This window comes from Pedobacter frigoris (assembly GCF_032678645.1).
GTDB lineage: Bacteria > Bacteroidota > Bacteroidia > Sphingobacteriales > Sphingobacteriaceae > Pedobacter > Pedobacter frigoris_A.
The window spans coordinates 1-57671 of the sequence record NZ_JAVTSP010000007.1; the positions used below are offsets into that span (position 1 = coordinate 1).

Consider the following 57671-nt stretch of genomic DNA (forward strand, 5'->3'; position numbering starts at 1 on the left):
CCGATATTTGATTGGGGTCTTAATAAATGAACATTTATCTTCGGGCGAAACAAAAGCGTATGGAGAACTTAACTAAATTTTGCGTTGGAATCATACTTTTCATTATGTCCTATGTGTTCTATAAAGAGGTTAGAGGTAAAAAGCCATTAAGACCGGGTGATAACCGATTCTTTATTGAAGATCCAAATAGAATATCATCCTCTGATTATTATAGATCCTGGCGCCTAGCAATTATCTGCTTTATGGGAGGAATAGCATTTATAGTTTATTCAATTGAATCTTAGTGTCAATATAGTCAACAATAAGTTAATCTTTAGATGGAAGATAGGCCTGCTTTTTATATTTAACCACGAATGTCTTAGCATCCTCCATTGTAGTTGGATATCGAACATAACTACCGTTACAATTGACATGATCGAAGTAAAACCCGTGATCAACCAGAAACTTAGCAAGATCCCACTGCTTTGTATCTTCTCGCTTTGGAGGTCTAAACTTATGATTCAATACTACAGCTTTACAGTCGCATTCAGGACAGCTATGTTCAATCTCAGAAAACATCAATCCGTTGATGCTATAAGCTTTCCTGCATTCAAAGCAAACTTTCTTATGTCCCATACTTGCAATTTAAGTAAAAAGTACCTCTTTGGGGCGAGAACTAATTTAATTCATGCTCTTTGAGCATACCGCGATCAGCAGGAAGCGAAATGCCCACTCAAGGGCTTGATTTCACTGTTAAACTATCATTTGTAAAGTTAGCCTGGATATAATTATTCTGTTTTAGAAACGTTGAATTTTCTGACAGAGATGCCATAAACAACACCCATTCCTTAAATTTTGGGAAAAACTCTTTTAAAAGTGTATCAATCTTATCTTTCTGGGTAAAGGTAACAGTGCCGACATTAATGTAAAGTCTTTCATAAGGGACGTTTTTGTTGGGAAGCCAGTACAAACATTCGAAAACTCTAATTCCCTGTGCGCCCTCTTTTGAAAAATAGTACTTAACCGAAATATCTATGGTTACCCCTAACTCCTCAAAGATCTCTTCGAGCTGAGAGGACTTAATTACGTAGCATAACCCCTTAGGTACTTTCGGCTTTTCTATTTTCATTGCAACTAATCTAATATAAAATCTTCTGACACCAATAAAAGATTAAATGTTTCAAGATAGTCTTTAAATGGGGGGTAGATCAAAAAGAAACGTTTAAAACCGAACTTATAAGTGGCGTTTCAACACGAACTAGATTAGAATACTGACCTTAATCCAATTAAAAGGCTTATTTCGAAGGGGTGGCTTAACAAAAAGGTTATGGAATGGTAGTTACTGATTTGTAAAGTTGAAATGTTAGTACTAGTTTAGAGATACTTAACAGCTCGACATTCTTATATGACTTGCTGAATTATTTATTAATTATAGATAGACAGTAAAATAATATGTTAACATTTAAGGAGCATATAGAATTAAGGGAAAAGTTGGTTAAGGGTGAGATTACAATAGATATCGCAAAAGAATTATATTGGAAGGACTTTGAGGAAGGGAAAAAATCATGGCATACAAAAGATTGGAGGGAAAGGAGAGCCGCATTTATTAAAGATAAATGTGAAATATGTGAGAGTAAAGAAACATTAACCTTACAACATCGTTCTCACCCTAGAAAATTTCCTGAATATAAATTAGAAGTAACCAGAGCTTATGCTAGAGAAAATATAGACACAAATTCCAACATTAATAGGAGTGATTTTATTAAGTATATAAACGAAAATTACGATTACCTCCCTGTTCCACTTTGCCCAAAATGTAAGTTTAGTAATCCCAATAAAAGAGTCACAAAACGTCCTCAATACCTTTGTACTGTATGTAAACACGAATTTGATGAAGCAGTTTACAAATCAGTTGAAGAGCTTGTTTCTATTTTTTATGGGAATGAACATGCAATTGAAGTTCGAGATAAGTGTTTCATGTCAAGAAAGTGGAGAAATAGTCACAACTTATCAAGTGTAAGATATTGGTTGCAAAGAGAAGGTGTAAAAAGTAATAATGCCGAAGCAATCGAGAAAGAAGCATTTTTGCTCTATTTAAACGATAACATCAAATATCTCTCTTTTGAAGATACAATAACAGCCTGCAAGAAATGTGCGTTTAGCTACGATATAAATAATATGGAATTATGCCCCAAATGTAAAAAGCATTATAAAGGTATTCAATACCCAACTTGCATTCCATGTCTGCCAGAAGATAAAAGAAAAGCTGCATTAGAAATGATTGAGTTTGGAAAAGAGTGGCATCAGATGCATAGGGACTTAGGAATCGACTAATAGAATTGCAAAACCTATGGTGTTTCGGTTCCTTAGCCAGTTTTGAATAATGTAATCTGATTGGGCCTTTCTTGCTGATGAGTGATTCGGTGTCTTTAGGTTTACAATCCAGATGAACAGAATAATCCCTGGATTGAACTATAATACTTTCAATAAAAGATTCAATCTCATAAGGTAGCCTTTGAATGGGGGTAGATCAAATAGGAATTTCAAATCTTCATGTAGACACCAGTAGACAGAGTTAGTTGTAGCTGTGAATTTTTAGAAAAGGGTGAAGCTAATTAATATTAAACGTCAAAGAATTAATCCTTGGATAAATATCGCAATTGTTCTTAAATATTTCTTTCTGCATATTTACACATGGCAAAAAATCTTTTAATCGATACCTGTGTCTGGCGTGAGCTTATCTCTCCCATCGAATATAATGATCACCTAAGGCAGCTGTCCAGCTGGATAGATCAAAGCGAAATCATTTTGTTCTGCCCGGAAGTCCTAAAAGACGAGTGGGCGAAACACCGATTGGAAAGTGAAAAAAGAATTGAAAAAGCGATGGGAAATCATGTCAAAGATTTGAAGAAGTCGCAGCTATTCGGAAAATTGCCTGACTTTGATGACTTCGAGATGGAAACAGCTGATCGACTTTTAAAATCGCAAATTGCGGAAGTTGATCGGTTACTTTCTCTATCGATTTTTGTGCAAGAAGGTGATGAAGAGGTATTACTTGCGAGGAAGCATAAAAGGGAAAAGAAGGCGCCTTTCCTAATTAAAGGTGACAGTCAAAATGATGCTGTATTGATCTTCTCCACTTTGTCTGAACTCATTCGCAGGCAAGAGAACGAACTCTATTTCTTTTCATCCAATCATAACGAATTTGGAGATCTAGACAATCCCAAGAGCATTCTTCATCCAGATATTTCTGGATGCTATCCTGGAATCAAAGTCCAGTACTTCGCCGACTTACATCAGGGAATAGATCATTTAAAAGGAATAGGACTTACTAAGAGTAAGGTACAAATCGCCACACAAAAGAGTATACCCGCAATTATTGCAATTAACAGAAAACTTTCCGCCGCTGACCAGCTCAAAGAATATTTGGATAAGCGTTTCGAGGACATTAGTTTCCTGCCTAAAAAAATGATCATAAACCATCATCCATTCTTGATTACTAATCATGAGTACATAACGCAACAACCCTTTACTGCTACCACAGACAATATTGAACTTTTGGAGTGGTTCAAACATTTAGCGACCAAGGATGGGGTCTATGCGGGAGATATCGAAGATGATACCAATAATATATTACGATGTTTAAGAGGAAATCTTATTGCATTCGTTGCGACCGAAAAGCAAAGATTTGAACCTGTACAGATCCCAATGCCTAAACAAACTGACTGTGATTGCTCACTTTGCATGTACAGGGCCTTTCGTTTTAAGGATTTGATGGATTTATTGTCCGCAAGAGACAATCAGCAGGAACCAGCTTTGAAGAAAGCCTACGTGCATTATAAAATGGGACAATACCGGGCGGCATTCGATGTGCTTGCTAAGTTTTCTGAGGAAGCAATTTCCAATAAACAATATGTCAGCCATTTTATTGCTCAATTTAATATCATACAGATAGGAAAGCTAATCAAATATGAACATGATGATACGCCGGAAGAACTATCATTGATCGAACAGTCAGAAAAGATCGACCTTGAAAAGCATTTTCTTTTATATGCAAATCGCGCCAACAATGACATCTTATTGTGGATAAAAGATCTCCAGTTTGTTAGAGACACCCGAAAAAAGATGCAGGAATTGATCATCAAGATCCGAGATCTCTTTTACTCACAGAGCAGTGGTTGGAATAACCTTACCAGGGAGCTCCTGAATATATTCCAAGAAACTCTTTGTTTTTTAGAATACAACCATCTGATCTTTGATCGGTTCTATGAAGTTCGAGATTTGACAAAGATATTTATCGAAGGTGTTTTTGCATCGTATGGATGCAAGAATACATTAGGTGGAAAATTAATACAGTTTAGCGATAGCTTGCTTGAAAAGATAATCCTGAACGCCAACACAAAGGATATAACTGAAATGTACCAGCGGTATAAGCTTGAACAACTCAATTATGGCGAGCCTGATAATGAAGAGACCATTGTTCAACGTTTCTCTGCTTTCTTGAAAGATTATGATGCAACAATTGAGACCTACAAAGATTTTGACAGCGAGGCTAGATCTGTGTTTTGGTCTGGCTACCGGCGGATTTTTTATAATTTCGTAACCTTCTTTGGCATCCTCGATATTGGCCAATCGGATTTTGATGTAGTTTTCGAAACGTTAATGTCGTTTTTAAAAACACAACAGCATCTCAATGAATCAGAATTGACCAGGACATTGAGATTTTTCATTAATCATAAAGCGGCAAAATTCCGTGATAATCAATTGGAAGACCTTTTGTATTTCGCACTATCTACAGATAGTATAGATACAGCTACAGTAGTTGATATTATTGGTCACATCATGGATGACCGCAACCAAAAAGTAATTTTTCCAACCTCAATCTGGAAGAAAATCCAAGACAAATACCTAACTAATGATTATTTGAAGGAGAATTACCGCTCAATAGATGTTATTTGTACTTTGTATTCGATTTCTAGTGCAAAATCAAAAAAGGCAGAGATTTCAAAATTCATAAAACATTTTTTACAGGCCGACTTCAATGATGAGGTATACTACACGACCGTCATGTATGATGTCATTGCTTTTAATAAAAAATGGCATGCCCAGTATATTTCCAGTATTGCAAAAAGGGTTGGGAAAGGAAAAGGAGTTACTGTTTTCAAAAGGAAAGAATATTACAACGATAGCAGGATCGACGCATTCATTAACTACATGATCAAGTTTGGTTTGCCTATTGATTCACAATGGATTTCGCATTTTAAGCAGTTGGATGCCTATTACTCGTGGTTATTGGACATGGAAAATTTCAATTATTCATTGTTTGATTCTGAATGGCTTTTTAACCATTTGACCATACACTACACTGATAAATTTCGTAAAAGTACTGCTTTAAAGAAATTCTTGAAAGAGTTTTGTAAACAATCTCAAGATATACATGTGTTACGCTTGTACATTGATTTATATGACTAGAGTTAAATGTTGGAATAACTTATAGATTCGTATTCTCACAAAGACTTTTGACATCGGTTAATCATCTGGGTATACTTCAAGTTTTGCACAAAGTAAAATCTGTGCCTTCAAAAACTTTATCTTAGCTAAAAATTAACGTTGAAATATAAATTCCATACTTTTCCGCTCCTGGGTGCACTTTTGCTAATTTTCGTGCTGTTGTTTTTCAGGATTCCTGTCAGCCGTCTGCTTGATGCGATATTGGTACGCCCGCTGTTTTCCTCATTTGAAGGTGGCGTATGGCAGGATTTGATTTTTGTTGTTCTAGTACTGGGTATTTTCACATGGATCGCAACTGAGCAGCGTCTGAAGGTTTTGTACAGGTCGGCCGCTTTTGGCTTGATCATTTACGGATTTCAACGGGCGAATGGATATTGGTCATTTACCAAAATGTCGTTACTGTCCAATGTTTATTATTGGGATATGGTACTATTTGCTAGCCTGTTGTCGTTGCTGCTTTGCTATTTATTGCAGTTTAAAAAGAAAAAGATTCCTGAGCGGTCAATTGATAAGGGCTTTTTTGAAGATAGTACAGTGACCAATTATGAGGGTGACCATTTCAAGCGTAAGATAGCCGCTACGGAGATCGCTGCTTTGATACAAGATACTGATAACTTAAAATCATTTGCAATCGGCATTTTGGGGCAATACGGAAGTGGTAAGACCTCATTTTTAAACCTAATAAACCTTGCACTGAAGAACACTGAAGTGTTGAAAATATCCTTTGACCCTTGGAGTGCTGCCAATCCTGAAATGATCCGTAGGGAATTTTTTGACCTGCTGGCGGATAAGGTGGCCGCAGTCGATCTTAAAACTTCCTCCCTAATTTACAGCTATGGCCGGAAGCTAGCTAGTTTCGATGAGAGGGCAGCGTCGGTGGTCAACTGGATCGGGTTTTTAAGGAGCCAGGGATCCGTGCAAAGTTCAGGAGAGTATGATCAGATCAATAAGATGCTTGGTGCTACCGGGCGGAAGGTTATTGTGACCATTGACGATCTTGACCGACTTTACCCTGCAGAGATCATTGAAGTGCTGAAGCTGATCCGCAATACCGCGAATTTTTCGAATGTCTTTTACCTGGTGGGGTATGATCGGGAATATGTGCAATCGGCAATCGGAACGCTGAACGGCTCGGCATCAGATTACCTGGATAAGATCTTTCAGCTGGAAATCCCACTACCCAAACGTGAGACAGATGATCTTTTGGTAACATTGCAAAATAGTTTGAAAGAAATGGTATCCGAGGTGCATTATGCTGTTTTTGAAAATCAGATGATACCGAACGGATTTCGCAATCGATATGAAAGGGCTTACAGCGGAATACTGCGGCAAGGACGCGATGTGGTTCGTTTTTTAAACACCTTCAAAATTGCATATAAACTGATTGGTGACGAAGTTGACTTTGAATGTCTACTATTGCTGGAGCTGATTAAGTTCCGCTTCCCAGCTATTTATGACGTGATTTATACGCAGCATGATACGTTTCTGTATGAAACTCCACTTCGTTCCACCCATGAACAATACTTTTCACCTCGGCTTGCGAAACAAAAGGATTTTAAAAATCATGTAGAAGAAGTATCAGTATTCAGGACACATCTTGAAAAACTCGGATTGCCTGATGAAGACGCTTCGCTTTTGGACGGGCTTTTTATGACCTTATTTAAGGGAAGTCAGTATAACAGCCCAGATTCGAAGAACTCGATTTCCTATCCGCTTTATTTTGAGATCTATTTCCGCTACCGACTATCCCGAACCGACCTTTCTGATAAGGACTTCCAGTCAGCAAAAGCTTCAGATCGGATGAGGGAATATATGGAGTACTGTGCCACTCAAGGGTTGCATAAGGAGTTGATGACAAGGCTGATGCAGGAAGATATTACAAAAGATAAGCGCCACTTTGAACAGGTGATACGCTGGATTTTTTCTTTCGGAAGGACAGTTATTGAAAAAGAAGGTATGTTTCACTTTGATTATGAGTCACTCGTCGATAAGATATACAACTATCAAAACCACATTACAGATGCACTTTACGGAAAGAATGTAGACGATTACAAAGACTTTATTAATCATCTTTTCAGTGTTTCGCTGGCGCCTTTTCTGTTTGAGAACGAGTTGATTTACCACCTCAAGAAGAAAGGAAACGATTTTGTCGTCCCACTGATCGAACTTACGGCACATCAGTGTTCTTATTTCACACAGATGGCTGCTAGTGGTCATGGACTGAGTGAAGATACACTTTGGCTTTTTTGGGGTGCGAGGGAACATTATCGAGTGCCGGCAGATGACAGCGGGGCCTATTATGAGCACTGGCGATTTGAACCAGATCTGGTCAAACGAATGAAGGTATATCTGGTCAATAAAGACTCTAAGGAGTTTCTTAAATTCAGTATCCAGCGAGACATGCGGGACCATTCACGGACATTTATTTACAAGCATGTAATGGATATGTTTGATGATTCGGCAGAATACCGAAAATTGGTGGCTGAAAATCCGGAAATAGATGAAGAGATCAGAGCCGAGTATTTGGAGCTTTTCGATAAACTGGCTGAGAAAAATTTTACTGAATATGTAGAAATGGAGTTCAAATCAGAGTTAAATAAGCCTTGATTCTAACTTTAAGTCTTCGTATGTATTTATGAATTTCTGTGTAGGTTCTTCAGTATAGAGGTAGATCCAATTATCAGAGCGTTTAAAAGCGGAAACATTCGGTAGAATTGTCTGAAAAGCTCTATTTTCCTTCTTGAATATTCCGCGTAATGTCAACATCTCAATTGAATGTTAAATAAAATTTCTGAATTTGGCTCTAAAAACAAAAGAGTTGGTATATATTGTTTTAATAATAAATATTTAAATGATGCTCAAAACAGATAGTATAGCCGTACTCAAAAAGCAGATTGATTCTCTTAACAAGGTTGTTTCAGATTACCACAGTAGCCAAAGTTGGTTTAAATTCAATGAAGCGCCTGTTCAAGCTGCGTCAATTGTTGCTTTAATTACTCTGGTTACTGTATTGCTTGGTTTTATATTTAAAGATTACTGGATTCCCCACTGGACTGAAAATCGCAATAAGAGAAAAGAAGGGGAGCGACTATTTGCACTTTATAAGACAAACTTATTTTGGGCGGCTTGCACGTTTAATTTCCGAATTAAGGAGATTTATAGTACCCGCTCGCATTACCTTTGGACGATTGGTAGCCCACATACTTTTTATGATTATAAATACAAAAGCTCGGTATTCAGATTGTGTGTTTTATTTGGCTGGATAAGAGCATTTAAGTTATTGCAATCAAAAATGAGCATAAACAAAGGAGATGAAATTGACGAATGTATTAAATCACTGGAGTCAGCGTTTGCAGACGGACAGCAGATTGAAATGTACATGGCAAAAACCATTCTTGATATAGCAAAGGTCGACACTAGTAAATTGAAGCCAGGGGTCATCGAGAAACTCTCTGTTGAAATAGATCACCTGATTTTCAAAGGCCTCGAGTCAAGTCAAAAGAAATATCTGGCAGAAGCCCCTACGGATATACAGGAAAAGTTTATAGACGATCTTACAGCTCAATTAAGGGAGTTAAAGATTCAATGCAGTGAATTATTTGCATTAAAATCGTCAATCATTGATGTGGTTTCCATTAAACTGGGGCTCATTTATAGGGATTGGCAACAGGCTATAGGTGATATGATGCTATTGAAAGAAGAAAGTAATTATACAACGATCAGCTTTAGAGCTTTTGAAGAATTTTGGGATTCGCCTGACTCACCTGAGAAAAAATGGTTAATAAGGGCTGAGGTAATGTTTGGAAATTTAAATATGACGTTAGATCAACAGCAAGACTCAAGAGTAAAACAATTGGAGGTTATATACGAAAGAGGATATCAATTGCTTAAAACCCTTTATAATAGTCAAACAGATACCAGGCCAATAAGTAAACCTGATTTTGATAAAATTACCTCTACTATAAAATAGCTTTTAAGAGGAGCCAAGTCTAATGCATGCGTTAAAAAACTGAAGTGGTTGAATCGATAAATATACTCCAGATAAAACGAACTCAAAAATGAACAGATTAATCATCATAGGCAACGGATTTGACCTAGCGCATGGCCTAAAGACTAGTTACTGTGATTTTATCACCGCCTACATAGTAGATGTACTCACTAAGGTTTATCATGAAAATAGCTACGAAGACCCGCTCATTAAGGTCATCCATAACGGAGCTAAATTTCTGCATCCCTTGAGCCCGGCATTTGACAGCACAAAAGTGTTTCAAGAACTGGAAGCGCTGTCAAAGAACCGCTCCTATGAGTTTGAGTTCAAGTCAGCCTTATTGGAAAACACAGTTTACGCAGCCAAGGACTTAAAGTGGGTAGATTTGGAAAACGACTATTTTGATGCACTTAAAGATTGCCGTTTTCCAGAATCCAGGGTTTTTGATTTAATTAAAGTACGAAAATTAAATCAGCAGTTTCAATTCCTGAAAAACAGGCTGGAAGGCTACTTGCAGTCGGCACAGTATCAGGAGGGCACATTCAGAAAAGATCCCGAAATTGAAAAGATATTCAAGTCAGAGATCCAGAAGGAAGATCTTTTACTGGACAAGACTGGTGGCGGCAGGCGACCACAATTCACAATGTTCCTGAATTTTAATTATACCAATACTGTTAGCAAGTATTTAGGCATGAGCCGTGTCATCTTACCTGCTACCCAAGATACCATCGAGCGAAAGGACGCTTTAAATTATATCCACGGACAATTAGGAGCAGATAAAAATCCCATCATTTTTGGTTTTGGGGATGAATATGACAGCACTTACCAAGAATTCGAACTTGCACGGAACAACGAGGTATTTCACCACATCAAATCTTTCGCCTACTTGAAAACCAGGAATTACCATGACTTGATCCGTTTTCTGATGCGCGATAAGTTCCAGGTTTTTATTGTAGGTCATTCCTGTGGCCTTTCTGACCGGACAATGTTCCGGGAAATTTTTGGCCATGAAAACTGCCGCTCGATTAAGATCTTCTATTACCAGCGGGCAGATGGAACGAATGATTTCACGGAAAAGACTTTCGATATCGCACGGCACTTTATCGAGAAGGGAGAAATGAGAAAGAAAATCGTACCGGAGCCCCTCTCTTCTCCATTGCCCCAATACAACACGAAGCACTTGGTTGTTAAGTGACAGCGAAACTATTGATATATCTTCTAATTTTGGATACCGCTGTTCGATCTAACTTTAGTTTTCTAGTCCTTGCCAAAAAAAGGTTTGTTTTAAATAACTGCCAGTACCCTTTCAAATTTGCGATTAAACGAATATCAGCTTCAATGGTTTCCAACGCGGATTCCCAGATGTAGGGCGTAATCCGCTTCCTGATCACAGCAAGCGCTCCGCTTAAATGATGCGTATTAGTATGATCCGTTTTTTCATTCTGTAGATGGGTTTCTACGAAATTGAAATAATCATCAATATAAGCAAGATAATCCAGTACTGTATCCTTGTCACTTACCTTATAAGTTGTATAGGGATCAATCCTAGACAAGTCATCTATCGCAGTAGTATAATCCCGGATTAGACGCTTGATGTTGTCTGAAAAACGTCTATTGAGTTCATCCTGTACAAAACGATTGAATATTTCAGAAAAAATACTCCGCTGTTCTTGCTGACTCTCCGCTGGTAGTTCACCCAACAGAATTTCTTCCACCTCTTTCTCTATAGATTGGATATTGGTTTTAAGGATTACTTCCCGAATAGAAAACTGGTAAAAGAGAATCCTGTTCAGCACCTGCTTACTTTCACGGCCTGATTTGAAATAGCCGCTTAGTTCATTTAGCGTCCAGCCTATTGCAAGGCCACCTGCTGTAGTTATAAATCCAAGGATTTGGTCGTTCATTGTCAATATGTAAACAGTGAATATAATTATCTTTCTGGTAAATAAAAATCAACTTCATAAATGGTATCTATTGTGGCAGGTATAAAAAGTTCCCGCCTAAGGCGACACTATTTATAGCAATATTTACCTTTTTGGTTATATCTGTTTCTACTATTAATGTTTATAAAAGGACCTAAAAATATAAAAATGGCAATATTATTCGAAAAACATCATTGCAAACTGGAGATACACTAATTGAATCTACCGCTAGTTACTATTTAATAGGATTGACAAATAAATGGGTATTCTTCTACAACAGCAAAAGCACCATACCAATATCCGAAAAAGTGTAACGTCCTCTTAATAATAGATTATTGATACATTTGTGGATATAGAAGTTATAAGTTTAAAACATGACTCCACGAAACTCCATCTACATTTTAGTTGTGATCGCTTTGGTAATAGCAAGCTGTAAGCCAGTGGCACCATTACCTATATTAGGGAATGAACCAGTAGCGAACTTTAACTTCATGAATCAAGATAGCTTAGCCATTACGAATAGGACGTTTGATAGTAAAATCTATGTGGCTAATTTCTTCTTTACCTCATGTACGACAATTTGCCCGCACATGCAAAGGGTAATGAAAGATATCTTTGAAGAGTACAAGTACAACCCCGATGTAATGTTCCTGTCTCATACAATTGATTATAAGTACGACACCCCCTCCAAGCTTAAACGCTATGCGCAGAAGCTTGATGTTGATGGCAAGAAGTGGCAATTTGCATACGGGAGTAAAGAAGATATTTACGGAATTGCCGAGCAAAGTTATATGTCTGCTGTGATTGAGGATGCAAAGGTAAAGGAGAACTTTATTCATCAAGGATATCTATTGTTAGTTGATAAAAATAGAAGGGTGAGAGGAGCCTATGATAGCGATAGCGAAGAACAAATAGCACAGTTGAAAAGTGATATTAATACACTGCTACAGGAACATTAACCATCACGCTTCAGCTAGGCTTAGTTAACCCACATGCAGTCTGTCATCATTTTAGGCTATCAGCGAGCGGCGCAGCTCATGAACCACTCTTTATATCTTTGATAGCAACTCACTAAAGTTTCGTCCCTAACAAATCTATTCGCGGTTCTCAGTGTGGCTCACCTGCGGGTCGTTCAGTCTGCGCAACTGTCAGACCATTTGATCATCCTGCTCACTATCCCTTGCTTTCAAATGCTTTGCCAGTTCCTTGTGTCGAGACATAGTCAACTGACGCGCTTTGCGCTCTTCCAGTTGACACCTTCACTCCATTCGCAGTTGCGGTGAGTAGAACGATTAGCTTCATAGGGTTGTATTTTATTACATGTCTTCTTATATTGCAGATAAATTAACGCAAACCGATGGATATAACTAGTTTCGACTTACAAGGCCTACAGCAATTGCACTCGGCTTTTCAAAATGTATTAGATAGCCATATCAAACAACTAGAACAATTGGATAAGAGTGAAGCTAACGCAAGTGCTATAGATCTTCTAGAAGGCAAAATACATAGCTTTTCAACCACTATAGAGGGGGTTGAGTTAAGAATAAATCAGTTAAATGATGAAAAGTTAAGATTCTCAGTCGAGTATATATTTTGGAACTTCGGGCTATTTAATAAGTCTTTTCAGGTCACATTTGTTACCACGTCGAAGGCTTATGGATTATATGGGAGCTATGTTACTGGCTCCGCCTTATATGAAGTGGCAGAGAAGAAGGAACTAGTAGAGCGATATAAGGCTGGCCAATGGAATGATGGATATATTAGATTTAATCCTTCCATTGGTGATTTAACAGATGACCATAAAGAAATACTAAAGAAAAAAGGGTTTCTCGCATCAGAAATTGATTCCATAAGTTTCATATAAGTTATAACAAAGTTTTTCTATTTGGGAGGGGCAGATACTCCTAGGGTTAGCTTTAGTATAGTGATGCCTAAGCGCCTCACCATCAAGTATAAAAGCTCCCAAAACTGCTGCTAACTTGGCTGAACTAACTACTGTGTTACGTACATGATAATTTTGCAAAACAAGTTGGGTCTCTTTATTATACGCTGCTCAACTGATAAATTGAAACTAGCAACTGTGGAGATAAAGCAAATTAACTAATATATCAATGGCCAAATATAAAGATACCAAGACCATATACCTGTCTTTAGCGAAGACGCTTATTACGGGCTTAGCACTCCTTATTATCGGGAGCTATTTTATATATACCTTACTTGGAAAAACTTTTTATGAATATGTGCTATTGAGGTTTGGAGAATCTACCAGTGGATACATAACAACCGTATATGAAGATGCGACGGATACTGATGCAGGCGGAGTTGCCTTTGACTTTTACTACGACTATGAATTCAAGCTTCCAAATGGGAAACTTATCAAAGGCCACGATAGCGAAGGTGGGCGTATTCCTGACTACCTAATGAATGTAGATGAAGAACCATACAAAATGGAAGTAGTTTATATGAAGAATGATCCCGAAATCAATAAACTTAAACGTGCATTAAGTCATAGCGCTTTTACACCCTTACGGAGAGTCATATTCTCCATACTTATCTCAATCTTTACGCTTTACCTTGTCTTTAGCGTTGTTAAACCTGGCATCAGACAATATAGGCAAGACCGAGAAGCATAGCGCCGTTTTATTTCATCGTAATAAACCATATTTCTTCACCAGCCTTGGGCACAAGATGATTTATTAGTACATTTTGATGGTTGGGGGACTTCTATGTGCCACAACAGGATTCACCGTACGCATACCTCACCAGCTTAACACCGTTATGTTTTTTGGAGGGCTGTTAATGTTGTTTATTGGAACCATCACTCTGGGCATCACAGTCTGGAGAGAGTATAGAAGAATGTAGTCATTCGATACAGAATCTGTATTTATTCTTTAGTAGACAGTTAGCTATATGGTTATGGTAAAGTTAAAGCAAACTATTATCTTTCGCTATGTTGGAAGACAATGATGAATATATTCAAAAGAAGATCGCCGCTATAGATGGATTAGACGGTATGACTGTCAACGAAAGACTTCACATCAGCGGTCTGATGAACGAATTTGATACTGCTTTGCTAAATGACAAAGCTAGGGCTCAACAAATCCTGACATTACTGAATGTTGATGAGTTATCCATTAATACAATCATTGGAGATACTGATGAAAACAGATAAAATAACTGAAATAGGCATCGACGGTGATGAGCGGCTCTATGTCGTTCCGGAGAAAGAACAATTCTCAATGATCTGGAGGAGTGCTAGTGAAGTACATTGGAACGCTGATCTAAAATGCCTTTATTCTCCGAAGCCGAGAGAGTGGAGTTATTATCAGTGGTACTACCACATTATCGATGTTGTCAGGGATGAGTACGGATGCAAGTTGTCATTGGATGGTGATACTAAATGGATTAATGTTCCGGATCAAGTCAGGAGTCAAATCTATAATGATCACTTGTAATGAGAACCTTAGTAGACATCCTAGAAAGGTACAACTGGCCAGTCCGAAGCGTAGAAGCAAGTACTCCTGCTAAGGATATTGAATTTCTGGTGGGTTTTAGAATGCCAGCTGATTATGCTTTCTTCTTGAATAACTATATCGGTGGCGAAAGTCACATTGGTGCAGAGTATGTCAAACTATGGGATATAGATGAACTCATTGAGTTGAATACAGCCTATGGTATTTACACCCTATCAAATACGCTAGGGATAGGTAGCAACGCCGGAGGCGAATTCCTAGCGATTGAGATGACCGGTTCGCAGGAACACCGGATTGTACTTTCTCCGTTTATAGATCTAGACAAATCTTATCATATTGAAGTTGGAACGTCCTTTACCGATTTCCTTGTTAGACTCGACAGCGGGAAGCAATTCTTTTCAGCACTATAAATTGATAATAACCTCGCTACCCGAACCCGGTTTTTTTTATGGCTTTCTTCAAGCCGTAAAAAAAATAGGGTAAAAATTAAAAACTCCTTTCTCCCCGCAAGGGGCATCTCTCCTCGGGGAGGAGAGAGAGCTGGGTACTTTAAGAAGGGAAGAGAGCTGGCTGAAATGGTAGGTGCGGGATCCTGAAATAAATTTACTTCGTAGCTTTCCGCTGCGCTACAGGTCAGGATGACGACCGCTTTAGGATGACGGCCGACCAGTGGCAATTGCGAGTTAATAGAAGAGTTCAAGAGATTTCTCTCTGCGTTCGAAATGACGGCAAGGTTGGATGGATGAGGGAAAGCCCTTCTAATCCCTTTTAGCAAAAAAAATAAATATTTATTTTTCGTTGTAGTTGGTTTATATGGAGGAACTTATATAATCTTGCCAAATAATAACTAACTTTAAAGTAACGGGGGTAATAACATTATGGCTGCTTATAGCGCATATACCGATCAGGAACTAACTGCTTTGCTAAGGCAGGGGGATAGTATGGCCTTTGATGCCCTGTACTGGAAGTACCACCAGGCTATCTATAAGAATATTTTTAAGCTGACTAAGGATAAGCTCTCTTCGCAGGATATTTTGCAAGATGTTTTTAGTGCATTGTGGAATAAGCGGGAAAGTCTTCATGCGGATCAATCGCCGGCCAACTGGTTATTTACGGTGAGTTTTAATTATGCGATTAATTTTACTAAGAAACGGTTGAAGGAAGCAATCGTGGTGGATAGAAGTGCAGACCTTGAAGATCTTGCTGAACTCTATGAAGTAGAAGAAGGTGATGAACAATACAAATTATTACAAATGGCTTTGCAAAAGCTGTCTCCACAAAAACGCAGGGTATTTGAATTGTGTAAACTGGAGGGAAAAACTTACGATCAGACGGCATTGGAAATGAACATATCTAAACATACTGTGAAAGAATACCTGTCCGGTGCGGTTGAAAGCATTAAAAAATTTATTAAAGACAATCCCGGGTATTCTGAAACCGCACTGTTTGTAGTCCTCACGGAGTACATTATAAAATAATTTTTCAGATACCCCCCCGATTTAGCCCTCTTATTGTATTTAGTAGAAAAGGGGATAACATTGGAAAATACAGAGCAATATTTAAGACATCTTTTACAATCGGCCGTATGGACGACTGAAGATAAGGATTGGCTGAAATCATATTTAGAAGGAGATATGGCCGAATTAAAGGCTATCGCTTTAAAAGAATATGAAGATGATCTGGAAAGCCTTACTGTTTTGTTAGATAGCCGTGTTTCTGAAATATTGCTGGAAAGCCTTCACGAAAGATTGCAAATTGGCAAAGCTCCTAAGCGAGTAAGGTTATGGCCTAGGATCGCTGCGGTAGCGGCAGCGGTTGCAATGGTTGTGTTTGGGGTTTGGTTTTTTAACTATAGAGGAGAGATCCTTCGGGATGCTCTGGATGACAAAAGCGTGGTGGTAAATGATATTGCGCCGGGTAAGAATGGTGCGACGCTAACACTTACCGATGGCAGGCAAATAAAATTAAATGATATAGTAAAAGGTGAGATCGCTGGGCAGGCAGGTGTAAGTATTGTTAAAACTGCGAACGGGCAGGTTATGTATCAGTTTCCAAAAGGCTATGAATGGAAAGATCAGTTACATGGTGTAAGTAATACCTTAAGCACTGGAAAAGGAGAAACCTATATAGTTATTCTTCCAGATGGTACGAAAGTCTGGCTTAATGCTGTAAGTTCCTTGGAATTCGACCCGCGACTGCATTCACACGGAAGAGTAGTCAAGTTGACTGGGGAGGCCTATTTTGAAGTGGCTAAGGATAAGAAACGACCATTTATTGTGATAAGCGAAGGCCAGGAAGTGAGGGTCCTCGGAACGCACTTCAATATCAGCGCTTATAGGGATGAAGGAAGTATTAAGACGACGTTGTTAGAGGGAAGTGTGAAGGTATCCGGACGAGATCCCTCGGAACTCGGGATGACAAGTGGGCGAGGTACGGCTTTGTCATCCAGCGCGAATGCGAAGGATCTTAATGCAGTTGTCCTAAAACCCAATCAGCAATCGGTCATAACCGGTTCTAACCGGATAGTTGTAAAAGAAGTAGATGTGAATGAAATCCTGGCCTGGAAAAATGGTGACTTTATATTCAGTAAGGAAAGCCTGACAAACATCATGAACAGCATCGCGCGCTGGTATGATGTGGAGGTAGCTTATGATCCTGGTGTAGATACAGACCAGACCTTTAGTGTATTGGTGTCGAGGAATAAGAACATTTCACAAATATTGCGAAGTCTTGAACAGACTGGTAAAGTAAAATTTAAAATAGAGGGAGGGAAAGTATATGTACAGAAGTAATTGGAAAGACCACCCCGGCGTTGCCACCCCTCCTTGCGAAGGAGGGGACTTTGGATCATTTAATCTCCTCCTTACGAAGGAGGAGTACCCGAAGGGGGAGGTAGTAGAGATGGAGGTGACAAAATAAAAACTAAATAATACCGCCAAAGGCAGCTTGAATACAAAAAGAAAATAAACACTAATTCAAAATCATCAATGATGGGAGTAACCGCCCCTGTAACTAACATATATCAACTAAACAAAGCCAAAAATGAAAAAACTCTACAGAAACGATCCCTAATGTAAAAAAGAAGAATGGTGAGTATAAAACAACCGGGAGTGATGGAACACCCCCGGATAAGTTAAGCTTATCCATTAACCGGTAAACCGGAATTGACTGAACAATTTATTAATGAACAATTGTGTATTGCAGTAACGTGAGGGTTAGGAGCAATACACACTAACAAGGTAAATTTATGAATTTTTACATTAAAAGCCTATACCGGTACCGACCGGGTATGCTGAAAATTTTGTTGGTGATGAGAATAATAGTCTTTCTATTAACAACCGCAATATTACAGGTGAGTGCCAGCACCTATGGGCAAAATGTGACCATCCGACAGAACAATGCAGATCTGGCAAAAGTAATCAGGGAATTGAGGAAGCAAACAGGCTTTGACTTTGTGTATAGCGATAAGATGATGGAGAGCGCAAAGCCAGTGAGTTTGAACTTAAACAATGTCCCATTTGAGCAGGCTTTGGAAATATGCTTTAAAAATCAACCGTTAACTTTTAGTATCGCGGATAAAATTGTAACTGTAAAAGAGAAAACGCCCAGTTTTCTGGATTTACCTAAGCCTGCTTTTGTGTTTATTGATATCCGCGGGAAGATTTTGGATGAGAATAGGAAGCCGCTTGAAGGAGCGACGATAACTGTATATAATTCTAAAGGATTTAATAAGAGTGTATTATCGAATGAAATAGGAGCATTTAGCATTCTTGGTGTTCCGGATGATGTAAAGCTTATTATTACTTATGTAGGTTACAAAACTATTGATTTAATAGCGAAGGATGCGGTGATGCCTTTAGAAATTAAACTGAATTCTCAAACAGGAGAATTAGAAGAAGTGAGTATTACGTACAGTACAGGGTATGAAAACATTCCGAAAGAGCGCGCTACAGGTTCTTTTGTTCAGATTGAAAATAAACTTTTACAAAGAACTGTATCAACTAATATTCTGGATCGAATAATGGAGGTAACAAGCGGTTTAAGAAACGAAAATGGCAATCGCGCAAGTATGACAAATATTTCTGTTCGGGGTTTTAGTACAATAAATTCAAATATGAAGCCACTAATTGTAATCGATGGTTTTCCTTATGAGGAACAAAATTCTAGTTCCGAATTTCTTACTGAAATTCTATTAAATAATCTTAATCCGAACGATGTTGAAAATGTAACTATCCTGCGGGATGCCGCTGCCGCAAGTATTTGGGGTACAAGATCGGGAAATGGAGTGATTGTAATCACTACAAAAAAAGGTAAATATAACCAGCAAGCAAATGTGAATTTTAACAGTAGCGTAAATATTGTAGAGAAACCCAGATTGGATAAAATGAAAGTTATTAATCCGATGGATGCAATCGAAATTGAAAAGAAACTTTTCGCTACAGGTAGATATAACTATTACGATGATTTGTATCCTAGTTTTGACTACTTCTCTGATCCTTTATCACCTGCGATTGAGCTAATGCTGGCAGCAAGAAAACAACACCTTGCCACACCGGATTATAATGCCCTAGATGATCCAGAAGTAATCGATAAGCTCTATACCATGGGAAGTTTTGATGTGAGAAAGGATATTAGTAAATACCTTTTGAGGGCAGGAGTTAATCAGCAGTATGCTTTTAATATCAGCGGCGGTACCGATAAGATGAAATATTATAGTTCGGTAGGTTACGACAATAATTTGCCCTTTGAAAAAGGAAATGAAGATAATCGATTAACTTTAAATTTTAATAGTACTTTCAGACCCATTAAAAACCTTGAGCTGAATGCATATTTGGTTTACACTAAAAATAAAAATGTAAAGAATGGTGTAGGGTATACTGATTATCTTCCTGGAAGAGGAAGTGTGGTAGCCCCCTATACCCGTCTAGCAGATAACAGTGGAAATTCTTTGCATGTCTCTAGAATAGGCCGTGGTTATAGAAAAGCGTATTTAGACACAGCAAACTATCCACGTTTATTGGACTGGTCTTATAGGCCATTGGATGAAATTGGGAATAACGATAACAATTCTAATTCTTATAGTACAAGATTTGGCGGTGGATTTAAATATCAACTGATTCATGAACTTAATATTGCTGTGAATTCACAATATGAAAAATCGCTGTCAAATGCCGATAATTATCAAAATTTAAAAAACTATGAAACCAGGAATAGTATAAATAAATTCATGCAAGTTGGCTCTGATGGGATACTAATTTATCCAGTTCCAATGGGCGGAATTTTAGATTATACCGATGGAGAGTTGACACGCTGGAATTTGAGGGGCCAACTTAATTTTAACAAAGTCTGGGGTAAGCATCAAATAACTGCTATTGCTGGCACTGAGATAGGTGAAACTATATACAATTATAATTTTGGACGCATATATGGTTACGATTTTAATTCTGCTACTATAGTTTCTAACTTAGATTATAATAGTACATTTCCTGTACGTGGCTCAGGTGGGGGATCGACCTCTTTACCTCAAAATGCTCAGTTAGGGGGGAATCTTAATCGCCTCCTTAGTTATTTTGCAAATGGAGCTTATACATTTAATAATAAGTATACGGTAACTGGAAGTGGAAGAGTGGATGCGGGTAACTTTTTAGGTGCAAAAGCCAATCAACATTTTACACCACTATGGTCTTCCGGTGTATCCTGGGATATTTCCCGCGAAGATTTTTATAGTTTAGAATTCCTCCCTTATTTAAAAATAAAAATGACTTATGGTTATAATGGTAATTTAAATAACAGGGCTACTGCTTTACCTACTGCACAATATAGATCTCCACAAGCGGGATTTTGGCACAACGAAATATCATTATTGCTCCTAACCCCGCCAAATCCAGGTTTTACTTGGGAGAGAGTAAGAACAGTTAATTTAGGGGTGGATTTTGGATCATTAAATAACCGCCTAACGGGCTCTTTAGAATATTACACAAAAAGATCAACTGATTTAATTGGTAGTAAAGTTGTGGAGGCAACTGCTGGCGTTTCCTCTTATATTGGTAATTATGCCAACATGATTTCAAAAGGCTTTGATTTGCGATTAAACTCCATAAATATTGATCGACAGTTAACATGGCAGACAAGTCTCAATTTTAGCTATAGTACAGATAAAATAACCAAATACGAACTTACTGCAAACGATGAAAACAGCGTTGAATCAAGATTAGATAACCAGATACCTATTCTCAATCTTCCATTATTTAAAGTGTATAGTTATCCGGATGCAGGTCTAGATCCGATTAACGGTAATCCCAGAGGGTATATAAATGGCGAAGTGAAAGATTTTAATGAGTTTTTGTTAAATGCTAAACCTAAAGATTTGCTCTACCATGGTTCAGCAGTACCTAAAATCTTTGGTAATATATTGAATAACTTTGATTATAAGCAATTCTCTTTGTCTTTTAACATCGGGTTTAGATTTAATTATTTTGTACGAAGAAAATCTATATTTTATTCCGAAGCTTATGGTAAATGGGGTAATGGTCATTCGGATTATAAATTGCGCTGGCAAAAACCTGGTGATGAAAAGATCACTAATGTGCCATCTTTACCTGATATATTGGATAACAGAGATAATTTTTATACTTATTCAAGCTCCTTAGTTGTAAAAGGAGATAATATTCGGTTAAATGATATACGTCTTTCCTATGCGATAAACAAAGCTAGATTTAAGAAGCTTCCTTTCGCAAATGCAACATTCTCCTTGTCAGCCACCAATTTAGGAATATTATGGCGCGCAAATAAGGTTGGCGTAGATCCTGACATGCCGGACAATTCACAACCGCCTATCTCACGTAATATTGCACTAAGTTTAAATCTAAATTTTTAAAAAGATGAGACTACAAACCGTTAAAAGCATAAAATGTTATCTTATTTATATATGTATCAGTTTAACTGGTATAGTTGGGTGTAAGAAGGACTGGCTAGAAGAAAAACCAAATAAATCATTAACTGTACCTTCCACCCTAAGTGACTTTCAGGCATTAATGGATGAATTCTATGGAATGAATGCTAACTACCCTATCCTAGCTGAAATGGGGGCTGACGGACACTATCTGGAAGATGTTGTATTTCAAAATGCATCTAATTCTTATTTTGTATATAAAGACGCTTATCTATGGTCTAAAACGGTTAAAAGTATTGAATTGCAAGATTGGAATTTATCTTACAAGAGGGTATTAATTGACAACATTGTGCTTGAAGGGCTAGAGAAAATAGTGCCAACGGATAATATTGAACGGCAACAATCGAATGATATTAAAGGACAGGCATTATTTAATCGCGCGAGAATATTTTTTGAACTGGCGCAGATGTTTGCTCCTGCATATGACAATAACAGCGCTGATCAGGATTTGGGCATAGTATTGAAGCTCTTGTCGGATGTCACTATTCCATCAAATAGAAGTACAGTTAAACAAACTTATGATCAAATCTTAAAGGATTTGAATGAGGCGAAAACCTTGCTTCCTGTCAGACCATTATATTTAACAAGAGCGTCTTCATCTGCGGTAAACGCATTGCTGGCAAGAGTCTATTTAAGCATGGGTAATTATGATAGTGCATTTACCGCTGCTGATAATTGCTTAAAACAATATTCGCAGCTACTAGATTACAATGACATACCATCTACGGCGATGTTTATGGGAAGATACAATAGGGAGGTTTTGTCGCATACGAATTATCTTCCGGGAATTGGTGGCGCAGCAAATAACTTAATTGACCATACGCTGTTTAATTTATACGCAAATAATGATTTGAGAAAAACGAGATTTTATCAAGAGAATGTTGATGGGTCGATCTCCTATAAGGGGATGTATGAAAATTTTCCATATTATTATTTTAATGGCTTAGCTACAGATGAAGTTTATTTAACCCGGGCAGAATGTAGTGCTCGTGCAGGTCGCACTAATGACGCACTAAAAGATTTAAATGATTTGATCGTAAAAAGATGGGATAAAAATGTCCCTTACCCCATTATTACTGCAAGTACCGCTGATGAGGCATTAAGCATTATACTTATGGAAAGGAGAAAGGAACTTGTGTTTAGGGGGACACGCTGGATGGATTTACGTCGTTTGAATAAAGATCCACGATATGCCGTAACATTAACAAGAACTGTAGCTGGTGTTGAATATACCTTGGAACCCAATAGCTATAAATATACCTTCCCAATACCGGATGATATTATTCAGCAAACGGGAATGAAGCAAAATCCTGGATGGCCGTGAGATAGAGTCCGAAAACCTTTGTCATCCAGAGCCAATGCGAAGAATCTAGATTTCTCGAAAGCCGGGATGACAAAGACTCTTTAATCATCTAAAAATGGTAGGTGTTAAGCGCTAGCCATGCCAAAAAATTTAAATCAACACATATTTAAAACAGATAAATATGAAAATAATAACACTGATTATAGCGATTGTCTTTTTCTCAATAATAAAGATGAACGGCCAGGCTTTGAATAAAATTGAGGCAGATGTGGCATGGAATACTTTATCAAAAGCATCGATTATTGATTACAACGAAACGAACAAGGTCAAGAAAGAAGTTGCAAGGGAAAATGCCGCACGTAAATATTTGGATTTAGGTTTAGGGTTTTTGCGTCAGTTCCCAAATGATGCAAGAAAGGTTGAATGGTTCCAAATTGCTAGTAGTTGGATTTCATCGCCAAATTTCTGGGACAATATCGACGAGGGAGCAAAAGCAGTGGCTGAGTCATCCTCAGGTTTTTATTCGGCAGCAATTAATTGGAATTTGTTTGAAAAATGGGAAGAAGAGCGGTTAAAAGTTAGAAAAATAATCATGGAAGATCGCACTATTTCTGAAGAAACTAAACAAAGGATCAGACAAAATGAATTGGAACTTGAGATGTTCAGAAATTCAAATGCCGGTTATAGAGGAGATAAAATTCGATTTCTTACCCGTGTGAAAAAAGTAATGGAAAATACTTATTCCGGATTTAAAACAGGCGATAATTACACCAACGTTTATCGGCAGGTTGAGCGTCTATTTTTTCAAAGAAATGAATATGGGTTAAATACCGGAGATTTAATAGCATTTACTAAGTATTTTAAGAATAGTAAGCATAGAGAAATTCAACAATGGGCGATGCAGAAATTGTCTGTTTTTGCTTTACAAGATGAGCCATTTGAGTTGAAACATTTTTCTACAGATGGCAGAGAAATAGATCTGGCAAAGCTTCGGGGGAAAGTAATTCTGGTAGATTTCTGGTCGAATACCTGTGCTGTTTGCATAGAACGAATGCCCGCTATAAAAGAGGTATACGACAAGTATAAAGCTCATGGTTTTGTTGTTATATCTGCCGCTAATAATCCAAATATGGATAAAGAAAAAATCATTGCTATACATGAGCGAATAGGGGCTGATTGGCCGGTAATGTTAATTGGCGGCGATAGTGATAAATCAGGTTATGTTGCACCAAATAGTATTGCCGATAAAATCTTCAAAAAATATGGATTTACGTTCGTTCCACAGCTTCTTCTGCTAGACAAAGAAGGTAAACTGGCGATGTATAATGGCGTGTTGATGAATGGTAATTTTGAACCCCTTGTGCAGGAACTTTTGGCAAAATAAACGATGCTAATTTTTACTTTATGAAGAACATAAAATTGATATTCTTGCTATTGTGTTTTGTATTGGCGTTACCATGTTATAGCCAGGAAGAAAAAGGTTACCAGATTTCCGCTGAAATCAGTGGTTTAAAAGATGGTACTCTCGTTTCGTTAAAATCACTGGAAGGAAAAGAAGGTACTGCAATTGCCAAATATGGAAAATTTATTTTTAAAGGTAAAGTAGAAGTAGCTGGAACACCCTATACTTTGGGCATAGCCGGAAAGGAGCAGCGGATAGAACTATTAATGGATAATAGCCTGAAACTGCAGCTTAGGGCTAGCTTTGAAAACTTGCCGGATTGCAATTTTGGAATTATAGAGAGTGGTAGTTATCTTGATTTCCTGCAGCGGGTACAGGCTCCATTTAGTGCAGCATATAGAAAATTTGAGGAGAATAAAAAAACTGATTCGATAAGCACAGCATTATCAAAACAAGATTATAATGTGGCTACTCAAACTTATATAAAAGAGGTATATCTATGGATAGGCATGAATCCAGGTTCTTACTACACCCCTTTTCTAATTAGTTTTTGGTGGCCTGAAATTGATAAAGCAAACGCATACAACCGACTTACAAAAAAAGCTAAAAATAGTTACTATGGCAGGCAGTTATTTGCTCAGGTAGAAGCTATAAAACAAGAAAATAAATAAAATAATAATATGAAAAGAATAAAGATCGTAATACTAGGATTAACTATGATTTTGCTGGCCAACTACGTGATAGCACAGGGAAAAATTAATTTGGAGGGATATACAATTGGTGCTCAAATTACTGATGTACCAGATGGCGCAATGTTCTATTTGATAAATACCAATCCAAAAACAGGGAGAGCGGATACTGTTCAAACCGTGGAAAGCAAAAATGGACAGTTTAAATTTAAGGGAGTTTTAACTTCTCAAGGAGAAATCCATTGGGTTTTGATTGATACCAACACTGTCAAGCTTGAAAAAGGGAAGAACTATTGGATCCTTCTGGTTTTAGATCATTCGGACATCAAACTAACCGGTTCATTAAAAAAATGGCCGAATGTTGAGATTTCTGGATCTTTGCCAACTACAGAGTATGAGCACTACATGACATCATCTGAAGAAGTAATAAAAAAAGCACGAGAACTGGAAAAGGCTGCAGGTGCAGACAGCTCGATGTTGGCACAAGCAGTTCAAGGCTATAAGGCCTTTACTTTAACTTATTATAATTCCGCTCTTGATGCATATACGACGCCGAAATTGATTAATAGCAATTCTTTTTTAGACAACGCAGAAAAGAGAGCACTTTACAATAAATTATCAGATCGGGTTAAGAATGGATATTATGGTAAAGCACTTCTGGATGAACTGGAAACACAGGAAAGAGTTAAACAAATAAATGCATTGGTGACCGATAAAAATATCATTCCTGATTTTAATTTTAGTACTGCTGAAGGCGAGAAGATCTCTATTCATAAAGTAGCCGAAAAATCAAAATATACCCTTATAGATTTTTGGGCAAGTTGGTGTAAGCCTTGTCGTGAAGCTATCCCGGAAATGAAACGGGTGTATGAAGCTTTTAGGGATAAGGGCTTTAACATTGTCGGCCTTTCTACAGACAATAATGAAACCGCATGGAAAAAAGCTTTGGAACAAGATGGCGCAAAATGGAACCATGGAATCGATAATATTGATAAGGCAGGGAAGAATGTTTTTCCGTTGGCTGCTATTCCAGCCTATATTCTGATTGATAAGGAAGGGAAAATTATTAAGACGGATTATTTTTTATCAGGAACTAACACGATGTCTGTAAAACCTGGAGAAAAGTCGCTAAGCAGCAATCTTTATGAAATTATTGAAGGGTTGTTGGGGGAAGGAAAGGGTAAGTAACCTATGAAAAATAAAGGGTTGGGGGAGTTATAATTTAAACTTAAAAGAGTGAGATTGTTGATCAAGGCTCTTCCAACACCTTTTTTAGATCCTTCGCGACGCTCTGGATGACAAAAATGTAGTGCTGAGCAGAACAGTGGCGTTTATGGTTTGTGATGCGCACCAATGTTTACCAGTGGAGGAAGTGGAGTTTAGTGTGGAACTGAAATAATCAACAATGAACACAATGACTATGACAAATGAAATGGCACTTGCAATTGATGCCCTGATTCGGATTAATGAGGATGGCGTTACTTCTGAGCAATTTATGAGGGTGCTTTCCATCGGCCGTGAGGAAGCGGAACAGCTGGAGTAATCTTTACCACCTCCCCCTACGGGTACTCCTCCTTCGTAAGGAGGGGATGGATGATCTAAAGTCCCCTACTTCGCAAGGAGGGGTGGCGAAGCCGGGGTGGTAGGAGAAGAATTGAAAATTAAAAGAGATAAAAATGAGTACTAAAACTAAAATAGATAAGCCACTCTTTGCCCGTGTTGCATTTTGCGATAAGCAAACTGTGCTTAATATTTATGGGCCAATGCCTGTAAAGAAGTTAAAAGCGATTGTGGAGGCTATTGATAGGATTGTGAAGCCCAAAGATGCGGAAGAAAGTAGACGTCTTAGTGATTTAATCATAACGAGCAAAAACCTATGAACAGGACAGTAAAGCCGGTTTTAACCGGATAAGATTGTTTACCTATGAAAAACACAAAGGTTTGGGGGAGTTATAATTTAAACTTAAAAGAGTGAGATTGTTGATCAAGGCTCTCCCAAAACCTTTGTTATTAATAAAGATAGCAAAAATGAGATCCTGATACCGGATCAAGTCCGGCATGATAAATTCAGGATGACGCTACGTATAAAGATGATGAATAGAACAATAAAATTGCCAAACAATGAATTATTCCGATCCGTCATTGGAGATCGGAAGCTGAAGGTATTCCAGTATCCTGTTGATGGCCGTTTAGGGATGCTTGGCCTGAGTAAGATCGTACACAGAGAAGCCGGGCATATGCCCAAATTGAATGAAGCTTATGTCTTTTTCGTGGCGAAGGGAAGTGTAGTAAAGGTATTGAGCGTTGATAAAATAGGTCAGAATATCCTGGAACTTCATGGTACCCAGGCTGAGCAAATGAGAGCGGAGTTGATGGGAATAACAACGGGACAACACAAACAGGTATGAAGTTAGCGGAAAATGCGAAACACTGTTTAAAGACTTTTGAGAATGCGTTGGTGTATGGAGGAAAAGAAAATTAAACATTATGAGACTTAGTTATAAGAAACTCTACGAATCGGTGATGATGGAGTTGGATTTTGTAAAGGGTGAAAGGGAGAAGTTGAAGCAAGAGAATGCGTTGCTGGAAAAGATCAGGATGATACAGACCGAGCATTTATTGAAGAGAGAAAAAATGATAAAGGATATGGGAGGGAAGGTATAAAAGCAGCGGGGGCGTTTTTGACATAATTTATTTTTTTTGCCCCTGCTCTTTTAAATATTATGGTTTTCGGTTGGTTCCCAGTTCGCTATGTCTTTGAGAGCAGCGTGACGGCTGGGGCAAACCAATCAACAATTTGAGAAAACCTTCAAGGAATTGAGATCCTTCGCGATGCTCTGGATGACAAAAGAGGAGGGGACTAAATGAAAAAACCGCATTGGACTGCGGTTTTTTTGGTCATAGGGAAGATTAAAGTTTTTTATATCGTAAGGGATACAATGCTAAAACGGCTAACTAAGCCGAAGCAGGAATAAAAATTTTAATATTTTCTAATTATTTATGACTAACAAAGCAAAATTTGAATTAACGCAGTTTGAAAGATTGTTAAAGAACGACCTTCATCCTAAAAACATTGAAACTACATTAAAAACAAGACCTATTGAAGCGCTAAAGCTCAGCATTGACATTGAAACCTCGAGGATCACTGACACCATTAAAAATGTGCTGTGTGATGAATATGATGATCCTCATCTGGAAAGATATATCCAATTGCATGTAAGTGGTGCTATCAGTATTCTGGATCTTATTTATGCGATCATCAGGCCTGAAGCTGCTGAAATTTTCAACGAAGTAAGGTTGTGTGAAGGGTGTATTGATGTTTATATGCACTTAAAAGCCGGAGTGAAAACCATTCTGAATTACATTGAAAAAGACCTGAGCAAGTATTTTGACCTGAGTCTGCCGGTGCCGGATAGTTTCAGGATTGGCTCTGCCAGGCAGCTGATGGAAGATCGGAATGTATTGCAGGCAAAGCTGCGCTCAAAAGAGATAGATCCTTTATTGCAGGAATTGATCCTGGATTATGTTTCTGGCCATTGTGTTTTGGAAACCTGTAGTTACTTAGAGCAGAAGTATACCAAATTGCTGATGGCACATTTGTTAAATGTACTAAGAAGCAATAAGATCAAAGACTGGAACAGGAAAATGGTGGTGGAACTCATTTACCTGAACTTTAATAAGAGCACATTCTTTACCTGGTGCAGGAAATTCATTGCTGCGGATGTAGACGGTCATCAAACAGTGAAAGAACAGGTGCTGCGGTTCAACTGGTATTTGAAAGAAATAAAACCCCTTGATGTAAAGCCCAATGTGTTTTATAAGCCAGGCAGACCTGGAATAAGGGAGTTGCTGGAACATTACATTTCAGGTGAGTTGGTTTATTTATCGGAACTTCCTGCCGAGCCGGTGCAGAACTTTAAAGAAAGGGCGGAGAAGTTTGATTTTAAATTGCCGCTTAGTTTGTCGGTAAGCCAACTGGCTTTATTCATAGAACTGTTCATCCGCACGGGCGTATTTCCTGTAGAGAAGGGCAAGATGAAAGCCACTATGGGATTCTTCGCGGCGAATGTGACCACAGTTGGTACTGAAGAGATTTCGTTGAAAAGTCTGGACAACAACAGAAGACCGAAGCCAAAGGTATGTGATGCTATTGAAGGGATACTGGAACGGATGCTGGATTTGCTGAGGAATGATTTTATGAAGTAAAGGGCGGAGAGGTTCGTCATCTCGACGACAGGAGAGATCTTTGTCGTTTGCATGGTACAAAGATCTCTCCTCGTGCCTCGTTCGAGATGACGTGATTAGGATGACGTGATTCAGAATATTGGAATTTCAGATGAAACTGTTTTTAACAAAAGTGAAAGTTGCTAAATATATCCTGCTTAATTTCCGAGGCTCACTTTGTCGCCTTTAATAGGTGAATATTCTGTTTCGGCAGTACCGTTTACTTTAAGCTTGTCAAAGTAACACTTTATACCCGTGGCCATGGTGAAATCTTCTTTGTCCTGAATGTGAAAATGCAAGTGTGCTTCAGATGAATTACCGGAGTTGCCACTTACACTCAACCTGTCATCTCCAACAAAAGCAATGTAGGCATGTATGGTCTGTTCTAAATGTTTCGGCTCCAAACGGAAATGCCCCGTTGTCTAATGTTCCCATAATAAATGATTTGGTGCAAACGTACAGGTTCAATAGAGATGCTGCGGGCTATTAATATCCCGGACAGCGGTTATTTATTTGTGTTTAAAAATATGCTGGTTTCGCATTGCGTTTGGTCTCCTTTCGGCCTGCGTTCGTGTAACGACACTCAAAATGAAATCACTATCCAATTCCTACATAGCTCTTTGAAAAGCCGTAGCCCTTCCAACCCTTGAGTAGCCCCTATGAAAGGGTTGTGAAGGGCTTTAGTAGATACGAAAGCATACCGAAGGCATGGCGAAAGGAGAAGGCATAGAGAAAAACAGAATTCTACATTACAATTCAGGATGTTGATAATAAATACAAAATATTTCGTATTGGTTAATTTGTGAAGTTTTTTTTATCTTTGCATTGATGAATAAGGAACGTTATGGCTATATCTCTGATGCATCCGGTATGGATTTTGAATTTTTTAGCGAAGGGCCAAAAGGAAAAATTAAGAAGGTTGTGGCTTTTACGCCACAGAATATTAAAATTGTGGGCAGGATTGTATATAATTTAGGTTTCGGCGATCTTAATCCTAATACGGGGGACATAGACGATCTCTCCGTATCTAATAACAATGACAGAGATAAAGTTTTGGCGACCGTAGCAGCTTTGACCTGGGAATTTACGTTTCATCATCCTTATGCTTTTGTGCATGCACGTGGAAGTACAATTTCAAGGACACGTTTGTATCAAATTGCAATAAGCGCAAATTTAAACGAATTAAAAAAAGTGTTCTATATATATGGTTTTAAAGATGATGAATGGTCTGAGTTTGAAAAAAATGTCAATTATGTAGCATTCATTGCTTTACGTCGATTATAATTATATTTGTATGTTAAAAAGAAGTAAGATGGATATTAAAAATAAATTCGGTACTAAAGTAGACCCTAATATGAGGGACTATAGTAAAGATCCCTATTTTGTGAAGAAAGCTGAAGAAGCAAAGGTTTTCCTGGAGAAGGCTGGCCTACCTGCTGATTTATTGAAAATCCAGGCCGAGCGTTTAAAAAAATAGCAAGCTCATTTAATTATGAAAATTAAACAGGGCACAATTGCCATTGATAACAATATGAAGGATCATAGTAATGATCCATTTGTTAAAAGAAAAATTGAAGATTCTAAAAAGGTAATTGGTAAAGCTGGTCTTCCACCGGAATATTTAAAGATTCTGTCCGAAAGGAAGGGAAAATGAATAGACATACCAGATAATGGTAATTGCAGATTGGGGTAGGTAAAGAAAAAGATCATAGCATTGCAACAAAATTTCTGGTGCGTAGTCTAACTGATCAAGAGTAGGGTACAATACTCGCAACCATTAAATCCAGATATTATGTTTCCTTTTTCAATTAGCCAGGCTTTGATTAGATTTTGTATTGGTTTTGCATTGGTGTTTTTTGGTGCGAGTGTCTATGCTCAGGTTTTGCAGGAACGTACTACGGGTTTGCAGGGAAGGATTGTCAATTATAATCCGGCTGCCGACAATAAGTCTTTTTTACTCCTGTTTCGGCCTTTAGAGGATCAGATGGCACGACAGGTAGTAAATATCAATACAGACGGGACTTTTAAATTTAAAACTGGCATAGCCTATGCCCAGGAGGTAACATTGCTGTATCGGAATTACAGATATCCACTGCTATTTAATCCAGGGGATAGTTTGAATTTAACTATTGACACTACCGTTGCCGCAGTCGGCAACCAAAAGTTGCTTGATGACCAGAAGCGCTACCAGTCGCTGATCGATGAAATGGAAGACCCACAGAAGCTGAAGATATATGATATGAATGACAGGTCGATAATTTCAGGGCGGCATTCGGACTTCGTATCTCAACTTTACCGTAAGGTAACCAGTGATTTCAGTCCTGATAGTGCTATACTTTTTAAAAAAGCGGCCGGTGACCGTGATATTATCAGCCTGGCGAAATTAATCATGTGGAACATACAGCATAAAACCACAGGGTTTACACGGGACGTGTTTTTTACGCGGTTATTTTTAGATGCGCTGAACGGATACCAGTTAAAGGAATTTGATGCATTGTGGGATGAAAAATTAATCGCTGAGCCCTGGTTTAAATCGAAGATCAGAATGAAACGCGAGGAAATAATGCGGTACCTGGCCAACCAGAAGACAGAAGCAACATTAATAACGGATACACAATTGACGGGATTCGAAAATGTAATTAAAAAATATGCCGGCAAAGTGATTTATGTAGATTTTTGGGCTCCATGGTGTTCTCCTTGTATGGCGGCTATGCCTGCTTCAAAGCTGGTTCAGGAACATTTTAAGGATGAAGATGTTGTGTTTCTTTTTCTGGCTAACCGTTGCTCTGAAGAATCGTGGAAAGCTACTATTGCAAACAAAGGCTTAGGCGGAATACATTTAAAACTGACAGATGATGAGTATAATGTTTTGGCCGAGCGGTTTAAAATAGTTGGGATACCGCATTATCTGATGATTGATAAACAAGGAAAGGTGGTTAGCCCGGATGCGCCGGGACCGGACTCTCCAAAAACTTTAATAGCTGATCTGGAAAAGTTAGTTGGAGTAAAGGTTAGGTAAGGTGGGAGTGAGTGATCCAACCTGGAAACCTGGTATTCATAATCCGGGTTTTGTTTGTGGCCGTTAGCTTATGCAAATAAACGTTATCTTTACAGATATGCCTGTTATGAATGCCCTTAAAAGAAATAATGTAGTAGTCACGGGAACGGGCGAAAGTGTGATGATGTTTGCCCATGGTTTCGGCTGTGATCAGAATATGTGGCGTTACGTTTGGCCTGCTTTTAAAGATGACTATAAGATCGTGCTTTTCGATCATGTAGGTGCCGGAAACTCTAGTCTTTCAGCTTATTCTTATAAGAAATACGATACGCTGGATGGCTACGCTCAGGATATCATAGAGATTTCGGAAGAACTGAACATCAGTGATATGATTTTCGTGGGGCATTCTGTTAGCGCTGTTATGGGGCTTATAGCCGCGGGAATTGCTCCCGGACTTTTCAAATCCATGGTGCTGGTAAGTCCTTCACCATCTTATATTAATCAGGATGGCTATGTCGGAGGCTTCAGCAGATCCGAAATTGATGAGTTGCTTGAAGCGATGAATAATAATCACCTTGGCTGGTCTACGACAATGGCTCCGGTCATTATGGGTAACCCTGAGAGGAAAGAACTCGGAACTGAGCTGGCAAACAGCTTTTGCAAAACAGATCCCGAGATCGCCAGACATTTTGCAAGTACCACCTTTCTGACCGATAAACGCCATATTTTGCCGGATACAAAGGTGCCAGCCCTAATACTGCAGTGCAGCAGCGATGTGATCGCACCGGTAGAGGTAGGTCATTATATGCATGAACACATGCCAAACAGTAAACTGGTGATCCTGGATGCTACAGGGCATTGCCCTAACCTGAGTGCTCCGGAAGAAACCGTGGCGGCCATCAAAGCATATTTACATGGCTGATCAGGCAAATCCACAATTGGCCTTACTTGCCCAGGACTTCGAAGATTTTTTTGAAACCTCACTATGCGGCTTTGTAATTACCGATGGAGAAGGGAGGATAACAAGAATAAACCAGCGTGCAGCAGAATGGCTGAACAGTTCGCCAGACGATTTTTCAGGCAAACGCTTCTCAGATCTTCTGGCAGTCGGCGGAAGGATATATTTTGAAACGCATCTTTGGCCATTGCTGCGTATGCAGGGATATTTTGATGAAGTAGCTGCTGAACTTGCTGATAGAGGTAATGGAAAAATGCCCATTTATCTCAACGGCTATGAAAGAAAGGCTGATAATGATCAGCCTGTTTTCATGCGTTTTACCTTATTCAGGGCTTCCGATAGAAGGCTTTATGAAGAGAACCTTCAAATGGCCAGACAACTTGCAGAGACGAGATTAGATGCTGAGCAACAAAATGCAATCATCAGGGAGCAGTTCATGGCAGTGTTGGGACATGACCTGCGCAACCCGCTTGGCGGTATTATGAGTGCTGCACAAATGCTGGCAAGGACCGAACTTGGCGCAAAAGAGGAGCGGCTGGTCAATATAGTGCAGTCTGGCTCTAAGCGGATGCATGAGATGATCAATAACATCATGGATTTGGCACGCGGGCGTTTAGGAGGAGGAATACCGATCAGTCCTGTGGTTGTGGATATGGAAAAACTGCTAAACCAGATCAGCGATGAACTGATCATCGTATACCCTGAAGTAAGGATCGAATCCGATTTCAACATCAGCCAGATGGTAGAATGTGACCCTGCACGCTTTTCTCAGCTGGTCTCAAATCTGCTTGCAAACGCAATTACCCATGGCTCATCCGATGCACCTGTGCTGCTGAAAGCTACCGTAAATAAAGATTTCTGGGAGATAGCCGTGTCCAATCAGGGTAAGCCTATTCCTAAAGAAGCAATGCCTTATCTTTTTCACCCTTTTCACAGAGAAGATTCCCAGGCCAGCCAAAACGGATTGGGACTTGGGTTGTATATAGCTTCAGAGATCGCCAAGGCTCATAATGGGACTTTGACAGTAAAATCTGATGCAACAGAGACTTGTTTTACTTTTACACGGTTTCTTTAACCAGCCAAGAGACAGCTGTTTACCTATTTTGATCATGTATTGACCGTGCTGACCTCTACATCTCCCGACTTGTCTGAAAAGGCCAAAGCATGTAAAGCTGATGACTATATTGAAAAAACATTTGATATCGACCACATGATAGAAGTGGTTAGAATTAAGCTGAGCTTTGAGAAATTACTTTTGTATTTCGATAACTGTTCCAGAATTTACAATCTCGAAAAGGCGGTCAATGTCATCGTTTTGCAGGGCGATGCAGCCAGCAGTCCAGTCTTTTGAGTTGACTCTCGCATTTGTGGTACCATGAATCAGAATGCTATAACCCGGTTTTAGTCCTTTCTTTTTCGCTATTGCTTTGTCTGTTTCATTAGGATATGAAATCCAGAAACTCTTGTGAAATTTATCTCTTCTAACGCGTTTTTCTTCAACGTCATAGATGCCTTCCGGGGTTCTTCCGTCTCCATCAGTTTCTTTATTGCCCACCGGATTAAAACCGAGATCAATGTCAAATGATACAACAGGCTGGTTTTTTCTGCTTATGATCATTTTACGCTTCGACTTAAGTACCAGGATATGATCTGCCATTGAAAGCGTGTGAGCGATGTTGTCCAGTTTGACTATCCATTCTTGTTCTGTGTCAGGAGTTCTGTATGCCGCGGCTCTGTCCCTTCTGGCAGCCACATCATCGTTGTTTGCCATAGAATCATTGGCTTCTTTGGTCAGCCGGTGTAATCGCCAGGTACCACGGTCCTGGAAAATCATTGCTTCATGATTAAAAACAGGAACGATGTATTGACGAAAGGTCAGGGGATTTCCTTTGCTGTCTTTTACGATAATACTGGTGTCCATTCCTTTGGGAAGATGCTTGAACAATGAATCATTCCATTGTATACCAACAATTTTTACTGGAGCTTTGTACCTGTTAAACTTTGGAGTCCATTGCCAGAAGCAAAAGCCGATTATTGACGACCATAACAATAATAGGCCGGAGGTTTTGAGTGAGATACGCATAACTGAAGATACAGTTATAAGTCAAAGATTCCAAATGCAGCGGGCTTATAATCGTTGTGTTTTATTATCTCTGCTTACCTGAAAAAAAACAGGTCATAAAGTTTTTGTAAGGAGATAACCGAAAGTATGTTCTAATCCCTTTTAGCAATAAAAACTAATATTTATTTTCGTTGTAGTTGGATTTTCTGGAATAACTTATATAATCTTGCTGAATATTTGTAACTTTAAGCTAAGGGGGAATAATGATAGTGTTCTTAAAGACAAGAAAAAAAACAGACACTACTGCAAAAATTAATCATGGTCGCTTACAGCGTATATTCTGAGCAGGAATTGATCTTTCTTCTTAAAAAGAAAGACGAACTGGCATTTACGGAAATTTACCGACGGTATTGGCACATGCTTTATCTCCATGCTTTTAAGATTCTTGCTGAGCAGGATGAGGCCAAAGATATGGTGCAGGACCTCTTTTTTGCCTTCTGGGAGAAATCAGCGGAACTGGATGTAAAGACCAATCTAAAGGGTTATTTATATCGGGGAATGAGAAACAGGGTGCTGAATGCTGTGCGCAGAAATAAGACCAATAGTAATTTCATGGACCTGATTGCTGCCGAAATGGATGAATTGGACAATAAAACCATTGAAACGATTGATGAGCGCCAGCTCATGGCATTGATTGATGCAGAAGTAGCGCAATTGTCTCCTAAATCCAGGGAAATTTTTGAAATGAGCCGTAAGGAGTTTCTGAACAATAAAGAAATTGCTGAAAGACTAGGTATGACAGAGGAAGCGGTAAAGAAACAAATCCAGCGCTCTGTAAAGCTGCTTAAACTTAAGCTCAGCGATTATGCGGGTCTTTCCGTATTGCTGATTTCGATACTGGAACAAAAAAAATAAAAAAAATCATTTCGTATGTCCCCTTGCTATACTGACAAGTGTCTTGTATTTAGAGGATAATTATGGAAAATTCTAAAACAAGGTCGGAACGTCTAGTAGATCGTTATTTATCAGGGGAAGCTACTCCTGAAGAAAGTAACGAAGTCGAGATGCTATATATAAAAGCGGTAGAAAAAAAAGAACAGCCTGTTTTTTCTGAGACTGATGGTGAAGAGATGAACCGAATTGGAAAAGAAAGCTGGTCACAGTTGATTTCCGGAATCAGAGAACATAAGGTTAAGCGCATTGTATTATGGCCACGCATAGCGGCTGCGGTTGCGGCAGCGGTGCTTGTGGTAACAGGTGTTTGGTTTTTTAATAGCGATAAGATCCTTCGCGATACTCTGGATGACAAAAGCATGGTGATGAATGATATTGCGCCAGGTAAGAACGGAGCGACGATCACATTGGCGAATGGTAAAGTAATTCAGTTGAGTGGTGCGAAGAGTGGGGTAGTGATAGGGCATGAGCAGCTTGCTTATAATGACGGAGAGATTCTTCGCTCTGCTCTGAATGACACAAAAGAAGATGACAAAGGAGAGGAGAGTGGAGTGGAGCTTACAGCAGAAACTACCAAAGGACAGACTTATATCTTCACTTTGCCAGATGGTACCAGGGTATGGCTAAACGCCGCCAGTAGACTGCAGATTTCCCCCAAATTTTCTGGATCGAACACCAGAACGGTTAAACTGAGCGGCGAAGCCTACTTTGAAGTAACGAAAGACAAAAAGCGACCATTTATCGTAGAAAGCAGGGGCCAGCAGGTAGAAGTATTGGGTACACATTTCAATATAAATGCTTATGCAGATGAAGCTGCGGTAAGAACAACCTTGCTGGAAGGAAGCGTTAAAGTGACGTCCGATTATGAAAAGAACGGAAAGAATGCAGAAGTGACGATCAGTCCGGGAGAGCAGGCCGTGCAGACAGAAAAAGGTATCGCTGTTGTTGAAAAAGACGTAGAACAGGTGATCGACTGGAAGAACGGTGACTTTATATTTCAACGGGAGAGCCTGAAGCAACTCATGAGCAGAATAGCCAGATGGTATGACGCCGAAGTAGTTTATGATCAGGGTGTAAATAAGACATTGACTTTTAGCGGTCAGATGTCGAGATCCAAAGATATCTCTGAAATTCTCAAAAGTTTAGCATCAACAGGAGATATCAAATTTGAAGTGAAGGGATCTAGAATAAGAGTAATGAATAAGGACTAAACCAAAATTAACCATAGAAACTAACCAAGAACCAACTAATGAGAGAAAGAACCTGAATTTTTTTGCGAGTATAGCTTAAAAAAAATAAGCCAGGAGTGGTGGAACACTCCCGGCCAATTATTAATTCAAATCACGGGAATGCCAAACTATCGACTAAAATACCTGGCAATCACGTCTTAAACTAAACCAAATGTATGAATTTTTACTTTAAAAGACTGTATAAGCTTCGGGCCTGTACAGCTAAAATTTTGCTGGTAATGAAGCTAATTATTGTGTTATTAACAGTTGCAGTTTTGCAGGTCAGTGCAACGACCTATGGACAGGTCGTGACGTTGAAGCAGAAGAATGCGAAATTGGCGAACATATTTAAAGAAATCCGTAAACAAACGGGTTATGACTTTATTTATCGCGACGTTATTTTGGAGGATGCCGGGCTGGTCAATCTAAATCTTGAAAATGTTTCTATAAAAGAGGCATTGAATAAAGCTTTTGAAAATCAGCCTTTTGTATACGAGATAGAAATGAAAACTATCGTTGTAAGGGCAAAACCTTTTGAGACCAATTACGCATCAGCAACCCAGCAACGTGTAGTTACCGGTATTGTAACTGATGAAAATGGCGAACCATTAATTGGTGTGGCGATCAGAAGCAAGAAACTAAATCTGGTAGTAAGAACGGATTTGAAGGGAAAGTATTCCATTATCCTGAATGACAATGCAGATGAGCTTATCTTTTCTTATATCGGATTTGAATCAAAAACATTGCCTGTTGGGGATAAAACTGTCTTAAATGTTGTACTTAAACCTGCTGTTAGTAAACTTGATGACGTGGTAATTACCGGTACAGGTATAAATCGGAGCAAAGAAAGTTTTACAGGGGCCACGGCTACTTTCTCAGGTGCCGAACTGAAACAGGTAGGTAACAATAACATTATCGCCAGCTTAAAATCATTAGATCCGGCGTTTTTAGTTCTCGATAATGAATTAAAAGGATCTAACCCCAATGTATTGCCTACACTGGAGCTTCGTGGTAAAACAACAACTTCTGAGCTTTCTTTAAAAGATCAATTTGGAACAGATCCTAACCAGCCTTTGTTTGTCTTAGATGGTTTTGAAACCAACTTGCAAACTATTATTGACCTGGATATGAACCGCGTCGCATCTGTAGTGATTCTTAAAGATGCGGCCTCAACAGCCCTATACGGATCAAAAGCGGCAAATGGTGTAATTGTTATAGAAACTGTTAAACCTATACCTGGAAAACTGCGTTTTACGTATAACAACGATATGAGGTTTGAAGGCCCGGATTTGTCTGTTTATAACATGATGAATGCTGCGGAAAAACTGGAGTTTGAAAGACTTTCAGGAAGATATACGGCATTGGATGCTGTAGGACAAATCCCCTTAGACTCTATATACAATGTGCATTTGATAGATGTAGCCCGCGGTGTAGATACCTATTGGTTGTCAGAACCCGTTCGTAATATCGTATCTGTAAACCATTCTGTGAATGCAAGCGGGGGTGATGAGGCTTTTCAATACAGTGTGAGTTTTAATTACAAAACGAACCCAGGAGTAATGAAAGGATCAGCCCGTAATTCATGGGGCAGTAATGTTAACCTTATTTATAGAAAAGGCAAGGTTAATATTAACAACTCATTTTCTGTAGACGGTAATAAAAGTAATGAATCACCTTACGGAGGCTTTCAGTCTTATGTAAATGCGAATCCTTATTACGAGAAACAAAGTACACAACCTGATCTGGACCGTTCGAGGACTTTTGTAATTGGTAATCCTTACATAACCACAGGTATCTCAATTGCAAATCCACTCTACAATGCTTCATTGCCATTTAAAAATGAAAATGAAGGGATGAGAATCAATAATAATTTGAGTGTACGTTATGATATTTCTTCAAAACTCAGATTAAACGGTGGATTTTCTATAGCTAAAGGCGTAGGCGAAACGGATGTATTCACATCGCCTGATCATACCTCTTTTTCTTCGTTGGTACCGATGCTGAGGGGTAAGTACTCCAATTCAAAATCCAATAGCTTTTCATACAGTACCAATGCTTTAATTTCTTATGGAAATGTATTTGCAAAGAATCATTCCGTTACCGCCAATATCAGAGGCCAGTTGAGCCATAATTATTCCAGATCAGAATCTTTTATAGCTCAGGGATTTCCTACCAATGTTGAGCCTGCTTTAAGATTTGCCTATGGTTATGAACTCAATGGTTTACCTACCGCTAATACTTCCGCGCACCGTAATGTAAATGGTACAGGATCAGTTAACTATGCCTATGCTTCACGTTATTTGTTTGATGCTTCTTACCGCATAGACGGATCAACAAGTTTTGGAAGGAATAATCCATGGTCTCCGTATTGGTCAACAGGCATTGGCTGGAACGTTCAGAACGAAGGTTTTATGAAAAATAACCTGAAATTCATCAACCGTTTGAAACTTTTTTCAAACATTGGTGTAACGGGAAATCAGGTAATGGGTGCCCCGGTGTCGACAAGTATTTATCAATATCTAAAAAACTATAACCAGGCCGGTTTGGGTATATCACTTCAATCTCTTGGTAATCCTGATTTGCTGCCATCGAGAACAACTCAGATTAGTAGCGGTATTGCTTTAGCTTTATTTGATAGCCGTTTAACCGCTTCTGTTACTTATTATACCAAAAATACGGATAATCAGATTGTCGCTTTTGATTATCCAACTTCTACCGGTATTTCAAGTTATAATTTCAATGTGGGTCATTTATATACTAAAGGCGGAGAGTTTAACCTGACTTATGCGGTAATTAATAACCGTAGTAATCGTTTTGTTTGGAGAGTTGGAATTATGGGCGCCAGAACGGACAGTAAATACGGCGGGTTCGGAGATGCTTTGGAGAAGCTTGATAAACAACAGATCAGCGCAAAAGCCTTAACGCGCTTCAGAAATGGTTCTAGTCCTAATGATATGTTCACCGCGGTATCTTTAGGTATTGACCCGGCTACCGGCCGTGAAGTATACTTAAAAGAAAACGGGGAACATACACTTGATTATACAGAAGCCTATCAGCCTAAAGTTGGCAGTGCCAAGCCGTTTTTGGAAGGTGTGATTTCAAATAATATCAACTATAAAAACGTATCGTTGTCATTTATGATGCGTTATAGGGCTAAATCAGATGTTTTCAATGCTGCGCTGTTGAATAAAGTAGAAAATATTGATTACAATGATATTGTTAATAACCAGGATAAAAGGGCTTTATATGATCGTTGGAAAAAGCCAGGAGACATTTCTCAATTCAGAAGTATTTCATTGACCGCGGAAACGCCAATGTCATCCCGTTTTCTTCAGGAAGAAAACACACTTTCTATTGAGTCAATTAATCTGAATTATGTATTCCAAAATTCTAAATGGATGAAGGCTGTTGGTTTGCAGAATTTAAATCTTTCAGCTTATGCCAACGATATTGCACGTTTTTCGACGGTTAAACGCGAGCGCGGAACAGACTATCCGTTTGCACGTTCAATTTCATTTAGTTTAAGAACTTCATTCTAAAATACAAAGACAATGAGAAAAATATACAAATATTTAATCGCTGCTACCTTCGCTGCAACTTCGCTTTCGTCATGTACAAAATTTTTGGATTTGAAGCCGGAAGACAGGCTGCTGGAAGAACAGGTTTTTAGTTCGGCAGCTAATACTGCTGCGTATTTAAATGGTATTTACGTAAAATTGGGTACCGCACAATTATATGGTGAAAACCTTACATTGACCATTCCCGACATTCTGGCCCAACAATATAACATGACCTATGGTGCGACACTAAGTTCGTATTATACCTATTCGCAATATCAGTATACTTCCGGCCAGGTAGCCAATAAAACTGCAGAAATTTGGACAAATGCTTACAATGCGATATTTAATGCCAATAGGTTGATTTCAGGAATGGATAAGAATCCGGGCGTGCTGACTTCTCAGACGAGCACTACCTTTCGGGGCGAAGCTATTGCTATGCGTGCAATGTTGCACTTTGATCTGCTGCGCTTATTCGGTCCTATGTATAATTCGCCTGATTCTGTTCTGAAAAGCATCCCTTATAATACTTCTGCTGAAATTACGGTAAATCCTTTCTTGCCGGCAAATGAAGTGATGAGTCTTATCATGTCTGATTTAAGTAAGGCTGAAAGTCTGCTTTCAAATGATAAAACAATGACTTTTGGCAAAAAATATAAATTTAATTATTATACGGTAAAGGCGCTGCAAGCAAGGGTGAATTTGTACAGAGGCAATAAAGAAGCGGCCTTAGCCTGCGCAAAAGTTCTTATTGACAATTCTGCTCTGTTTCCATGGGTAGATAAGTTTTTCCTGAACGAAAAGGGAAATCCGGATAGGATTTTCTCAACAGAAATGATCCTGGGGATTTATAATGATAACCTGTCCAGTACGTCTAATGGTTACCTGAAGCTTTTCAGTGGTGGCCTGGCCGATAACGCTATCCTGGCCCCAAAGGATGAACGCCTGACTGCCTTGTATGCAGATGCAAGTGCCGACTGGAGATATTCATCGCAGTTTTGGGATGTACCCGGAAGTAAAATCTATAGAACATTTTTAAAGTACGCTGATGTGGAGGACAGGACCAAGCCTTTCAGAAATACAATTCCGTTGTTAAAACTTAGCGAAATGTATTATATCGCTGCGGAATGTGAGAGTGATCCGAATATAGCCAGCGGTTATTTGAATAAGGTTAGGAATCAAAGAGGTATAGATATCACTACTAATTCTGTACCTGCTACGGAAGCTGAAATACGGAAAGAGTACAAAAAGGAATTTCTGGGAGAAGGTCAGTTATTCTATTATTATAAGCGAACCAACACAGCGGTCATACCAAATGGCAGTAAAGTATCTGATACAGATGCGCCAATTACAATGGGGCCTGCGCAATATGTTATCCCGATTCCAAATGTTGAAATTGAAAATCGTTAAGCAAGAAAAACATGAAAAAATTCATATTTAAAATCACTTTATTATTTGCGACAGTTTCACTCCTATCCTGTGAAAAGGGACTGATGACTTATGACAATAAAAACTCTGATGTTTATTTTTTTGACGCAGGGAAATCAACCCTCCCAAATTTTGATGAATCTTATGTCTCATTTCAGTATGTTAACAAGCCCGACACTACGGTAAATATCATTGTAGCAACATCCGGGCTTGCTGTGGATCATGACAGAGAATATAAACTGGTGTTAGGGCATTTATCTCAGGAAGAGTTGTTGTATGATCACGATGGTAACGCAACTACACCGGCTATTCCGATGTTAGAAGCTATTGAGGGTAAGCATTTTGAAAAACTGCCTGAAAAATTTGTGATCAAAAAAGGGGTTTACAGGGATACCATTAAAGTAAAGCTGTTCCGTTCCCCTGATATCATCACCAATCGTCTTGCTTTAGCCCTTGAATTGCAGGCCAATCAGAATTTTGGCAATGGTCTTAAATCCCGTATTGTAGGCGGTAAACCCATTAGTACGGTCAGGGCTAAAATTTTATTTGATGACAAAGACTCAAAGCCTAAATACTGGTTAGATGCCGCGTTTAGTACATATTCCCGTGAAAAGCTGTTTTTCATCTGTGATTTGTTTGGTATTTCGCCAAGGTATTTTGAAACAGCTCAGGACATAGGAGAGATAAATGGCTATGGTAAGTTTGCTCAGCGTCGTTTAAATGAATTGGCGGCAGCAGGTACTCCGGTTTACGAGAAAAATGGGACTACCCGTATGGTAATGGGACCTAATGCACAGTAATTGTTAATTTTCTAATCAATGATGAATGTTATGCTAAAAAGATATATTTATGCCTGCTTACTAGCGGCTGCCACCTTATTCACCACTTCGTGTAGCAAAAAGGATTTGGGGAATTATGATTACCACGAAATCAATAAGGTTAATTTTCCAGATTTGAACGGAACTATTTCTGCGGATATGCTCAGCCAGTTAAAAATCACACCTAAAGTTGATTTTACGCTGGATCCTGACGTAAAAAACCCGGACCGTTATAAATACGAATGGTCTTATCTGACCAATGACCCTTCTCCTAAAAAAACTATACTGGCCATCACAAAAGACCTGGATTATTTTGTAACCCTTGGTCCGGGTAATTATGCTACCACTTATAAAATTACCGATAAAGAAACAGGAGTGGAATTTATAAAGCGGTTTCAAATTTCGGTTAGAGTGGCAAATATGGAGGGCTGGTTGCTAATGACAGAGGTTAATGGTAGTGCCAGACTGGATATGCTCTCTAAACAAGCTGATGGTAGTATGGTGGCTGTAACAGATTTGTATGGAAATTCAAACCCTGGTATGCCATTAAAAGGGAAGCCGAAAGTGGTTTACAGTTATGAATGCGGTCCTCTTAGAGGATTTGGAATTAATTTACCCTGGGCAATTTATTTAGGGACAGACCAAAGTACCGATAGAGTGCATCATGATAATTATATATGGAAACCTGAGTATAACGTAAAAAAGGAAATGTTAAGCGGATCATCTCTTCCTGAAGATTTCCATGTTGATCTGATCAAACGCGTATATGGCAGTACGCTACCTGGTAGTACCTGCTATATGATATCGTCAACCGGAGATTTATACATGACCGCTACTAACCCCGCTACTAAGTACGGTCTGGAACTTAACGTAGATGCGACTGGAAAATACAAAGTAGCCCCGTTCATCGGAGCCTACGAAAATTCAGTTCCGGCACCGAATGCAACATCAACCAGCTGGTTTTATGACATTACCAATAAGCGGTTCTTAAAACAAACTGGCCCCAGTGTGCCAATCGTAGCAGTTCCCAACCCACCTGTCGGGAATGCGGCTAAACCTTTCTTGTTTCCTTTTGTGAATACGGGTATGGACCTGTTGTACATGAACGGGGTAAACAAAAGGGAAGTGGTTGCCGTATTGAGAGACCCGGTATCGCTTAAGTGTTATTGGGCCCGTTGGGAAACCGGCACCGAAAAACAGCTGGCTTATCAGGAAATTGTATCGACGGATTTCGATAAGGCAGAAAACCTTACCGTGAGTAATTTTTCGAAGTATCTTTTTTATAATGTGGGTGGTAAAGTTTATTTATATAATCCAGCTGCATCTTTAGCTACAGCTTCAAGCAGAGAGGTATTCGATTATGGTGCTTCTAAAGTCAGTGCAATGAAATTCCAGATTTATTACTCGAATTTCCAAAAATACCCTGAGTCAGAAACAGATAGGTTATTGATTTGTAGCTATGATCCGGCACTTCCGGAAGGCAAGAATGGAATGCTGGAGAAATTTGATATCCAAATTGCCGGAGCAGGACTGACTAAGGTGGCTAACTATACATTTTCAGGTTTTGGTAAGGTACAGAGCTTCACCTATAGAGAAAGAAAATAGAATTTAGAATTTTATGAAAAAATTGATTTTATATGCCGCATTAATTTGCGGACTGGGCAGCTCATTGCCTGTTTTAGCCAAAGAAGGTAATAAAACAACAGTAAGTGGAGAGATGACGGTGCAACAGGGAAATGCTTCCCTTTTTATCCAGGATTTTGCGATGATCCAGAAAGGGAGGACTAGTTTTGTAAAAGGAAGTTTTAGTATGGAAACTACTCTGGAAAAGCCTTCATTTTGCATTTTGACGACAAGTGATCCGGAAGTAAAGGGATTTAACTTATACCTCAAGCCAGGTGACGACATATTGGTCACCGTAAAAAATAAGGAAGTAGTGTTGAGTGGGAAAGGTAGTAAACTGAACCAGTTTTACCTGGACCTTTCAAGAAAATATGACTATAAAAATAATCAATACACCACCAGAGAGGTCTATGAAAACAGGGTAAAGGCTATTAGTGCCTCTGTAATCGAGGAAGTAAAAAGTGCAAAAGCTACTTTATTGGGGTATACACAAGGAGAGTATTTGGATGTTGTATTCGGGCCTTACATGGAGTTGAAGGTATCCGGGACAACAGATGCGATCAATAAAGCCAAGTTTGACAATCTGAACATTCAGCTGTTTGCGGAAATTACGCAGTATTACAATTGGTTCAAAACTATAAATGAGATCAAGTATGCTAAAATGGAAGCCGGCAAACTTAAGGTGCGCAATTCAAATACCTGGATAGCCGATTTTGCAAAGACCGTGGAAAATCAAAAATTAAAAGAGGATTATATCGTCAGGTTATTAGATCATTCATTTCTGGAAGGAGATGTATTTAAACTAAAGGGCCTGGTTAAGGAAGCCCTGCCATTGTTGAAGGATCCTGCTAATATTGAAAAAGTAAATGCAATCCTAACCAGGGTTGATAAACACACTCAGTTTAATGGTGCTTTGCCGGGAAGCGATTTCAGTGCCTATACTTTTCAGAAACCAGATGGTTCTACAGTAAAAATAGGAGATTATAAGGGCAAATATATTTTCATAGACATATGGAGTACCTGGTGTCATCCCTGCGTTGCAGAGATGCCTTTTCTAAAGGAACTTGAACATCAGATGGAAGGGAAAGACGTTGTTTTCCTGTCTCTGAATGGAGATATTAAAGCGGCCGACTGGAAAAACTTTATGAACAAAAGAAACCTGACGGGAGAACAGCTCTGGATGACGGGAGGCTTATCGGCAAATCCATTCTTTAACCAGATTGGTAAAACCGGAATTCCCCGTTTTCTTGTCATCGATAAAGAAGGTAAAATGCTGAATGCCAAATGCTGTCTGCGCCCTTCAAATCCTGTATTAAAAGTTTACCTGGACGAACTACTAAGCAAATAACTAAACGCAAAAATTACACAAATGAAAAAACTACTAATACTCGCGGCCCTGCTGCTGACAAAAGTTTCTTTTGCCCAGATGAGTGAGATCCGTGGGGTGATAAAAAATGGCACCCAAAAGGATATCTATCTTTATAGTATTGTAGATGGGAAGCCCGAATTATTAGCCGGCACCAAACTGGGTGAAGATGGTTCATTCGGCTTTTTATTTACCCCTATTGATGAAGGCTTTTTTACAGTAGGCTATGAAAAAATAGAAAAAGGTTCTCTTTTTCCGGTTTACATGAAAAAAGGCGATAAAGCCGAAATCGCAATCGATAAAAGAAGGATGATGTTTGTTGGAAAACAAACTCCTGAAAATACCGTTCTTTCGGCATGGACCAATCTGACCCAGGAACTGAAGATTAAATCTATATACTTTATGGAGCCACCTTTAAGTACTTATGAAGATTTTTTTCCAGAGTTGACGAGAGTAGCGGCCCTGACCGATGATTTCAGAAAAACGATTAAAACTAAGAATGAGAATTTTAACCGTTTGATGACTGCGATAACCTATTTCGATCTGGATCTATATGCGATGAACCACATAAGGACACCAAGAAAGGCTTTTGCAAAGAAAGAGGAATATGTACCTTATTATAACAACATTACTGTCGAAAATAAATTAAAAAACGATGATGTGTTATCCTACTTATTTGGTGAGAAATTGCTACATCTGTATGCAGGTTATGTAGGAGATACAAGGAATACGAATATTGTTGATAAATTGAAACTCTTCTCCACCGACAGGCAAAAAGGTGTATATATATTATTCAGGCAGACACCTTTTGTCCAATCTTATCCTCAATATGAAAATCTCATTAAAAATTTTGGCCAATACTTTACATCTCCAAGCCTGAAGCAACGGGTAGATGATCTGGGTGCCAGGTTATACATCACTACAGCCGGGGGCAATGCAGTTGATTTTAGTTTTCCTGACCAGAATGGTAAAGTAGTTTCTTTAAGTGATTTTAAGGGTAAAGTAGTCGTGATGGACATCTGGGCAACCTGGTGTGCCCCTTGTAAGGCGGAAATACCTCACCTGAAAAAGTTAGAGCAAGAACTACATGGCAAAGACGTGGTTTTTGTAAGTATTTCAACGGATGAGCAAAAAGACAAAGATAAATGGTTGAAAATGGTAAAGGACATGAACCTCACAGGCGTACAGCTGTACGCAGGTGGATTCGCGAATAAGGTAACTGATTTCTATAAAATTGCGACCATTCCCCGTTTTATTGTGATTGACCGTGAAGGGAAATTAATAAACCCGAATTCTCCGCGTCCGTCTGATCCGAAGTTAAAAGCATTGCTTGAAAAAGAACTGGCAAAAGCTAAATAAATGGGCCATAATATGAAAAAACTAATAGTTGTTTTAACCGGGTTGCTATTCAGTCTTTGTGCTTCGGCACAGATGACCCAGATCTGGGGTACAGTAAAATCAGAAGGATTTGACGATAAGGATATTACCCTTTATGAAATCCAGGACGGAGAAACCAGGGAAATTACAAAAACCAAACTGGCCAAAGACGGTTCATTTGGTTTCATGTTCAATCCAGCTAAGGAAGGCTTCTATGCCATTGGTTGGGGAGAATTTATTAGGGGGCAGTTTCCAATTTATTTAAAAAGAGGCGATAAAGCGCAAGTTGCTATCAATAATAGAACAATTGACTTTATTGGACAGCAGACACCAGAAAATGTCGTTTTATATAAATGGACTCAAATGACTGAATCGATCAGGTATAATTCCTTTTATTCGATGCAACCATATCATGAGTTTTTTCCAATATTGACAAAAATTTCCACCCAGGCAGAGCAATTTAAAAAATCTATCCTTACTAAGAATAGAGTATTCAACACGACTATGAAGCAGGTTGTTGGCTATGATCTGGATTTATATGCTTTGAATTTCCTTGCCATTCCCAGAGGGAGCGTATTTCTTAAAAAAGAACAGTTGGCCCCCTATTACAGTACCATAGCAGATCCAAAAAAGTTCAATACGGATGCAGTACTGGGAATGCTCCATGGAAAGCGTTTTTTGGGCATGTATGGAAACTTTGCAATGTCGTATGACAAGGAAATTTATGCCAACTCAGCTATACTGAACCGAGGATCAATTGATCAGAAAATCATGGCATTCAACAACGATGATGTCAAAGGCGCCGTTGTTCTAAATGAAGTCAAAATGCCTGTCAATTATGCATCCTATCTGGATTTTATAAAGCGCTATGGAAAATATTTAGAATCTCCGTATCATCAACTGGTTATGGAAGAATTAGGTACAAAGCTGTACAACAGTGTTGCAGGGCCTAAGCCTGCAATCAATTTCAGTTATCCTGATCAGAAAGGTAAAATTGTTTCACTGAATGATTTTAAAGGGAAAGTAGTTGTGGTAGACGTATGGGCTACCTGGTGTGCGCCGTGTAAACAACAAATCCCTTATCTGAAGAAGATGGAAGAGGAGTTGAAAGGTAAGGATGTGGCTTTTATATCTGTGACCGTGGACTATGAAAAAGACAAACAAAAATGGCTGGATATGCTGAAGGATATGGACTTGCATGGCATACAATTGTTTGCTGGTGGCTGGACTAAAATAACCAGGGATTATGCCATTACAGTCATTCCTCGGTTTATGGTGTTTGATAAAGCGGGAAATGTAGTTTCAACTGATGCTCCACGTCCGTCCGATCCGAAGTTGAAAGATATGGTTCAAAAAGAATTGTCAAAAGTTAATTAAAGAGATGAAGAAGAATTTAATCAGCATATTTCTGTTGTTCAGCTGCCTGAGCGTTTTTGCTCAGGGCATTGAATTTGAACATACCTCATGGGCTGAGGCAGTAAAAAAAGCGAAGGCGCTCAACAAACCCATTTTTGTAGATGTATATACCAGTTGGTGTGGTCCTTGCAAAGTAATGGCCACACAGGTATTTACCAGGCCAGAAGTGGGTGCTAAGTACAATCAGGGCTTTGTCAATGTAAAAATAGATGCAGAAAAGGGAGAGGGCATCGCTCTTGCAAAGAAATACGAAGTAAAATCCTATCCTACTTATCTGTTCATCAATCCTTTTGACGAATCGCTGGTAGACAGAGCTAAGAGTTCAATAGCAGCGGCAGATTTTAATGATGTCGGGGACAAAATGCTGATTAAATATTCACGTAAAAAAGAAATCAGTCTGGCTGATCTGGAGGCCAAATACAAGTCTGGCAGTTATGATGAAGCTTTTTCCAGAGCTTATATAAAGCGTCTTAAAGCTGAAGGGAAGTCAACTAATGTCATACTTCAGGAGTACATCACCAAGTTTGTGACCAATTCTCCAACTTCAGATCAGCTTTACTTTATCGGCTTAAATTTTACAAAAGTAGCAGACCCAAAACTCTATGACTACTTAATTAAAAATTATAAAAAGATTGATGCAGTGCTGTGCAAAAATGATGGTGTTTCAGCTGCGAATTTATACAACAAGTTACGTGATGAAGTGAAAGGTAAGATTGAGGAAGTTTTAAAACATAAGGGGCCAATTGCTGACACAGAAATTAATCCGCTTTTTGCTGATCTCAATACTATAGAAATACCTGAAAGAAAGGATAAAAAAGTCCTTGAGTATAAAATACGGCTTTACACCATAAATGCTGATCACACTCAATTGTTAGATGCCTGCCGGGTGTATAGCACAAAATTTTTATTGCCTGCTGACAAAACATCTACCATAGGTAAGGAAGCAATCATCCTGGATAAAAATGCAGCTTTGCCGATACTTTCTGTCGATTCAGTCAGTGCTTCCCGGTGGTGTACAAGCTATGCTGATAAACTGTCTAAGCTTTCTAAGGATGGTCAAGATCAGGTGTTGATTGACAAGTTGCTTGAAAAAGCAAAAGCATTAAAAAAATAAAATTGATGAAAAAGCTATTAACCATTGCGGCATTGATGTTATTGAACATCGGTGCTTTTGCACAGAACACTGAAATCCGGGGAGTGCTGAAACCGGCGATCAATAAAGCGGTGTATTTATTTCAGGTGGAGGATGGAGAAACCAAACTAATTAAAGGTGCCACAGCTGCAAGCGACGGGTCTTTTGTTTTTTCTTTTGAGCCTCCTTATCAAGGCTTTTATATGATAGGCGGGTTTACGGCTTTGGCAGGACAATTTCCAGTATACATCAAGAAGGCTGAGCTTGTAACGTTGAAAATTGAAAATAGATCACTGGATTTTTCAGGTGAGATCAATGCGGAGAACAGGTTGTTAGGTGGTTGGGAAAGATATAAGCTGCTTTCATCTTCGCTCGATCCGGCAACAGCTACAAGCTTTGATTTTTTCTTAAAAGATGAGCCTGTAAAGTACAACAGTATTAAACCGTTGATGAAGGAGTTTATGTCATTTGAATTTGATTATAACAGAATCCTTTATTTGAAAAAAAATCCGAATGTAGCAAATGAAGCATCATCCAGTCTATATAAAGATTTTACTGTAGAGGATAAATTTAAGGACGATGCGGTTTTATCCCATCCGCGAGGAAAGGACTTGATTACATTATATGCGGATTATGCTGCATCTGTTGATAAATCCAGAAGTGGGATTGATTTTTTGACTACGGACTACCAAAAAGGAGTTTATATGTTTGGGAAAGAAGCACCCAATCTGAAGTCTTATGAAGCTTATGAGCAATTCATAAACAAATACGGTAAATACTTTCAACGCCCAAGCCTGAAAGCTAAAGTTGATGCATTGGGTGCAAAATTATACAATACAACGCCCGGTCGTAAAGGAGCCAATTTTAGCTTTCTTGATAAAGATGGCAAACTGGTTTCACTGAGTGATTTTAAAGGTAAGGTCGTGTTGGTTGACGTTTGGGCAACCTTTTGTGGCCCATGTAAGGAGCTGATCCCCGCTTTGAATAAATTAGAGGCAGAGTTGCACGATCGGAAAGACCTGATTTTTATTGGTGTAGCACAGGATGGACCCAAAGCCAAAAATAACTGGCTGAAAATCATCAAAGACAAACAAATGGGCGGAATCCAGTTGTTTGCCGGAGGAGCTAATAACGTACTGACCAACGATTATAAAATTAAGGTAATGCCCCGTTACCTGGTTTTTGACCGTAATGGTAATGTTGTGACTACAGAGGCACCGCTTCCTAATAATCCGGCATTAAAGAAACTGCTTTTAGCCGAACTGGAAAAATAACACGGACGGATAAATGAAAAAGTTAATTGTACTACTAGTCTGCATGCAGATGATCAGCCCGGTCTTTGCCCAAAATGACGTTTTTAACGCAGGGCAACTGGAAGGTGAAGTCAAACTAAATATAGAAAAGGCATATGCAGCATCTGTTAGAATCGCTAACCTGGATGCCAGTCAGCAAGCCGTGGGAGGATACTTCAGCGGAGTGGTGGTAGATGCCGAGGGACATATTCTCACTGCGGCCCATGCTGTTGATCCGAACAAGTTATACCTTGTCGAATTTCCCGATGGGCGTCAGTATAAGGCTAAGGGTTTGGGAAATATTCATTCCATTGACGCCGCCATGATGGTGATTACTGAAAAGGGGAAATGGCCTTTTGCGAAAATGGGCTGGACTTCTTTGCTCGAACCCAACGTGCCTTGTCTTAGCATTTCCTATCCCGGGAGTTTTGTTTCAAAAAAGCCGACCATTAGATTTGGTTATGTGGCCGAACTGAAACATAAAACTGGGTTTATGCGTACCACCTGTTTGATGGAACCGGGAGATTCAGGAGGTCCTGTATTTGATCTGAAGGGCAGGGTAATCGGGATTCATAGCAGGGTAAGTGTCCGTTTAGACGAAAACCTGGAGGTTCCGGTAGATAATTTCAGGAAATACTGGACTGCCTTAAAAACACCTGCAGTCCATACCGCATTTATTCCGGAAGATGAATTTAAGGTTGATAAAAAGGCCGAACCGCTGAAACCTGTGCCGCAAATGCCAGCGCTGATTTCCAGTTTTGAGGCACAGGATTTAGCCTTGAAAAAAAATGTATTTACCCTTAGGGACTCTCTGAATACTGGAATGCTAAGTACCCTGATAAATCTTACGGGGCTGGTTCCTGAATCAAATTTAAAGGGTAAAAGCTTTTTGATCAGCAAAAGCAGCATGACAGGAGCCAATCCAAAGGTTGAAATGGCCGACGGCCGTATGGTAGCTGCTAAAATCATCAGCCGCGATGAAGCCAGTGATTTGGTACTCCTCCAAGTTTCACAGGAAATCGGTGGTGGGATAGACCTCAGTCGTGCACTGGCGAGCTATACAGCTGATCAGCTGGGCAATTTTTTAATCTCCCCGAAGCCAAAAGCTGAGGCTGAGCTGAGTGTGCTGGGAAATATCCAGGTGCGCATACCGAAATCTCCGGCCAGGTATTTAGGAATAGAAACGAGCTTTAACCAGGCAGACCATAAGATTGTTGTAACAGGATTACACCCTTTGCCGGCGGAAAAGGAAAATGCAAAAGCAGATGACATTGCAGTAAAAGACCAGTTGACGAAAATCAACGACCGTTTGATTCTGAATGTAGGTGATTTGCCTGAAGAATTGTCGAAGTATGAGACCGGCCAAACGGTGACACTGGCGTATGCCAAACCGGGAGGCGGAGTTTTTAGCAGAAGTATCGTGCTTAAGCCCCGTTATGTTGAACCTAATACCAGTAAAGATCTGTTTCTGGATGGTAAAAGTCTGCGAAGGGATGACTTTAAAGAAGTACTGATCCATGACGGCAAATTGAAACCATCAGAATGCGGCGGACCGCTATTCGACGTAAAAGGTAATTTTTATGGGATTAACACCGCGAGGCTGAGTCGTACCAGCAGTTTAGCCATCCCTGCGCCGGTGATTGTCCAGTTTGTCAAAGAAATCTCCGGTCAGCTTCAATAGCGGCAGATTAAGGTTCGGTAGGAGATGTGATTTATATCTCACCTGTAAATTCTGTTTACCTCAATAATTATTAGAGGAGATGGCATACTGAAGATTTAGAAATAGAGATTGGGGGAGGAATATAACCTTAGCGTGCGTTAAATTATTGATCAACCCTTCCCCAATGCTATTTTTTATCACATTTGATGGATAATAAGTTTAATGATTTTAATTTATTGATCTTAGTTCTATCATTTCATTTATTGCTGTTTTAAAGGAGATCTGAAGACCTTCCATTGTTTCAGCTTTTTTTCCGTTGCGCAGCAAAAGCACCTTCTTACCTGGCCATGGATTCGTTACATTGCAAAGCCGTCCTTTTTCGCTGAATATTTTAACATCCGAGATCATTTCATTTGTTAACTTTGCAGACACCAGGAAAGCACCCCAGGCTCTGATGTCTTTAAATTCTGCATTTTTGTTTTTTGGAAAGGCACCAAACAGGCGGATGTTGTTCCCCACGCTCATGCATAGCATTTCATTGATTGCATTGGTAACCGTGCAGCTATTTTCAATGCCATGGGGATTGTTAAATTGAAAACCATTCGGATAAGTTCTCAAGGCATATTTATGCAGTTCGTTTAAAATAACTTCCGGATGATATCCGATCCTGACTGCTGCAGTAAAAAAGCTGCTGCTGGTATTCTGATCACGCCATCGTTGCATTTCATCAATGGTATTGCGGGCAATTGTCAATAGCTCTTCGCTACTATCAAGCGTGATGGCATTTGCAGGATAGATATGCTGGATGCCTAATCCGTTGTCATTCCACCAGGCAGTACCCACTTCGGTATAACGAAATACTTTTTTGCTATTCCGGGTCTGAACGGGGAACTCGCTGAGTTTGCTTAAAATATCTCTCCATTTGTTTTGCCTGTTTTCATCTATTTTCAGCGTCGTGCTCAGGTCAAGGATAAGGTCAAGGGCATTTCGGATAAGTCCGAGTGATAAGATGGAGTTTTTATCATTTCCAGAACCTTCATGGACGGCGTCGCCATAAATCACATATCTGCCGTTTTCAAATTTCAGGTAGTCTTCCCAGAAATTCACTACTGCCAATGCATAAGGATATATCTTTTTTCCGTAGGTTTTGTCATAAGTACAGCGCCAGTACTGAGCCATATTTAATAGTCCGTAGGTTGCATTGGAACGCTGTCCCAGAAACAATCCCCCCTGTTCGGCATCCTTAGAGTTGATGTGCGAAGGATGATTTTTGGTTACTTCAATGCCCATCGGACCGATACCTACAGGATATAAAATTCCACGGGTATGCGTTATATTTTTAGCGTACCATTCACCTCTGGGTATAAAATCTAAAAGCGGTGCGTCATGTGGAATCGCCTGCTGCAGGCGATTGGAGGAATACATGGAATAAAAGGGAGCTTGAAAATTATAGTTCAGGTGATAATCGCCGTTCCAGCTTGGTTTGTCTGTGGTTGTCCATCCAAATATCCCCGGTGGAAATTTTGGATCCCGGCTACACGCCGCCATCGTGTATAGCCCCTGATAATAGGCTTTCATTAAAACGGTATCTTCAATAACTACCGAAGATTTTTTCCAGTAGGCATCCCACCATTTATTGTGTTGTTGCATCGCAACTGTAACCGAATTTTCATTTAAGTTTTTTATCCGGTTCAGCACATACCCAAGTGGTTTTTTATTTTTGAACTTGCTTTCAACTGCAAGAGCAATAAGTATCTTTTTGCCGGGCCTCAATGTAATGGTATCTTTGAAATTGATGGTTTTTAAGGCTATCGCGACCCCTGATGTAATATCGACACTATCAGTAAACGCGCGGCTAAGCCAGTAAATATTGTTTGCCTTACCGGCCTTTACATTTGCCTGAGGGTTTTCCGGACTGTTTAAACGAATAGAAATTTTTGACGCTTCGTTCTTTGCCTCCAATTCAATAAATATCAGGTTTTCGGTTGCCGATACCCAGGACTTTGCTATTATCGTTTTTGTGTTTTTATCCAACTGGCAGGTGGTAAGCCCATTTTTGATCATTTGCTGCGCAGTAAAAGCACCATCATTCAGGCCTTCAATGTTGATGTCTACAAAGCCTGCTACACGTGGCCCGGAAAGGTTGTCGGATTGTGAACGTAAGCGCCAAAAGTCATTTTTTGATAGGTAGTAGCGTATGCAATTGCCTTTATATCCCAGACTCATGGTCACATCACCATTTCCCATCAGCGGTGCATCAACAGAAACATTATTTGGTATATGTTCCGGCCGCTTTGTCCATGTGTTCTTAAAGGATTCTACTGTGGCGTTCGAATTTTGTGCGAAGATTCCAAAAGGAAATAATAGCAAAAGGGAAAATAGCTTTAAAAATTTCATAATTCTTGGCTGAGGACAGAGTTTGTTTGTAAAATCCGGCCGAATACCAAAGGTAAAAAAACTAGTCTAAAGGAATTCACCGAAGGTAAATAAGTTCAGCCAGGATTATGGCTTTAATGAAACGCAAGATGGCGACAAAATCTCAGGATGAAAAAATCACATACAAGATCAGAAATAATCATTATTATTGTAAGTACAGTGCTACAGTCGATTTTTAGATGATGCTACATTCTGATAATGAGATTATTGACGGGTTGAAGCTAGGCGGGTCACAAAGACAGATTTCTGAACGGGATCTGTATAAGGCCTATTTTTACCTCATCGCCCACGGCACTAAGAAATACAAAATCAATGCAGAAGATGCAGCCAGTGCATATTCAGATACCATCATCAGCCTGATCAATCAGATAGTCAACCGAAAGTTTGAAGGCCGCTCGGCACTCAAATCCTATGCCTACCAGATATTTTCCAATAAATGTGTTGACCTTTTGCGAAAAGAAACGACTAATAAGCGAAAGGCCGAATATGGCATTCCACTGGATAGCCTGGTGTATGAATTGCCAGATGCTGCCAGGAATGCTGTTCAGCAAATCATAGCAAAAGATGACTACAGCCGCCTTACTAAAATGCTGATGGAAGTAGGAGGGAAATGCAAGCAATTGCTGTTGTTTTTTGAAGATGGTTACAGCGATAAGGAAATAGCCGGTATGATGGAATACAATTCGGCAGAAGTGGTAAAAACCAGCCGGTTGAGGTGTATGGAAAAATTAAGAACACTATTGAAAATTGATAAAAAATGACAGATCTGGAATATCTAGCAGAATATTTTGACGGGGAATTGTCTGAGGATGATAAAAAGGCATTTGAAGAAAGGTGTGCCGAAGATGAAGGATTGGCCGAGCAAGTTGCGCAATATATCATGATCAAGGATGCATTGAAACTGGAACTCGTGCAGCAAAAACAAGCACGTTTTGCACAGCTTTACGAGGATGTTTTAGCGGCTGAAAAACCCCGGGAAAAACAAAACTATCAATTGATTAGAAAACTGCCACTCTATGCGGCTGCAGCTTGTGTGGCCCTGATAGCCGCCTGGCTGATCTTTTTCAGAAACCCTGATTCAAAGGTGATGACACAAGATTACATAGCCGCCAATTTTAATACCCTCAGTGTAACCATGGGAACTACCGGCCAATTACAGCAGGCGATTGCTGCTTTCAATAAAAAAGAATATCCCAAAGCGATCGGCCTTTTCGAAATCCTGAAAAATGACAGCGCATACCGGTCTGAAGCCTTAAAGAACCTGGGCATTACTTATCTGGTTACAGGCGCTTATGATGAAGCCATCGCAGCATTTGATGAACTGTCTAAAATGGATTTATATACCAATCCCGGCTTATTTTATAGATCGATAGCCCTCCTGAATAAGGGTGATAAAGAAAGTCTGCGACAAGCAAAAATCGACCTTGAACAGGTTGTTTCAAAAGACCTGGCTGGAAGCAAAGAGGCCAAAGTATGGCTGGACAAGCTCTGATCACCTTAAAATCTACCCCATGAAATCAAAAAATCCCTATGTATACCAACAAACTTTCACCAAAACGCAACCCCGCTGCGGTTAGATCAAGCGCGCGGAGTGAAAAACTGGAAAAATTATTGACCAGAACTTACCGTAAAGATCAGATCCTGGTCTTTTTCAAAAGAAAACCAACGGACAATGATATTCTGACGGTCAAGGAATCTTTTAAGAAAGATGGCATTGCCATAGAAACAATAAAGGTGCTTTCCTGTGGTAATTGTGATATCCCTGTACAGTTGTGGACGGCCAAAGGAATTCATTCCCGGATCAGCAAAGACTCATTAAAAGCGGGTTCCGGTCCTTCATCTACTACTGTGGGCGAGTCCTATTCCCTGAACTTTACCAATTCGGTCCCGGCTGATGCGCAGAGCAGTTTTCAAGGTAAGAA

The 57671-nt window shown here is 39.2% G+C and carries 51 protein-coding genes (1 of these 51 running past the window's edge); 44 read left to right on the forward strand and 7 right to left on the reverse strand.

Going from position 1 to position 57671, the window contains the following annotated elements; genetic code table 11:
• Positions 1-306: 306 nt before the first annotated feature.
• Together R2Q78_RS18710 and R2Q78_RS18715 are read right to left on the reverse strand one after the other, a co-directional pair.
• Positions 307-615 carry a hypothetical protein gene (locus R2Q78_RS18710; protein WP_316794076.1) on the reverse strand — a complete coding sequence of 103 codons (309 nt, stop codon included), beginning with the start codon at positions 613-615 and terminating at the stop codon, positions 307-309.
• 97 nt (positions 616-712) lie between these two features.
• Complete coding sequence (locus R2Q78_RS18715) at positions 713-1108, reverse strand: hypothetical protein (RefSeq protein ID WP_316794077.1); 396 nt, start codon at positions 1106-1108, stop codon at positions 713-715.
• Between the two features lie 323 nt (positions 1109-1431).
• Here R2Q78_RS18715 and R2Q78_RS18720 point away from each other — a divergent pair, with 323 nt between their 5' ends.
• The 5 genes from R2Q78_RS18720 to R2Q78_RS18740 all read left to right on the forward strand — a co-directional run bounded on the left by R2Q78_RS18720 (position 1432) and on the right by R2Q78_RS18740 (position 10673).
• Entirely contained in the window at positions 1432-2313 is an 882-nt protein-coding gene (locus R2Q78_RS18720; RefSeq protein WP_316794078.1) for a hypothetical protein, read from the forward strand.
• 360 nt (positions 2314-2673) lie between these two features.
• Positions 2674-5451 carry a PIN domain-containing protein gene (locus tag R2Q78_RS18725; RefSeq protein ID WP_316794079.1) on the forward strand — a complete coding sequence of 926 codons (2778 nt, stop codon included), beginning with the start codon at positions 2674-2676 and terminating at the stop codon, positions 5449-5451.
• Between the two features lie 138 nt (positions 5452-5589).
• The gene (locus tag R2Q78_RS18730; protein WP_316794080.1) at positions 5590-8097 is read left to right on the forward strand and encodes a P-loop NTPase fold protein; all 2508 of its coding nucleotides are present in this window, start codon (positions 5590-5592) and stop codon (positions 8095-8097) included.
• Between the two features lie 244 nt (positions 8098-8341).
• A complete protein-coding gene (locus R2Q78_RS18735) occupies positions 8342-9460 on the forward strand; it encodes a hypothetical protein (RefSeq protein WP_316794081.1) in 1119 nt (372 codons plus the stop codon).
• Positions 9461-9548: 88 nt separating this feature from the next.
• Positions 9549-10673, forward strand: a complete 1125-nt coding sequence (locus tag R2Q78_RS18740; RefSeq protein WP_316794082.1) for an AbiH family protein — start codon at positions 9549-9551, stop codon at positions 10671-10673.
• Here R2Q78_RS18740 and R2Q78_RS18745 read toward each other — a convergent pair.
• On the reverse strand, positions 10666-11382 hold the full coding sequence (locus tag R2Q78_RS18745) for a hypothetical protein (RefSeq protein WP_316794083.1): 717 nt from the start codon (positions 11380-11382) through the stop codon (positions 10666-10668). The genes R2Q78_RS18740 and R2Q78_RS18745 overlap by 8 nt on opposite strands.
• Positions 11383-11891: 509 nt before the next feature.
• Between R2Q78_RS18745 and R2Q78_RS18750 the strand changes: the two genes are divergently transcribed.
• A complete protein-coding gene (locus tag R2Q78_RS18750; protein ID WP_316794084.1) occupies positions 11892-12359 on the forward strand; it encodes an SCO family protein in 468 nt (155 codons plus the stop codon).
• 214 nt (positions 12360-12573) lie between these two features.
• Here R2Q78_RS18750 and R2Q78_RS18755 read toward each other — a convergent pair whose 3' ends face one another.
• A complete protein-coding gene (locus tag R2Q78_RS18755) occupies positions 12574-12702 on the reverse strand; it encodes a hypothetical protein (RefSeq protein ID WP_316794085.1) in 129 nt (42 codons plus the stop codon).
• 55 nt (positions 12703-12757) lie between these two features.
• On the opposite strand from R2Q78_RS18755, the gene R2Q78_RS18760 reads away from it, so the two are divergent.
• The 17 genes from R2Q78_RS18760 to R2Q78_RS18840 all read left to right on the forward strand — a co-directional run bounded on the left by R2Q78_RS18760 (position 12758) and on the right by R2Q78_RS18840 (position 29425).
• Positions 12758-13264 carry a hypothetical protein gene (locus tag R2Q78_RS18760; protein WP_316794086.1) on the forward strand — a complete coding sequence of 169 codons (507 nt, stop codon included), beginning with the start codon at positions 12758-12760 and terminating at the stop codon, positions 13262-13264.
• A 247-nt stretch (positions 13265-13511) separates the two neighbouring features.
• Entirely contained in the window at positions 13512-14033 is a 522-nt protein-coding gene (locus R2Q78_RS18765) for a hypothetical protein (RefSeq protein ID WP_316794087.1), read from the forward strand.
• Between the two features lie 317 nt (positions 14034-14350).
• Positions 14351-14572, forward strand: a complete 222-nt coding sequence (locus tag R2Q78_RS18770) for a hypothetical protein (RefSeq protein WP_316794088.1) — start codon at positions 14351-14353, stop codon at positions 14570-14572.
• Positions 14523-14855 (forward strand): hypothetical protein, encoded by a 333-nt coding sequence (locus R2Q78_RS18775; RefSeq protein ID WP_316794089.1) that lies wholly within the window; start codon positions 14523-14525, stop codon positions 14853-14855. The genes R2Q78_RS18770 and R2Q78_RS18775 overlap by 50 nt, the downstream gene beginning before the upstream one ends.
• Positions 14855-15283, forward strand: coding sequence for an SMI1/KNR4 family protein (locus R2Q78_RS18780; protein ID WP_316794090.1), 429 nt, complete (start codon positions 14855-14857; stop codon positions 15281-15283). The genes R2Q78_RS18775 and R2Q78_RS18780 overlap by 1 nt, the downstream gene beginning before the upstream one ends.
• 468 nt (positions 15284-15751) lie before the next feature.
• Entirely contained in the window at positions 15752-16351 is a 600-nt protein-coding gene (locus R2Q78_RS18785) for an RNA polymerase sigma factor (RefSeq protein WP_316794091.1), read from the forward strand.
• 33 nt (positions 16352-16384) lie between these two features.
• Positions 16385-17665 carry a FecR family protein gene (locus R2Q78_RS18790; RefSeq protein WP_316794092.1) on the forward strand — a complete coding sequence of 427 codons (1281 nt, stop codon included), beginning with the start codon at positions 16385-16387 and terminating at the stop codon, positions 17663-17665.
• A gap of 497 nt (positions 17666-18162) precedes the next feature.
• Positions 18163-21750, forward strand: a complete 3588-nt coding sequence (locus R2Q78_RS18795; RefSeq protein ID WP_316794093.1) for a SusC/RagA family TonB-linked outer membrane protein — start codon at positions 18163-18165, stop codon at positions 21748-21750.
• A gap of 4 nt (positions 21751-21754) precedes the next feature.
• Complete coding sequence (locus R2Q78_RS18800; RefSeq protein WP_316794094.1) at positions 21755-23149, forward strand: RagB/SusD family nutrient uptake outer membrane protein; 1395 nt, start codon at positions 21755-21757, stop codon at positions 23147-23149.
• A gap of 160 nt (positions 23150-23309) precedes the next feature.
• Entirely contained in the window at positions 23310-24512 is a 1203-nt protein-coding gene (locus tag R2Q78_RS18805) for a TlpA disulfide reductase family protein (RefSeq protein ID WP_316794095.1), read from the forward strand.
• Between the two features lie 20 nt (positions 24513-24532).
• The gene (locus R2Q78_RS18810; protein WP_316794096.1) at positions 24533-25201 is read left to right on the forward strand and encodes a DUF4369 domain-containing protein; all 669 of its coding nucleotides are present in this window, start codon (positions 24533-24535) and stop codon (positions 25199-25201) included.
• 9 nt (positions 25202-25210) lie between these two features.
• Complete coding sequence (locus R2Q78_RS18815) at positions 25211-26407, forward strand: TlpA disulfide reductase family protein (RefSeq protein WP_316794097.1); 1197 nt, start codon at positions 25211-25213, stop codon at positions 26405-26407.
• A gap of 217 nt (positions 26408-26624) precedes the next feature.
• Positions 26625-26762, forward strand: a complete 138-nt coding sequence (locus tag R2Q78_RS18820; protein ID WP_316794098.1) for a hypothetical protein — start codon at positions 26625-26627, stop codon at positions 26760-26762.
• 133 nt (positions 26763-26895) lie between these two features.
• A complete protein-coding gene (locus R2Q78_RS18825; RefSeq protein ID WP_316794099.1) occupies positions 26896-27099 on the forward strand; it encodes a hypothetical protein in 204 nt (67 codons plus the stop codon).
• Positions 27100-27309: 210 nt separating this feature from the next.
• Positions 27310-27627, forward strand: a complete 318-nt coding sequence (tnpB, locus tag R2Q78_RS18830) for an IS66 family insertion sequence element accessory protein TnpB (protein ID WP_316794100.1) — start codon at positions 27310-27312, stop codon at positions 27625-27627.
• A gap of 79 nt (positions 27628-27706) precedes the next feature.
• Complete coding sequence (locus tag R2Q78_RS18835; RefSeq protein ID WP_316794101.1) at positions 27707-27883, forward strand: hypothetical protein; 177 nt, start codon at positions 27707-27709, stop codon at positions 27881-27883.
• Positions 27884-28219: 336 nt separating this feature from the next.
• Entirely contained in the window at positions 28220-29425 is a 1206-nt protein-coding gene (locus R2Q78_RS18840; RefSeq protein ID WP_316794102.1) for a hypothetical protein, read from the forward strand.
• A 176-nt stretch (positions 29426-29601) separates the two neighbouring features.
• Here the strand turns inward: R2Q78_RS18840 and R2Q78_RS18845 are convergent, their stop codons facing one another.
• A complete protein-coding gene (locus tag R2Q78_RS18845) occupies positions 29602-29847 on the reverse strand; it encodes a hypothetical protein (RefSeq protein ID WP_316794103.1) in 246 nt (81 codons plus the stop codon).
• A 424-nt stretch (positions 29848-30271) separates the two neighbouring features.
• Here R2Q78_RS18845 and R2Q78_RS18850 point away from each other — a divergent pair, with 424 nt between their 5' ends.
• The 6 genes from R2Q78_RS18850 to R2Q78_RS18875 all read left to right on the forward strand — a co-directional run bounded on the left by R2Q78_RS18850 (position 30272) and on the right by R2Q78_RS18875 (position 34474).
• Complete coding sequence (locus R2Q78_RS18850) at positions 30272-30727, forward strand: DUF6934 family protein (RefSeq protein ID WP_316794104.1); 456 nt, start codon at positions 30272-30274, stop codon at positions 30725-30727.
• Positions 30728-30755: 28 nt separating this feature from the next.
• Entirely contained in the window at positions 30756-30920 is a 165-nt protein-coding gene (locus tag R2Q78_RS18855) for a hypothetical protein (RefSeq protein ID WP_316794105.1), read from the forward strand.
• Between the two features lie 15 nt (positions 30921-30935).
• A complete protein-coding gene (locus tag R2Q78_RS18860) occupies positions 30936-31097 on the forward strand; it encodes a hypothetical protein (protein ID WP_316794106.1) in 162 nt (53 codons plus the stop codon).
• A gap of 138 nt (positions 31098-31235) precedes the next feature.
• The gene (locus tag R2Q78_RS18865) at positions 31236-32462 is read left to right on the forward strand and encodes a TlpA disulfide reductase family protein (RefSeq protein ID WP_316794107.1); all 1227 of its coding nucleotides are present in this window, start codon (positions 31236-31238) and stop codon (positions 32460-32462) included.
• A gap of 70 nt (positions 32463-32532) precedes the next feature.
• Complete coding sequence (locus R2Q78_RS18870) at positions 32533-33363, forward strand: alpha/beta hydrolase (protein WP_316794108.1); 831 nt, start codon at positions 32533-32535, stop codon at positions 33361-33363.
• A complete protein-coding gene (locus tag R2Q78_RS18875) occupies positions 33356-34474 on the forward strand; it encodes a PAS domain-containing sensor histidine kinase (protein WP_316794109.1) in 1119 nt (372 codons plus the stop codon). Before R2Q78_RS18870 ends, R2Q78_RS18875 begins: the two co-directional genes overlap by 8 nt.
• A gap of 174 nt (positions 34475-34648) precedes the next feature.
• Here the strand turns inward: R2Q78_RS18875 and R2Q78_RS18880 are convergent, their stop codons facing one another.
• Positions 34649-35482 (reverse strand): murein L,D-transpeptidase family protein, encoded by an 834-nt coding sequence (locus tag R2Q78_RS18880; protein WP_316794110.1) that lies wholly within the window; start codon positions 35480-35482, stop codon positions 34649-34651.
• Between the two features lie 297 nt (positions 35483-35779).
• On the opposite strand from R2Q78_RS18880, the gene R2Q78_RS18885 reads away from it, so the two are divergent.
• The 12 genes from R2Q78_RS18885 to R2Q78_RS18940 all read left to right on the forward strand — a co-directional run bounded on the left by R2Q78_RS18885 (position 35780) and on the right by R2Q78_RS18940 (position 53334).
• Entirely contained in the window at positions 35780-36376 is a 597-nt protein-coding gene (locus tag R2Q78_RS18885) for an RNA polymerase sigma factor (RefSeq protein ID WP_316794111.1), read from the forward strand.
• 62 nt (positions 36377-36438) lie between these two features.
• Positions 36439-37626 carry a FecR family protein gene (locus tag R2Q78_RS18890; RefSeq protein WP_316794112.1) on the forward strand — a complete coding sequence of 396 codons (1188 nt, stop codon included), beginning with the start codon at positions 36439-36441 and terminating at the stop codon, positions 37624-37626.
• Positions 37627-37883: 257 nt separating this feature from the next.
• A complete protein-coding gene (locus R2Q78_RS18895; protein ID WP_316794113.1) occupies positions 37884-41183 on the forward strand; it encodes a SusC/RagA family TonB-linked outer membrane protein in 3300 nt (1099 codons plus the stop codon).
• Positions 41184-41195: 12 nt separating this feature from the next.
• The gene (locus tag R2Q78_RS18900) at positions 41196-42611 is read left to right on the forward strand and encodes a RagB/SusD family nutrient uptake outer membrane protein (protein ID WP_316794114.1); all 1416 of its coding nucleotides are present in this window, start codon (positions 41196-41198) and stop codon (positions 42609-42611) included.
• 11 nt (positions 42612-42622) lie between these two features.
• Complete coding sequence (locus tag R2Q78_RS18905; RefSeq protein WP_316794115.1) at positions 42623-43429, forward strand: DUF4843 domain-containing protein; 807 nt, start codon at positions 42623-42625, stop codon at positions 43427-43429.
• Between the two features lie 30 nt (positions 43430-43459).
• Entirely contained in the window at positions 43460-45052 is a 1593-nt protein-coding gene (locus R2Q78_RS18910; RefSeq protein ID WP_316794116.1) for a PKD-like family lipoprotein, read from the forward strand.
• Positions 45053-45065: 13 nt separating this feature from the next.
• The gene (locus R2Q78_RS18915) at positions 45066-46418 is read left to right on the forward strand and encodes a TlpA disulfide reductase family protein (protein ID WP_316794117.1); all 1353 of its coding nucleotides are present in this window, start codon (positions 45066-45068) and stop codon (positions 46416-46418) included.
• Positions 46419-46439: 21 nt separating this feature from the next.
• Positions 46440-47795: a TlpA disulfide reductase family protein gene (locus tag R2Q78_RS18920; protein WP_316794118.1), complete on the forward strand. Its 1356-nt coding sequence runs from the start codon at positions 46440-46442 to the stop codon at positions 47793-47795.
• Positions 47796-47807: 12 nt separating this feature from the next.
• Positions 47808-49190 carry a TlpA disulfide reductase family protein gene (locus tag R2Q78_RS18925; RefSeq protein WP_316794119.1) on the forward strand — a complete coding sequence of 461 codons (1383 nt, stop codon included), beginning with the start codon at positions 47808-47810 and terminating at the stop codon, positions 49188-49190.
• A gap of 4 nt (positions 49191-49194) precedes the next feature.
• Positions 49195-50343, forward strand: coding sequence for a thioredoxin family protein (locus R2Q78_RS18930; RefSeq protein ID WP_316794120.1), 1149 nt, complete (start codon positions 49195-49197; stop codon positions 50341-50343).
• A gap of 5 nt (positions 50344-50348) precedes the next feature.
• Entirely contained in the window at positions 50349-51635 is a 1287-nt protein-coding gene (locus R2Q78_RS18935) for a TlpA disulfide reductase family protein (RefSeq protein WP_316794121.1), read from the forward strand.
• A 13-nt stretch (positions 51636-51648) separates the two neighbouring features.
• The gene (locus R2Q78_RS18940; protein ID WP_316794122.1) at positions 51649-53334 is read left to right on the forward strand and encodes a serine protease; all 1686 of its coding nucleotides are present in this window, start codon (positions 51649-51651) and stop codon (positions 53332-53334) included.
• Positions 53335-53541: 207 nt separating this feature from the next.
• Here the strand turns inward: R2Q78_RS18940 and R2Q78_RS18945 are convergent, their stop codons facing one another.
• Positions 53542-55710, reverse strand: coding sequence for a glycosyl hydrolase family 95 catalytic domain-containing protein (locus R2Q78_RS18945; protein WP_316794123.1), 2169 nt, complete (start codon positions 55708-55710; stop codon positions 53542-53544).
• Between the two features lie 218 nt (positions 55711-55928).
• Here R2Q78_RS18945 and R2Q78_RS18950 point away from each other — a divergent pair, with 218 nt between their 5' ends.
• The 3 genes in view from R2Q78_RS18950 to R2Q78_RS18960 are tightly spaced (at most 38 nt apart) and all read left to right on the forward strand, a layout consistent with a single transcriptional unit that may run on beyond the window.
• Complete coding sequence (locus tag R2Q78_RS18950) at positions 55929-56510, forward strand: sigma-70 family RNA polymerase sigma factor (protein ID WP_316794124.1); 582 nt, start codon at positions 55929-55931, stop codon at positions 56508-56510.
• Positions 56507-57241, forward strand: a complete 735-nt coding sequence (locus R2Q78_RS18955; RefSeq protein WP_316794125.1) for a hypothetical protein — start codon at positions 56507-56509, stop codon at positions 57239-57241. The genes R2Q78_RS18950 and R2Q78_RS18955 overlap by 4 nt, the downstream gene beginning before the upstream one ends.
• Before the next feature lie 38 nt (positions 57242-57279).
• A protein-coding gene (locus R2Q78_RS18960) for a S8 family serine peptidase (RefSeq protein ID WP_316794126.1) crosses the window boundary here: on the forward strand, positions 57280-57671 show its beginning. 982 nt of this gene lie beyond the right edge of the window; only the first 392 of its 1374 coding nucleotides appear in the window; its start codon is at positions 57280-57282; its stop codon lies off the right edge, out of view.

Excerpts from the sequence above, each read along its gene's own strand:
- R2Q78_RS18710 (WP_316794076.1), bottom strand. The coding sequence starts at position 615 with ATGGGACATAAGAAAGTTTGCTTTGAATGCAGGAAAGCTTATAGCATC.
- R2Q78_RS18715 (WP_316794077.1), bottom strand. The coding sequence starts at position 1,108 with ATGAAAATAGAAAAGCCGAAAGTACCTAAGGGGTTATGCTACGTAATT.
- R2Q78_RS18720 (WP_316794078.1), top strand. The coding sequence starts at position 1,432 with ATGTTAACATTTAAGGAGCATATAGAATTAAGGGAAAAGTTGGTTAAG.
- R2Q78_RS18725 (WP_316794079.1), top strand. The coding sequence starts at position 2,674 with ATGGCAAAAAATCTTTTAATCGATACCTGTGTCTGGCGTGAGCTTATC.
- R2Q78_RS18735 (WP_316794081.1), top strand. The coding sequence starts at position 8,342 with ATGATGCTCAAAACAGATAGTATAGCCGTACTCAAAAAGCAGATTGAT.
- R2Q78_RS18740 (WP_316794082.1), top strand. The coding sequence starts at position 9,549 with ATGAACAGATTAATCATCATAGGCAACGGATTTGACCTAGCGCATGGC.
- R2Q78_RS18745 (WP_316794083.1), bottom strand. The coding sequence starts at position 11,382 with ATGAACGACCAAATCCTTGGATTTATAACTACAGCAGGTGGCCTTGCA.
- R2Q78_RS18750 (WP_316794084.1), top strand. The coding sequence starts at position 11,892 with ATGAATCAAGATAGCTTAGCCATTACGAATAGGACGTTTGATAGTAAA.
- R2Q78_RS18755 (WP_316794085.1), bottom strand. The coding sequence starts at position 12,702 with ATGAAGCTAATCGTTCTACTCACCGCAACTGCGAATGGAGTGAAGGTG.
- R2Q78_RS18760 (WP_316794086.1), top strand. The coding sequence starts at position 12,758 with ATGGATATAACTAGTTTCGACTTACAAGGCCTACAGCAATTGCACTCG.
- R2Q78_RS18765 (WP_316794087.1), top strand. The coding sequence starts at position 13,512 with ATGGCCAAATATAAAGATACCAAGACCATATACCTGTCTTTAGCGAAG.
- R2Q78_RS18770 (WP_316794088.1), top strand. The coding sequence starts at position 14,351 with ATGTTGGAAGACAATGATGAATATATTCAAAAGAAGATCGCCGCTATA.
- R2Q78_RS18775 (WP_316794089.1), top strand. The coding sequence starts at position 14,523 with ATGAGTTATCCATTAATACAATCATTGGAGATACTGATGAAAACAGAT.
- R2Q78_RS18780 (WP_316794090.1), top strand. The coding sequence starts at position 14,855 with ATGAGAACCTTAGTAGACATCCTAGAAAGGTACAACTGGCCAGTCCGA.
- R2Q78_RS18785 (WP_316794091.1), top strand. The coding sequence starts at position 15,752 with ATGGCTGCTTATAGCGCATATACCGATCAGGAACTAACTGCTTTGCTA.
- R2Q78_RS18795 (WP_316794093.1), top strand. The coding sequence starts at position 18,163 with ATGCTGAAAATTTTGTTGGTGATGAGAATAATAGTCTTTCTATTAACA.
- R2Q78_RS18800 (WP_316794094.1), top strand. The coding sequence starts at position 21,755 with ATGAGACTACAAACCGTTAAAAGCATAAAATGTTATCTTATTTATATA.
- R2Q78_RS18805 (WP_316794095.1), top strand. The coding sequence starts at position 23,310 with ATGAAAATAATAACACTGATTATAGCGATTGTCTTTTTCTCAATAATA.
- R2Q78_RS18810 (WP_316794096.1), top strand. The coding sequence starts at position 24,533 with ATGAAGAACATAAAATTGATATTCTTGCTATTGTGTTTTGTATTGGCG.
- R2Q78_RS18815 (WP_316794097.1), top strand. The coding sequence starts at position 25,211 with ATGAAAAGAATAAAGATCGTAATACTAGGATTAACTATGATTTTGCTG.
- R2Q78_RS18820 (WP_316794098.1), top strand. The coding sequence starts at position 26,625 with ATGAACACAATGACTATGACAAATGAAATGGCACTTGCAATTGATGCC.
- R2Q78_RS18825 (WP_316794099.1), top strand. The coding sequence starts at position 26,896 with ATGAGTACTAAAACTAAAATAGATAAGCCACTCTTTGCCCGTGTTGCA.
- tnpB (WP_316794100.1), top strand. The coding sequence starts at position 27,310 with ATGATGAATAGAACAATAAAATTGCCAAACAATGAATTATTCCGATCC.
- R2Q78_RS18835 (WP_316794101.1), top strand. The coding sequence starts at position 27,707 with ATGAGACTTAGTTATAAGAAACTCTACGAATCGGTGATGATGGAGTTG.
- R2Q78_RS18840 (WP_316794102.1), top strand. The coding sequence starts at position 28,220 with ATGACTAACAAAGCAAAATTTGAATTAACGCAGTTTGAAAGATTGTTA.
- R2Q78_RS18850 (WP_316794104.1), top strand. The coding sequence starts at position 30,272 with ATGAATAAGGAACGTTATGGCTATATCTCTGATGCATCCGGTATGGAT.
- R2Q78_RS18855 (WP_316794105.1), top strand. The coding sequence starts at position 30,756 with ATGGATATTAAAAATAAATTCGGTACTAAAGTAGACCCTAATATGAGG.
- R2Q78_RS18860 (WP_316794106.1), top strand. The coding sequence starts at position 30,936 with ATGAAAATTAAACAGGGCACAATTGCCATTGATAACAATATGAAGGAT.
- R2Q78_RS18865 (WP_316794107.1), top strand. The coding sequence starts at position 31,236 with ATGTTTCCTTTTTCAATTAGCCAGGCTTTGATTAGATTTTGTATTGGT.
- R2Q78_RS18870 (WP_316794108.1), top strand. The coding sequence starts at position 32,533 with ATGCAAATAAACGTTATCTTTACAGATATGCCTGTTATGAATGCCCTT.
- R2Q78_RS18875 (WP_316794109.1), top strand. The coding sequence starts at position 33,356 with ATGGCTGATCAGGCAAATCCACAATTGGCCTTACTTGCCCAGGACTTC.
- R2Q78_RS18880 (WP_316794110.1), bottom strand. The coding sequence starts at position 35,482 with ATGCGTATCTCACTCAAAACCTCCGGCCTATTATTGTTATGGTCGTCA.
- R2Q78_RS18885 (WP_316794111.1), top strand. The coding sequence starts at position 35,780 with ATGGTCGCTTACAGCGTATATTCTGAGCAGGAATTGATCTTTCTTCTT.
- R2Q78_RS18890 (WP_316794112.1), top strand. The coding sequence starts at position 36,439 with ATGGAAAATTCTAAAACAAGGTCGGAACGTCTAGTAGATCGTTATTTA.
- R2Q78_RS18895 (WP_316794113.1), top strand. The coding sequence starts at position 37,884 with ATGAAGCTAATTATTGTGTTATTAACAGTTGCAGTTTTGCAGGTCAGT.
- R2Q78_RS18900 (WP_316794114.1), top strand. The coding sequence starts at position 41,196 with ATGAGAAAAATATACAAATATTTAATCGCTGCTACCTTCGCTGCAACT.
- R2Q78_RS18905 (WP_316794115.1), top strand. The coding sequence starts at position 42,623 with ATGAAAAAATTCATATTTAAAATCACTTTATTATTTGCGACAGTTTCA.
- R2Q78_RS18910 (WP_316794116.1), top strand. The coding sequence starts at position 43,460 with ATGCTAAAAAGATATATTTATGCCTGCTTACTAGCGGCTGCCACCTTA.
- R2Q78_RS18915 (WP_316794117.1), top strand. The coding sequence starts at position 45,066 with ATGAAAAAATTGATTTTATATGCCGCATTAATTTGCGGACTGGGCAGC.
- R2Q78_RS18920 (WP_316794118.1), top strand. The coding sequence starts at position 46,440 with ATGAAAAAACTACTAATACTCGCGGCCCTGCTGCTGACAAAAGTTTCT.
- R2Q78_RS18925 (WP_316794119.1), top strand. The coding sequence starts at position 47,808 with ATGAAAAAACTAATAGTTGTTTTAACCGGGTTGCTATTCAGTCTTTGT.
- R2Q78_RS18930 (WP_316794120.1), top strand. The coding sequence starts at position 49,195 with ATGAAGAAGAATTTAATCAGCATATTTCTGTTGTTCAGCTGCCTGAGC.
- R2Q78_RS18935 (WP_316794121.1), top strand. The coding sequence starts at position 50,349 with ATGAAAAAGCTATTAACCATTGCGGCATTGATGTTATTGAACATCGGT.
- R2Q78_RS18940 (WP_316794122.1), top strand. The coding sequence starts at position 51,649 with ATGAAAAAGTTAATTGTACTACTAGTCTGCATGCAGATGATCAGCCCG.
- R2Q78_RS18945 (WP_316794123.1), bottom strand. The coding sequence starts at position 55,710 with ATGAAATTTTTAAAGCTATTTTCCCTTTTGCTATTATTTCCTTTTGGA.
- R2Q78_RS18950 (WP_316794124.1), top strand. The coding sequence starts at position 55,929 with ATGATGCTACATTCTGATAATGAGATTATTGACGGGTTGAAGCTAGGC.
- R2Q78_RS18955 (WP_316794125.1), top strand. The coding sequence starts at position 56,507 with ATGACAGATCTGGAATATCTAGCAGAATATTTTGACGGGGAATTGTCT.